The 54,658-nt window shown below is 47.2% G+C and carries 47 protein-coding genes, 1 tRNA gene and 2 other annotated features (2 of these 50 cut by a window edge); of the genes, 46 read left to right on the forward strand and 2 right to left on the reverse strand.

The window, feature by feature from the left end; all coding sequences use genetic code 11:
• On the forward strand, positions 1–2,686 hold the 3' portion of the coding sequence (locus tag gpAD87_RS01300) for a S8 family serine peptidase (RefSeq protein ID WP_064635808.1). It extends 1,304 nt beyond the left edge of the window; only the last 2,686 of its 3,990 coding nucleotides appear in the window; its start codon lies beyond the left edge, outside the window; the stop codon is at positions 2,684–2,686.
• Positions 2,687–2,926: 240 nt separating this feature from the next.
• Here gpAD87_RS01300 and gpAD87_RS01305 read toward each other — a convergent pair whose 3' ends face one another.
• Together gpAD87_RS01305 and gpAD87_RS01310 are read right to left on the reverse strand one after the other, a co-directional pair.
• On the reverse strand, positions 2,927–4,159 hold the full coding sequence (locus gpAD87_RS01305; RefSeq protein ID WP_064635809.1) for a CynX/NimT family MFS transporter: 1,233 nt from the start codon (positions 4,157–4,159) through the stop codon (positions 2,927–2,929).
• 295 nt (positions 4,160–4,454) lie between these two features.
• Positions 4,455–4,528, reverse strand: a tRNA-Arg gene (locus gpAD87_RS01310).
• A 190-nt stretch (positions 4,529–4,718) separates the two neighbouring features.
• Here gpAD87_RS01310 and gpAD87_RS01315 point away from each other — a divergent pair.
• The 45 genes from gpAD87_RS01315 to gpAD87_RS01540 form a co-directional block, all read left to right on the forward strand.
• Positions 4,719–5,696: a hypothetical protein gene (locus tag gpAD87_RS01315; protein ID WP_442950706.1), complete on the forward strand. Its 978-nt coding sequence runs from the start codon at positions 4,719–4,721 to the stop codon at positions 5,694–5,696.
• Between the two features lie 135 nt (positions 5,697–5,831).
• Positions 5,832–7,172, forward strand: a complete 1,341-nt coding sequence (gene tig / locus gpAD87_RS01320; RefSeq protein ID WP_064635810.1) for a trigger factor — start codon at positions 5,832–5,834, stop codon at positions 7,170–7,172.
• 377 nt (positions 7,173–7,549) lie between these two features.
• The gene (clpP, locus tag gpAD87_RS01325) at positions 7,550–8,140 is read left to right on the forward strand and encodes an ATP-dependent Clp endopeptidase proteolytic subunit ClpP (RefSeq protein ID WP_024633993.1); all 591 of its coding nucleotides are present in this window, start codon (positions 7,550–7,552) and stop codon (positions 8,138–8,140) included.
• Positions 8,141–8,152: 12 nt separating this feature from the next.
• Positions 8,153–9,406, forward strand: a complete 1,254-nt coding sequence (gene clpX / locus gpAD87_RS01330; RefSeq protein WP_063566713.1) for an ATP-dependent protease ATP-binding subunit ClpX — start codon at positions 8,153–8,155, stop codon at positions 9,404–9,406.
• 123 nt (positions 9,407–9,529) lie between these two features.
• Positions 9,530–10,627: a flavodoxin-dependent (E)-4-hydroxy-3-methylbut-2-enyl-diphosphate synthase gene (gene ispG / locus gpAD87_RS01335; protein WP_063566714.1), complete on the forward strand. Its 1,098-nt coding sequence runs from the start codon at positions 9,530–9,532 to the stop codon at positions 10,625–10,627.
• A 169-nt stretch (positions 10,628–10,796) separates the two neighbouring features.
• On the forward strand, positions 10,797–12,551 hold the full coding sequence (lonB, locus tag gpAD87_RS01340; RefSeq protein ID WP_064635811.1) for an ATP-dependent protease LonB: 1,755 nt from the start codon (positions 10,797–10,799) through the stop codon (positions 12,549–12,551).
• Between the two features lie 86 nt (positions 12,552–12,637).
• The gene (gene lon / locus gpAD87_RS01345; protein ID WP_064635812.1) at positions 12,638–14,977 is read left to right on the forward strand and encodes an endopeptidase La; all 2,340 of its coding nucleotides are present in this window, start codon (positions 12,638–12,640) and stop codon (positions 14,975–14,977) included.
• Positions 14,978–15,133: 156 nt separating this feature from the next.
• Positions 15,134–15,787 (forward strand): ribosome biogenesis GTP-binding protein YihA/YsxC, encoded by a 654-nt coding sequence (gene yihA / locus gpAD87_RS01350; RefSeq protein WP_064635813.1) that lies wholly within the window; start codon positions 15,134–15,136, stop codon positions 15,785–15,787.
• Positions 15,788–16,054: 267 nt separating this feature from the next.
• The gene (locus gpAD87_RS01355; protein WP_064635814.1) at positions 16,055–16,645 is read left to right on the forward strand and encodes a hypothetical protein; all 591 of its coding nucleotides are present in this window, start codon (positions 16,055–16,057) and stop codon (positions 16,643–16,645) included.
• 571 nt (positions 16,646–17,216) lie between these two features.
• Positions 17,217–18,605 (forward strand): glutamyl-tRNA reductase, encoded by a 1,389-nt coding sequence (hemA, locus tag gpAD87_RS01365; protein ID WP_064635816.1) that lies wholly within the window; start codon positions 17,217–17,219, stop codon positions 18,603–18,605.
• 14 nt (positions 18,606–18,619) lie between these two features.
• A complete protein-coding gene (gene ccsA / locus gpAD87_RS01370; RefSeq protein ID WP_371121670.1) occupies positions 18,620–19,447 on the forward strand; it encodes a cytochrome c biogenesis protein CcsA in 828 nt (275 codons plus the stop codon).
• Positions 19,410–20,102 carry a precorrin-2 dehydrogenase/sirohydrochlorin ferrochelatase family protein gene (locus gpAD87_RS01375; RefSeq protein WP_231952404.1) on the forward strand — a complete coding sequence of 231 codons (693 nt, stop codon included), beginning with the start codon at positions 19,410–19,412 and terminating at the stop codon, positions 20,100–20,102. Before ccsA ends, gpAD87_RS01375 begins: the two co-directional genes overlap by 38 nt.
• A 2-nt stretch (positions 20,103–20,104) precedes the next feature.
• Complete coding sequence (hemC, locus tag gpAD87_RS01380; RefSeq protein WP_064635818.1) at positions 20,105–21,061, forward strand: hydroxymethylbilane synthase; 957 nt, start codon at positions 20,105–20,107, stop codon at positions 21,059–21,061.
• A 4-nt stretch (positions 21,062–21,065) separates the two neighbouring features.
• Positions 21,066–22,628, forward strand: a complete 1,563-nt coding sequence (gene cobA, locus gpAD87_RS01385; RefSeq protein WP_064635819.1) for a uroporphyrinogen-III C-methyltransferase — start codon at positions 21,066–21,068, stop codon at positions 22,626–22,628.
• Positions 22,629–22,735: 107 nt separating this feature from the next.
• Positions 22,736–23,737, forward strand: coding sequence for a porphobilinogen synthase (gene hemB, locus gpAD87_RS01390; protein WP_063566723.1), 1,002 nt, complete (start codon positions 22,736–22,738; stop codon positions 23,735–23,737).
• A 22-nt stretch (positions 23,738–23,759) separates the two neighbouring features.
• On the forward strand, positions 23,760–25,064 hold the full coding sequence (gene hemL, locus gpAD87_RS01395; RefSeq protein ID WP_064635820.1) for a glutamate-1-semialdehyde 2,1-aminomutase: 1,305 nt from the start codon (positions 23,760–23,762) through the stop codon (positions 25,062–25,064).
• A complete protein-coding gene (locus gpAD87_RS01400) occupies positions 25,061–25,969 on the forward strand; it encodes an RluA family pseudouridine synthase (protein ID WP_064635821.1) in 909 nt (302 codons plus the stop codon). The genes hemL and gpAD87_RS01400 overlap by 4 nt, the downstream gene beginning before the upstream one ends.
• Before the next feature lie 136 nt (positions 25,970–26,105).
• Positions 26,106–27,578: a LysM peptidoglycan-binding domain-containing protein gene (locus gpAD87_RS01405; protein WP_063566726.1), complete on the forward strand. Its 1,473-nt coding sequence runs from the start codon at positions 26,106–26,108 to the stop codon at positions 27,576–27,578.
• A gap of 158 nt (positions 27,579–27,736) precedes the next feature.
• Positions 27,737–28,016, forward strand: a binding site (T-box leader).
• 58 nt (positions 28,017–28,074) lie between these two features.
• Entirely contained in the window at positions 28,075–30,741 is a 2,667-nt protein-coding gene (locus tag gpAD87_RS01410; protein ID WP_064635822.1) for a valine--tRNA ligase, read from the forward strand.
• Between the two features lie 77 nt (positions 30,742–30,818).
• Positions 30,819–32,195, forward strand: coding sequence for a bifunctional folylpolyglutamate synthase/dihydrofolate synthase (locus tag gpAD87_RS01415; RefSeq protein ID WP_064635823.1), 1,377 nt, complete (start codon positions 30,819–30,821; stop codon positions 32,193–32,195).
• A 56-nt stretch (positions 32,196–32,251) separates the two neighbouring features.
• Positions 32,252–33,571, forward strand: a complete 1,320-nt coding sequence (murC, locus tag gpAD87_RS01420) for a UDP-N-acetylmuramate--L-alanine ligase (protein WP_063568112.1) — start codon at positions 32,252–32,254, stop codon at positions 33,569–33,571.
• A 120-nt stretch (positions 33,572–33,691) separates the two neighbouring features.
• The gene (locus gpAD87_RS01425; protein ID WP_064635824.1) at positions 33,692–34,891 is read left to right on the forward strand and encodes an SPOR domain-containing protein; all 1,200 of its coding nucleotides are present in this window, start codon (positions 33,692–33,694) and stop codon (positions 34,889–34,891) included.
• Between the two features lie 145 nt (positions 34,892–35,036).
• Complete coding sequence (locus gpAD87_RS01430) at positions 35,037–35,279, forward strand: DUF4321 domain-containing protein (RefSeq protein ID WP_024633972.1); 243 nt, start codon at positions 35,037–35,039, stop codon at positions 35,277–35,279.
• Positions 35,280–35,372: 93 nt separating this feature from the next.
• Positions 35,373–35,984 carry a Maf family protein gene (locus tag gpAD87_RS01435; protein ID WP_063568114.1) on the forward strand — a complete coding sequence of 204 codons (612 nt, stop codon included), beginning with the start codon at positions 35,373–35,375 and terminating at the stop codon, positions 35,982–35,984.
• 35 nt (positions 35,985–36,019) lie between these two features.
• Positions 36,020–36,709 carry a RadC family protein gene (gene radC, locus gpAD87_RS01440; RefSeq protein WP_063568115.1) on the forward strand — a complete coding sequence of 230 codons (690 nt, stop codon included), beginning with the start codon at positions 36,020–36,022 and terminating at the stop codon, positions 36,707–36,709.
• Positions 36,710–36,903: 194 nt separating this feature from the next.
• Positions 36,904–37,938, forward strand: a complete 1,035-nt coding sequence (locus gpAD87_RS01445; protein WP_063568116.1) for a rod shape-determining protein — start codon at positions 36,904–36,906, stop codon at positions 37,936–37,938.
• 188 nt (positions 37,939–38,126) lie between these two features.
• The gene (gene mreC, locus gpAD87_RS01450; RefSeq protein WP_064635825.1) at positions 38,127–38,999 is read left to right on the forward strand and encodes a rod shape-determining protein MreC; all 873 of its coding nucleotides are present in this window, start codon (positions 38,127–38,129) and stop codon (positions 38,997–38,999) included.
• The gene (locus gpAD87_RS01455; RefSeq protein ID WP_064635826.1) at positions 38,999–39,532 is read left to right on the forward strand and encodes a rod shape-determining protein MreD; all 534 of its coding nucleotides are present in this window, start codon (positions 38,999–39,001) and stop codon (positions 39,530–39,532) included. The genes mreC and gpAD87_RS01455 overlap by 1 nt, the downstream gene beginning before the upstream one ends.
• A 73-nt stretch (positions 39,533–39,605) precedes the next feature.
• Positions 39,606–40,268, forward strand: coding sequence for a septum site-determining protein MinC (gene minC, locus gpAD87_RS01460; protein WP_063568119.1), 663 nt, complete (start codon positions 39,606–39,608; stop codon positions 40,266–40,268).
• 3 nt (positions 40,269–40,271) lie between these two features.
• Positions 40,272–41,066 (forward strand): septum site-determining protein MinD, encoded by a 795-nt coding sequence (gene minD, locus gpAD87_RS01465; RefSeq protein WP_017692616.1) that lies wholly within the window; start codon positions 40,272–40,274, stop codon positions 41,064–41,066.
• A gap of 226 nt (positions 41,067–41,292) precedes the next feature.
• The gene (locus tag gpAD87_RS01470; RefSeq protein WP_064635827.1) at positions 41,293–42,177 is read left to right on the forward strand and encodes a M23 family metallopeptidase; all 885 of its coding nucleotides are present in this window, start codon (positions 41,293–41,295) and stop codon (positions 42,175–42,177) included.
• A complete protein-coding gene (locus gpAD87_RS01475) occupies positions 42,170–43,030 on the forward strand; it encodes a M50 family metallopeptidase (protein ID WP_064635828.1) in 861 nt (286 codons plus the stop codon). Before gpAD87_RS01470 ends, gpAD87_RS01475 begins: the two co-directional genes overlap by 8 nt.
• Before the next feature lie 104 nt (positions 43,031–43,134).
• Positions 43,135–44,385, forward strand: a complete 1,251-nt coding sequence (locus tag gpAD87_RS01480; RefSeq protein WP_064635829.1) for an Rne/Rng family ribonuclease — start codon at positions 43,135–43,137, stop codon at positions 44,383–44,385.
• A 56-nt stretch (positions 44,386–44,441) separates the two neighbouring features.
• Positions 44,442–44,526: a sequence feature (ribosomal protein L21 leader region), on the forward strand.
• A gap of 14 nt (positions 44,527–44,540) precedes the next feature.
• Complete coding sequence (gene rplU / locus gpAD87_RS01485; RefSeq protein WP_062328098.1) at positions 44,541–44,852, forward strand: 50S ribosomal protein L21; 312 nt, start codon at positions 44,541–44,543, stop codon at positions 44,850–44,852.
• 13 nt (positions 44,853–44,865) lie between these two features.
• The gene (locus gpAD87_RS01490) at positions 44,866–45,195 is read left to right on the forward strand and encodes a ribosomal-processing cysteine protease Prp (protein WP_063568124.1); all 330 of its coding nucleotides are present in this window, start codon (positions 44,866–44,868) and stop codon (positions 45,193–45,195) included.
• 23 nt (positions 45,196–45,218) lie between these two features.
• Entirely contained in the window at positions 45,219–45,530 is a 312-nt protein-coding gene (gene rpmA, locus gpAD87_RS01495; RefSeq protein WP_024633959.1) for a 50S ribosomal protein L27, read from the forward strand.
• Positions 45,531–45,870: 340 nt separating this feature from the next.
• On the forward strand, positions 45,871–46,419 hold the full coding sequence (locus gpAD87_RS01500; protein ID WP_231952405.1) for a Spo0B domain-containing protein: 549 nt from the start codon (positions 45,871–45,873) through the stop codon (positions 46,417–46,419).
• A 17-nt stretch (positions 46,420–46,436) separates the two neighbouring features.
• Complete coding sequence (obgE, locus tag gpAD87_RS01505; RefSeq protein WP_064635830.1) at positions 46,437–47,747, forward strand: GTPase ObgE; 1,311 nt, start codon at positions 46,437–46,439, stop codon at positions 47,745–47,747.
• Positions 47,748–47,974: 227 nt separating this feature from the next.
• The gene (locus gpAD87_RS01510; protein WP_024633956.1) at positions 47,975–48,412 is read left to right on the forward strand and encodes an ACT domain-containing protein; all 438 of its coding nucleotides are present in this window, start codon (positions 47,975–47,977) and stop codon (positions 48,410–48,412) included.
• Positions 48,413–48,505: 93 nt separating this feature from the next.
• Positions 48,506–49,792, forward strand: a complete 1,287-nt coding sequence (locus gpAD87_RS01515; RefSeq protein WP_064635831.1) for a homoserine dehydrogenase — start codon at positions 48,506–48,508, stop codon at positions 49,790–49,792.
• 117 nt (positions 49,793–49,909) lie between these two features.
• Positions 49,910–50,980, forward strand: coding sequence for a threonine synthase (thrC, locus tag gpAD87_RS01520; protein WP_064635832.1), 1,071 nt, complete (start codon positions 49,910–49,912; stop codon positions 50,978–50,980).
• Entirely contained in the window at positions 50,977–51,945 is a 969-nt protein-coding gene (gene thrB / locus gpAD87_RS01525) for a homoserine kinase (RefSeq protein WP_064635833.1), read from the forward strand. Before thrC ends, thrB begins: the two co-directional genes overlap by 4 nt.
• Positions 51,942–52,823: a prephenate dehydratase gene (pheA, locus tag gpAD87_RS01530; protein WP_063568130.1), complete on the forward strand. Its 882-nt coding sequence runs from the start codon at positions 51,942–51,944 to the stop codon at positions 52,821–52,823. Before thrB ends, pheA begins: the two co-directional genes overlap by 4 nt.
• A gap of 138 nt (positions 52,824–52,961) precedes the next feature.
• On the forward strand, positions 52,962–53,846 hold the full coding sequence (gene ilvE / locus gpAD87_RS01535) for a branched-chain-amino-acid transaminase (protein ID WP_064640703.1): 885 nt from the start codon (positions 52,962–52,964) through the stop codon (positions 53,844–53,846).
• A gap of 194 nt (positions 53,847–54,040) precedes the next feature.
• Positions 54,041–54,658 carry the beginning of a LysM peptidoglycan-binding domain-containing protein gene (locus gpAD87_RS01540; protein WP_064635834.1) on the forward strand. 1,008 nt of this gene lie beyond the right edge of the window, so the window shows 618 of its 1,626 coding nt (coding positions 1–618); it begins with the start codon at positions 54,041–54,043; its stop codon lies beyond the right edge, outside the window.

A 54,658-nucleotide genomic window follows, 5' to 3' on the forward strand; every position in this document is an offset into this window, starting at 1 on the left:
ATCAACAACACCGGAAGGTGCAACAGGCGAAGAAGCTTCATCAACAAACGAAGCGGCATTGTCTGGAACAGCGTCTGCTGATGTTACAGCTCTAGATGTGGAAGCGAGCCAATCCGAAGAGGGTGTTCAGCCAGCCTCGCCTTCGGCACCAGTCGAAACCTCTCCAGAGGTTGCACCTGTGAAAGAAGAGCCTGCGATTGCTCCAACTGAAACGGAGCAAAATCCATTGGCTGTTACTGAGTCGGTGTACCGACTTGATGTAATGGGCTGGAGCCTCTCAGCAGATCCGGAAGCTGTTTTGACGAATCAATATGATCTTTTATTCGCAGGGTTGGGTAAACCGACCGACTTTGAAGGCAAGGATTTTACAGGCAAAGTGGCTTTTGTACAGCGCGGTGAGCTGGCATTTGTAGAGAAAGTAGCCAATGCCAAAGCTGCTGGTGCAGTTGCTATTATCGTATATAACAATATTCCAGGCCCGATCGGGGTGAGTTTGGGAGATAATTTTGAACTTATTCCAACCTTGAGCATGTCGAAGGAAGATGGAGAAAGTATCAAGGCTGAGCTGGATGCCGGTCAAAGCGTTGAAGTGAGCTTTAGTGACTTCGTTAAAGGTCAAACGGCTGGCGATGAAATGAATCCATCCAGCTCCCGCGGACCAGCCAAGGTGACTCTGGATATCAAACCGGATATAGTTGCACCGGGTACCAGCATTCTGTCTACTGTTCCTGCCTATGGCAAGGACGAACCTGGAGCTGATTATTCACAGGCTTACGATCGTAAATCAGGTACAAGTATGGCCACACCTCATGTTGCCGGACTGGTTGCCCTGTTGATTGAGAAGCACAGTGACTGGACACCATTTGATATTAAAGTTGCACTCATGAACAATGGTAAAGTGCTCGACACGACAAAATACGATGTGTTTGATCAAGGTGCAGGTCGTATTCAAGCGGTGAAAACGATTGATCCTGCTGCATTTGTTAAAGTATTGGATGTAACGAAATACACAGAGAATGGCGTGGCTGTCGAGAAACCAAATGTTACAGGTAGTATGAATTTTGGTAACTTCCTCAGCACGGACGAAAAAACCGTCAGCAAAACGATCAAAGTGGAGTCGCTGAATGGCAGCGGTGGAAACTACACTGTAAGCGTGAATCCAACTCGTACAATTCCTGGTGTATCCGTTGCGGTGGATAAGAGCTCTTTTACACTGAATGGTGAGGAAGAGTTACAGGTTACTATTACAGTTCCAAAAGGTGTTACTGCGGTAACAGAAGCGCAAGGCTACCTTCAGTTGTCTAATGGAACGGACACATTTAGTGTTCCATATGTCGCACATTTCAACCTTACATTGGCAGGCGTTAAATACATTGAGACTGTGAAAGGTACAGAGAAGAACCCGTTCCATTATCCATTGAAGCCTGATGGTACGCTGGATACACTCAATGTAGCTATGGAATTCTACAATCCCATGAATTTTGCCCTTATTGAGATCTTCGATGGCCTTAACCCGGATGGGGGCTATTATGGAGACGGATATATTGGATCTATTTTTGGGAACTACTATAGTTTCGCTGCCAACACAAGATATAATCTGGCTTGGGATGGACAGTATGCAGACTATACTACCGACGAGGTAACGACGATTCCAGACGGTCTTTACACGGTTGATATCACTGCAATCGGTGTTGATGGTAAAACGTATATCGAAGATACTTCTCCATTTTTGGTGAAAAAAGCAGCTCCGGTTGTTACAGCACCAGAAAAGTTGGAATTCAAGCAAGATGAATCTGCTGTCATTAACGGCAGCGTGGATGATTTATACTTCCGTGTCGCTCCTGCACTTAAAGAGAACTGGAGCATTGAGTTTGACCCGGCGGCTGCCTTGAAAGCAACATACGTCCTGAAAAAAGAGGATGGTTCGACTTACAAGGAGGGTGTATTTGAAGTAAAATCTGATGGTACCTTCACTCTTCCTTTAGAAGGCATCCAAGCAGGTGAATATGCCGTTGAACTTACGGTAAAAGACCAACAAGGGCTTTCTGGTAAAGCCACTACGGCACTGAGTCTGAAATCCAAGGAGACTGAGCCGGAAACTCCAGCTGTCAAAGCGCCTGGAACACCTGTGTTGTCTCATAATAATTGGGTTGGTAATGGTCTGAGCGAAGGCTCATATATCGTTACCATGAACCTGTGGTGGGGCGAGAACGCCACCAGCTACAAGCTTTATGAGGACGGGGTTTTGATCGATACGCAGAAGTTGACCTACAATGCGCCTCTGGCACAGTTTGCCCAAACGAAGATCACAGGCAAAGCCAACGGCACGTATACGTACGTAGCCGAGCTAACGAACGACAAAGGGACCACGCGGAGTCAGACACTGACAGTTAAGGTTACTAACGCATCGCCAGGCAAAGCAGTTCTCTCTCAAGATAACTGGGACGGCGACGGCAATTATAAAGTTACTATGAACTTATGGTGGGGAACCAATGCCACTGAGTACCGCCTCTACGAAAATGATAAGTTGATCGACACCCAAGCACTCAATGCGGTTACGCCTAATGCGCAAAGCGCTGTTACTTCCCTAACTGGACGCACTTCGGGCACGTATACGTATCGGGCTGAGTTACTCAATGCAGCTGGTGTAACCAGCACTGACAAGATCACGGTAAAAGTGAAATAAACTCTTCAGTACTTATTTATTGAAGCATTTGTTTTTCGCATAAGCGGTCTTCATCCTGATCTCGCGGGATGGAGGCCGTTTTATTTTTGTTTTTTCTCTGCTGCTTGAATGGATAACAACTCGTTGTCCTGTTAGTTGTAAATTGGATATAGTTCGCATGAAAGTCCGTTAATAATAAAATGCTCCCCTCATGGGGACTGGTTTTGTTAGCCTGTCACTCATGAGGGGAGCATAATTAATCTAACCGATCACTCGATTCTTGCTGGCATTTATACCTGCGATCAGTAATATAATGGCAAGGAGAACCTGTACCAGCAATGGAAGAGTCCATCCTTGTGTCCAATCATGAAGCACACCGAACAGCAACGGTCCGACGGCTGCCAGCATATACCCAAAGGATTGAGCCATACCCGAAAGTCCCGCAGCCTGTCTTGCATCGGATGTACGCAGTACAAAAAACATGGTTACAAGTCCGAACGAAGCCCCGGCTCCAACGCCAGCCAAAGCAACACCGACGGTAACGAGAGAGGAAATACCACTTAAAAGGAATACATATCCCAGAATAAGACATGAACCTGTAATTGCTGTCAGCCAACGTTGATCTTTCATTCGTCCAGCCAGAATGGGGACGATGAACGTTACCGGAACACTAACCATTTGCATCAAAGACAACATCCAGCCGGCTGAAGAGGAACTGAAACCCTGATCAGATAGAACCTCTGGCAGCCAGGTAATTGTAGTGTAAAAAATTAAAGATTGCAGTCCCATGAACAATGTGACATACCAGGCTAAGGGAGATGTAATAAGACGAACGGGCTTCGCTTCCGTTCTCGAAGCCACGTAAACTTCGCCGCGACGTCCAGAACGGACGTGAGGCAGCCAGAGAATCAGGGCTAGAATGGACAGTATAGCCCACATGCCCAGTGAAGCATGCCAACCCATGGAGGTTAAGCCTGCCGTGGGAACGCTGATTCCTGAGGCGATAGCGCCCCATATATTCATGGACACGGAATAGAGGCCGGTAACGAGTCCCACTCGCAATGGGAAATCCCTTTTGATCAGACTGGGCAGCAATACGTTGCTCAGGGCAATACCACATCCAAGAATTGCCGTTCCTGCAAAAAGAACGGGAACAGAGGGCATAAACCGGAGGGATACGCCTATGGTCACAAGAATTATGGCAGTTAACAGAGCGGTTTCTAGTCCGAATCTTCGCGCCAATTGTGGAGCGAACGGAGAGATTGCCGCGAAGGCAAGCAAAGGAAGAGAGGTAAGCAAGCCTGCCAATGTATGACTTATTCCTGTATCTGTACGGATCAGTTCCACAATCGGACCTGTTGCCGTAATAGGTGAACGCATTGTTGCAGCGATAACGATAATGCCTGCCAGCAAGAGTCCAAGTTTCATGGATGCTGACGATGAATTATCGACTGCAGAATGGTCAGGTGAGTTTTGATGTAAAGAGGATGGCATGGTAAATCTCCTATAGTTTATTTGTCTAATATGTATACTTTGATACATACATATACATAAACAAGCATAACATCCCGTGTCAACATCAGCCGATTAACGTATTCAATCATCCCCAGAACGCAAAAAAAAGCTTCCCGAAGGAAGCTTTTCTTTAATTACGTCCCAGGAGGGATACTCTCCTTGCAGTCGAGACTGCGAAGTAATCCTACCGAAGCTTATGCTCCGACGAACCATTGGGGTTCTCATCCCTAGAACGCAAAAAAAAGATTCCCGAAGGAAGCTTTTTCTTTAATTACGTCCCAGGAGGGATTCGAACCCCCGACCGACGCCTTAGAAGGGCGTTGCTCTATCCAGCTGAGCTACTGAGACATGAAATTTTTCAAGCAAAATTGATTTTATCATAAATAATGATGAATATCAAACATTTTATTATAATATATTTTTCGTATATGATATTTGGCGGCAGTAACGTTTTTTTCATTATAATTAAGGTTATGTTAGAATATCAGAAGAACTCAAAAAATAGATCGACTTTCGTTTAATATACATCTATTTATGGTTGATTGCGACTGGAGATTCAGGATACAGAGGAGGTGCTCCTATTAAGGAATCCACGACCCCGGAAACCGAGCACAGTAACAATATTGTGCTGTTTCCTAAGACGCTGGACTATTACCAGATTCAATTGACGGTTATGCTAGAAAATGAACGATATGGTGAAGCGATGGACCTGCTTCGCTTTTTGCTGCAATGCCAAGGGCAGGAAGAACGGCATTACGACGAATGGCGAGCCTTGCTCGAATGGCTTGAAGCTGCGTTTCCTCATTACGGGGAAGATTTACCCGAGGTTCGTGAAGAGCGTGAGGAAGAGGAAATTAGTGAAGAGGACATGGCACGCCAACATGCCCGATCCAAGCTTGAGCAGGATGATGGCTATGCGGATAAACTTCTTCGTACCGTAATGGAGGAGCCTTTATCTGAACAAACAATGCTGGCGCTGGAGCAGCTTGCTTATCTCGATCGGCCAGAAATTGATGATTCGCTTACCGGTTGGCTCAAAGACAAGACGCTGCATCCTTTACTTCAGTTCCGCGTGCTTCAGACATTACGTCGCCGAGGTGTTCAAGGCATTATTGCGTTTACTCGTGGGGAAGAGCCGGTTGAAGTGGAGATTGATACCGTTCCGCTTAGACCTGAGGATTTCCCGATTCAGATCGTTCAGATTCTTGAAAGAGTGGCAGATCAGACGGAGGTTCATGAACCTACGCTCTTTTATTTTGCACAAGAACTGTGGATTCAATATGTCATGGCCGTGTACGGAACCCGTGATTACATGTCCATGCTGGAAGAAAATGATTCCATGACAGATATATGGGGAGCTGCTCTACATATGACCGTTGCAGACAGTCTGGGCGGTTCGCATGACGAGGAAGATACTCGCTCAATGTATGCTGTGACAGGGGCGATGCGCTTTCGTCTGGAGCAAGCATATCGATCAATGAAGCAGTTTGTTTCTGCTGGTTTGGATGGTCAATAGGACCCGGAAACGTTTTCCTCAAACCGTATCAAGGGATTCCCCTTGAAAAAGAATCTAATCTTGTTTATACTAAAATGGTTATTTTGTACGTGATTGCCTACGTGAACATGCGAATTTTGGAGGGGAAAGTATACAATGAAAGCAACTTGGGAAAAGATAGAGAAGAACCTTGGGGTTCTTGAGGTTGAAGTGGGTGCAGATCGTGTAACTGCAGCACTCGACAAAGCTTTTAATAAAGTAGTTAAACAAGCAAACGTACCTGGATTCCGTAAAGGTAAAGTTCCACGTTCGATCTTTGAAGCTCGTTTCGGTGTAGAAAGCCTGTATCAAGAAGCAATTGACATTTTGCTTCCTGAAGCTTACACAGAAGCAATCGACCAAACGGATATCTTCCCGGTTGATCGTCCTGACGTAGATGTCGAGCAATTCGCTAAAGGACAAGTATTCAAGTTCAAAGCGAAAGTAACCGTTAAACCTGAAGTTACACTGGGTGACTACAAAGGCGTTGAAGTTGCTGTAGCCAAACATGAAGTAACGGATGTAGAAGTGACTGAAGAGCTCGAGCGTCTTCAACAACGTCACGCAGAACTCGTTGTTATCGACGAAGGTTCCGCACAAAACGGCGACGTTGCTGTAATCGACTTTGACGGTTCCGTTGATGGTGTACCGTTCGAAGGTGGACAAGCTGAGGGTTATTCCCTGGAACTTGGTTCCAACACATTCATCCCAGGATTTGAAGAGCAGGTTGTGGGTCTGTCCACAGGCGACTTCAAAGACGTTGAAGTAACTTTCCCAGAGAGCTACCATGCAGCTGAACTGGCTGGCAAAAAAGCGGTATTCAAAGTGAAAGTACATGAACTCAAACGTAAACAACTTCCTGAACTGGATGACGAGTTTGCAAAAGATGTTAGCGAATTCGATACGCTTGAAGAGTACAAAGCTGATTTGAAAACGCAATTGGAATCCCGCAAAGCAGATGAAGCCAAAGCAGCTCAAGAAAATGCTGTTGTAGAAAAAGTGGCTGAAAATGCTGAAGTGGATATTCCTTCTGCAATGGTTGAGAGCGAAGTACAAAACATGATGCGTGATTTCGACAACCGTCTGCGCAACCAAGGTATGAACCTGGAAATGTTCCTGAGCTTCTCTGGTCAAACACAAGCTGACCTGAGAGGACAAATGCAGGAAGATGCTTCCAAACGTGTTCGCAACAACTTGGTTCTTGAAGCCGTTGGTAAAGCGGAAAACATCGAAGTGTCTGACGAAGAAGTTAACCAAGAACTCGAAAAAATGGCTGAGTCTTACAAGCGTCCTGCTGAAGAGATTCGTGGCATTCTCGAGGGTAATGGTTCCCTGGACAGCCTTCGTGATGAAGTGAAACTGCGTAAAACGATCGATGTTCTCGTTGAGAACAGCAAAGTCGTTGAAGCTGTTGAAGCTCCAGCTGAAGAAGTTGCTGCAGAAGCTGACGAAAAATAAGACAAGCTGTTACGTAATGAACAGCTGAATAAACGATAAGGCACGTGAATCATTGCGTGCCTTATTTTTAAATTATGGCATCCATTTTATAGAGGATTCAGTAATAATATGGATGGATTTCGTTGTGGCATTGGTTATGCATATTCAAGGTCCTATGGTTCTCCTGCAAATAAAAAAAAGGTGAAACGGCATAGGATTGCTCCGATTTGCACATACATAGAAAACATGGTTAAATATGATCAGGCAAAAAAGTAAACTTACTCCGTCTTGACACCACTTGTGAAAAATGACATTGTCACAGGAACGTGTTAGAATGAATTTGGGTTTGCTTTACAGGTAGCCTATGTCTAATTACATGTAGAAAAGAGGTTGGTCTCATGAGTCTGGTGCCAATGGTTGTTGAACAAACCAATCGAGGCGAGCGGTCTTACGATATATATTCGCGTTTGCTGAAGGATCGCATTATCTTTTTAACCAGTGCGATTGATGACGATGTAGCCAATCTTGTCATAGCGCAGCTTTTGTTTTTGGCAGCCGACGATCCTGAGAAGGATATAAGTTTGTACATTAATTCACCTGGTGGTTCTGTCACCGCAGGGATGGGTATATACGATACGATGCAATATATCAAGCCGGATGTATCGACCATTTGCGTAGGTATGGCAGCAAGCATGGGCTCGTTATTGCTGACAGCCGGAGCTCCTGGCAAACGATATGCGCTGACTAACAGCGAAGTGATGATTCATCAGCCGCTTGGCGGCGTTCAAGGACAGGCTGCGGATATCAAAATTCACGCAGAATGGATTATTAAAACACGTCAGAAACTGAATCAAATATACGTCGATCGTACAGGTCAACCCCTTGAGAAAATCGAGCGGGACACAGACCGTGACTTTTTCATGAGTGCTGAAGAAGCCAAAACGTACGGCATTATTGACCAGGTGCTCAGCAGACCGATCAATTCCTAAAGGGGTGGTTTCATGTTTAAATTTAACGATGAGAAAGGGCAGTTGAAATGCTCTTTTTGCGGTAAATCTCAGGAACAGGTGCGCAAGCTGGTCGCTGGACCGGGCGTTTACATTTGTGATGAATGTATCGAACTGTGCACTGAAATCGTAGAGGAAGAGCTCGGTCATGACGAAGAACTGGACCTCAAAGATATTCCAAAACCGAAAGAAATCCGCGACATTCTTGACCAGTACGTCATTGGTCAGGATCAGGCGAAGAAATCTTTGTCTGTAGCGGTTTACAATCACTATAAACGGATCAACACACAAAGTAAGATTGAGGATGTTGAATTGCAAAAAAGTAATATTTTGCTGTTAGGACCTACGGGTTCTGGTAAAACGTTGCTTGCGCAAACGATGGCCAAAATCCTTAATGTTCCTTTTGCTATTGCTGATGCAACTTCATTGACGGAAGCAGGTTATGTCGGCGAAGATGTAGAGAACATTCTGCTCAAGCTGATTCAAGCTGCTGATTATGATGTGGAAAAAGCAGAGCGCGGCATTATTTATATCGATGAAATTGATAAAGTAGCGCGTAAATCCGAGAACCCATCCATTACACGTGATGTATCGGGTGAAGGTGTTCAACAAGCGCTCTTGAAAATCCTGGAAGGAACTGTAGCTTCTGTACCACCACAAGGTGGTCGTAAGCATCCACATCAGGAATTCATCCAGATTGATACCACCAACATCTTGTTCATTTGTGGCGGTGCCTTCGATGGTCTCGAGCAAATGATCAAACGCCGGATCGGTAAAAAAGTCATCGGCTTTAATACCGTTGCGGAACAAAAAGATCTTAAACCAGGTGAATATCTGGGTATGGTATTGCCGGAAGACTTGTTGAAATTCGGTCTGATTCCGGAGTTTGTAGGCCGTTTGCCAGTTATCTCCACTTTGGAGCCGCTGGACGAAGACACATTGGTACGGATTCTTTCCGAGCCAAAAAATGCGCTTACGAAACAGTACCAAAAACTGCTTGAGCTGGATAATGTGAATCTGGTGTTCGAACCAGGAGCATTGCTGGCGATTGCGAAGGAAGCCATTAAACGTAACACGGGTGCACGTGGACTACGTGCAATCATCGAGGGCATTATGCTTGAGATTATGTACGAAGTGCCTTCCCGTGATGATGTTACGAACTGTGTCATTACCGAAGAGGTCGTTGAGAAGAGAGTCGTGCCTGAACTGAGCCAATCCAAGGACGACAAGCAGGAAGAAAGTGCCTAACTAAAGGCGAATATTCCGTTTCAACACTGAAATATAGACTTGTCAGTTCTCCACTCCTGGCAGAAGGCGAATTCATGTCTCTGTCAGGGTGGAGCTTTGACGTTGTGGGGAGAGAAATCACTCATGTTTTTAAGACAAGATACACGACCCGTAAAAGTGGGTAACTTAACGATTGGTGGCAGCAACGAAGTCATCATCCAGAGCATGTGTACAACGAAAACGGCAGACGTTGAGGCAACCGTGGCAGAGATTTTGCGTTTGGAAGAAGCAGGCTGCCAAGTGGTGCGTGTAACGGTGAACAATGAGGAAGCTGCAGCAGCCATCAAGGAAATCAAAAAACGGATTAATATTCCGCTCGTAGCGGATATCCATTTTAATTATAAACTGGCGCTCCTTGCGATTGAGAACGGCATCGATAAAGTGCGGATTAATCCCGGCAATATCGGTAAACGCTCCAAAGTAGAGGAAGTCGTCAAAGCTTGTAAAGAGAAGGGTATTCCGATTCGGATCGGGGTAAACGCAGGTTCTCTGGAAAACCATTTGCTCGAAAAATATGGTTATCCAACAGCTGATGCTATGGTAGAAAGTGCACTTTATCACATTGGTATTCTAGAAGAATTGGATTTTCACGATATTATCGTGTCTCTCAAAGCATCGGATGTGCCGATGGCGATTGAGGCTTATTCCAAAGCGGCTGAGATCATCAAGTATCCGTTGCATTTGGGCATTACCGAGGCGGGTACATTGTTCTCTGGTACAATCAAAAGTTCTGCCGGTATGGGTGCCTTGTTATCCATGGGCATTGGTTCGACGATGCGGATATCGCTTAGTGCGGACCCGGTTGAAGAGATCAAGGTTGCTCGTGACCTGCTCAAAACCTTTGGTCTGATTTCAAATGCAGCTACGCTGATTTCCTGTCCTACCTGTGGCCGTTTGGATATCGATCTGTTCTCCATTGCGAATGAAGTGGAAGAGTATATCTCCAAACTTAAGGTGCCGATCAAAGTATCGGTGCTGGGTTGTGCTGTTAACGGTCCGGGTGAAGCCAAGGAAGCGGATATCGGTATTGCCGGTGCACGCGGAGAAGGCTTGTTATTCCGTCATGGTAAAATGATCCGTAAAGTGCCAGAAGAGATCATGGTTGAGGAATTGAAAAAAGAGATCGACAAAATCGTGGAGTCTTATGAAGCGACAGGCGTTATTCCTGGCCGCTCGCACTGATTGATTTATATATCGTTTTGTAACAGTCCGTCAGCATTGACGGGCTGTTTTTTGTTCTCAAACATACAATTTCCTGATCACCCGTTTACGTCTCGGTGAAAAGGCTATACTACCAAGTATTAGCATGATCTCGTATGAGAATAGGGATAGAACAGGAGGATGTTGAGACATGGAATTTGGTATGGTCATAATGATGATTCAGTTATTTTTTGGTGTGGTGATCGGTTTGTATTTCTGGAATTTACTTCGAGGGCAGAAAACGAATCGCGGTGCGGTGGAGCGTGAATCCCGCAAGGAACTGGAGAAGCTGCGGAAGTTGCGCTCCATTTCACTCACCAAGCCCCTGTCAGAGAAGACACGTCCGGCAACCATTAATGACATTGTAGGGCAAAAAGACGGACTTCGCGCCCTTAAAGCCGCGCTATGCAGTGCTAATCCTCAGCATGTCATTATATATGGACCTCCAGGGGTAGGTAAAACAGCTGCTGCAAGGGTGGTTTTGGAAGAAGCCAAAAAGAATCCGTCATCTCCCTTCAAGGCCGATGCCAAATTCACGGAACTTGACGCCACGACGGCGCGTTTTGATGAACGGGGTATTGCTGACCCTTTGATTGGTTCAGTGCATGATCCGATCTATCAGGGAGCAGGAGCGATGGGCGTAGCAGGCATTCCACAGCCGAAACCCGGTGCCGTTACCAAAGCGCATGGAGGGATGCTTTTTATTGATGAGATCGGTGAACTGCATTCCATTCAGATGAATAAACTGCTGAAAGTATTGGAGGACCGCAAGGTGTTTTTGGAAAGTGCGTACTATAACTCGGAAGACACGCATACTCCTGCTTATATCCACGATATTTTTCAAAATGGTCTGCCAGCCGATTTTCGTCTTGTCGGAGCGACGACTCGATCGTCCCATGAACTGCCTCCAGCCTTGCGCTCGCGGTGCATGGAGGTCTATTTCCGTCCATTGCTGCCGGAAGAAATCGGGCAAATTGCGGAAGACGCTGTACAGAAAATCGGGTTCAGTCCATGTCCAGAAGCAGTTGATGTGGTTAAGCGCTATGCAACCAATGGCCGTGAAGCGGTCAATATCATTCAACTCGCTGCTGGGCTGGCCTTGACTGAAAAACGTGAAACGCTGCAGGCGTCGGATGTGGAATGGGTCGCTGGCAGCAGCCAGATTCAGCCCCGGCCAGATCGCAAGGTGCCTTTGCGGCCACAGATCGGTTTTGTGAATGGCTTGGCCGTATATGGACCGAATATGGGCACCATTCTGGAGATCGAAGTATCCGCTGTTCCGGCTCTTCGAGATCAGGGACGAATTAACATTACGGGAGTTGTGGATGAAGAAGAGATTGGAGGCGGTTCGCGTACACTCCGGCGAAAAAGCATGGCTAAAGGCTCGGTTGAAAATGTGATAACCGTATTAAAGGCCATGGGCATTCGTCCTAACGACTATGATTTACACGTCAACTTCCCAGGTGGAACGCCAATTGATGGCCCATCTGCGGGGATTGCTATGGCGACAGCCATTACATCAGCCATCCAGGGGCGTCCGATTGACCATGAGACTGCGATGACTGGCGAGATCAGTATTCATGGCCGGGTAAAACCGATCGGCGGTGTACTCGCCAAAGTGGAGGCTGCATTCCAGGCGGGCGCCAAAACGGTCATTATTCCGGCAGAGAACTGGCAGTCCATCTTTGAAAATCTGGATGGCTTACGAGTTATCCCGGTCGATACCGTTGAAGACGTATTCCGAGAAGTATTTGACTGGGTGCCTAATGAGGAGCAAGCCAAACAAATCAACCTTGCGGAGGAGACAGCGAAACCTGCACCGGAGATTTTCCCGCCGGCATCCGCATCCTATTTACGTGCTGACTTGCCCCGTCCAGGACAGGTTACAGATTCGGGAAGCTGCTAAGCGCTTCCCTTCATTGGTTTTTTATGTGAACATTTGATAGAATAATGAATGACTACAACCTGAGAGCCATTGGAGGTGCGAAAGCGATGGGACCGAGTAAAGCGAAAGGTCGTCGTTTTCCTTTACTGCCTTTAAGAGGACTTCTCGTCTACCCGAGTATGGTACTGCATCTCGATGTGGGCCGGGAGAAATCGGTCAAGGCTTTAGAAAAAGCGATGGTAGAAGAACATTTGATTCTCCTATGTTCCCAAGCCGAAGTAAATATTGAAGAACCAACACAAGAGGACATTTTCAGAATCGGAACCGTTGCCAAGGTCAGACAGATGCTGAAGCTTCCAAACGGGACGATTCGTGTACTTGTGGAAGGCTTGGAACGGGCTGAAATCATTGAATATACGGACAACGAGGAATACTATGAGGTTCTGGCTCAAGAGCTTCCTGAAGAGGAGAACAGTCATCCAGAAACGGATGCGCTGATGCGTACAGTTCTGAACCAGTTCGAAAATTATATTAATCTGTCCAAAAAGGTTACACCTGAGACACTTGCGGCTGTGTCTGATATTGAAGAACCAGGTCGCTTGGCCGATGTCATCACCAGTCACCTGTCTTTGAAGATCAAGGACAAACAGGAGATTTTGGAGACCATTGACGTTCGTGAACGGCTGGAGAAGCTACTGGACATCCTGAACAATGAGCGGGAAGTGCTAGAGCTCGAACGCAAAATCAGCCAGCGCGTGAAGAAACAGATGGAGAAAACCCAGAAAGAGTATTATCTGCGTGAGCAGATGAAGGCGATTCAAAAAGAGCTGGGTGAGAAAGAAGGCCGTGCCGGGGAGGTTGAGGAACTCCGAAATCAGATGGAGGCTCTTGGCTTGCCGGACAAGGTGAAGGAAAAGGTTGAGAAAGAAATTGATCGGCTGGAGAAAATGCCATCAAGTTCTGCCGAAGGTGGCGTTATCCGCAACTATGTGGATTGGCTGCTGGGACTGCCTTGGACGCAGCTGACAGCTGACGATCTGGATATTCAAAAGGCTGAAGATGTGTTAAATGCAGATCACTACGGTTTGGAAAAACCGAAAGAACGCGTGCTTGAATATCTGGCTGTTCAGAAGCTGGTGAAAAAGCTTAAAGGACCGATCCTCTGTCTGGTTGGACCTCCAGGGGTCGGGAAAACGTCGCTTGCCCGCTCTATCGCCAGATCCCTTGGACGCGAATTCGTCAGAATATCGTTGGGTGGCGTGCGAGATGAAGCAGAAATTCGCGGTCATCGCCGCACTTATGTTGGTGCAATGCCAGGCCGCATCATTCAGGGCATGAAGACGGCGGGTTCACTCAATCCGGTGTTCCTGCTGGACGAGATCGACAAAATGGCTTCGGACTTCCGTGGAGACCCTTCCGCAGCGTTGCTTGAAGTACTTGATCCCGAACAGAACAACACATTCAGTGACCACTTTGTAGAGTTGCCGTTTGACTTATCTAACGTTATGTTTATTACAACTGCCAACACAGTGCATAACATTCCACGTCCGCTTCTGGACCGGATGGAGATGCTCAATATTCCGGGGTATACCGAGCTGGAGAAGCTGCAAATTGCCAAAAACTATTTGCTGCCGAAACAGAAACAGGATCATGGTCTGGAAGAAGATCAGCTGAATATCGGGGATGACAGCATGTTGCGTGTCATTCGTGAATATACACGAGAGTCCGGCGTGCGGAATCTGGAACAGCAGATGGCTTCGTTGTGTCGGAAAGCGGCCAAAAACATCGTGTCTGGTGTGGAAGGTCAGATTAACATTACACCAGATGAAGTGAAGGATTACCTTGGTCCGGGTAAATTCCGCTACGGTATGGCCGAACTGGAAGATCAGATTGGTACTGTGACGGGACTGGCGTGGACTGAAGTGGGTGGAGATACCCTCGTGATCGAGGTTACCGTTGTACCTGGTACAGGCAAGCTGACGCTGACAGGTAAACTGGGCGATGTCATGAAGGAATCGGCTCAGGCGGCATTCAGCTACACCCGATCCAAAGCTGCACAGCTTGGCATCCCGTCTGACTTCCACGAGAAGAACGATATCCATATCCACGTTCCGGAAGGAGCCATTCCAAAGGATGGACCATCCGCAGGAATTACAATGGCGACTGCGTTGATCTCTGCTCTAACGAACAAACATGTCTCCAAAGATATTGCCATGACTGGAGAAATAACGCTGCGTGGCCGTGTGTTGCCAATCGGCGGACTTAAGGAAAAATCACTGGCGGCCCACCGCGCCGGTTACAAAAAAATATTATTGCCCAAGGATAACGAACGGGACCTGCGGGATATTCCGGACAGCATCAAAGAAGATGTGGAATTTGTTCCTGTAGCCCATATGGATCAGGTGCTGCAACATGCGCTTGTGGAACAGGCAGGAATACACCTGTAGTCCGTTAAACGAGGGATCGTATGAAGAGTAAACCGTTCTGCGGAAGCTTTGGCGTCCGCTGGAACGGTTTTTTTGGTATGATAGAACAATCCATGGCATAATACCAACAGCAGCTCTAAGTAAGAGCACAGGAGTTAAAGAGAGGACAGATACATTATGAAAGTAAATCAATCCGAATTTATTATCAGTGCCGTTCGGCCTGAACAATACCCCGAGGACGGCCTGCCCGAGATTGCCTTAGCGGGGCGGTCCAATGTAGGGAAATCATCTTTGATCAACCGTTTGATTAATCGTAAAAACTTGGCACGGACGAGTTCTACCCCTGGTAAGACACAGCAACTGAACTATTATAAGATCAATCAGGATCTCTACTTCGTCGATTTCCCGGGATATGGCTACGCTAAAGTTTCCAAAGAGCAACGCTTTGCCTGGGGCAAAATGATGGAGAAGTACTTGTTGGGACGCGAGGAATTGAAGCTTGTCATGCAGATGGTGGACATGAGACATGAACCGTCCAAGGATGACATGATGATGAATGAGTGGCTCCGCCATCATGGCTTGCCTTTGGTAGTGGTTGCGACGAAGATGGACAAGATTCCAAAAACGCGTAGAGCCAAACATATTAAAGTCATCAAGGAAGCTTTGGATCTTCGCCCGGGTGATCTGTTTGTACCGTTTTCATCGGAAGAAGGTTTAGGAAAAGAAGAATTATGGGAGATCATTACCCGCTTTGCCGGAATCGGTCAAGCTTCAGCGGAAGAAGAGCCACAGGCTGAGGAAAATCACGAAAAGAACGAAATTAACGGATAACCGGGAATTACGCCATTTTGATGCAGGAAAGCAAGCAACTGGGGTGGATCTTTAATGGGATCAAGGATTAATCCATATTTTATGGATTTTCGTGAACATTCATTGTTTTATTTTGGGGCGAAATAGCTATACGGTAGTGTATAATGAGTATAGGTGCATTTGTGCCAACAGTACCAAAGTAGCGGCCTTGCCGACCTGAAGAATTTTGAGATCACTGCCACATGTGCAGGAAGACAAAACAATCGGGAAAGAATTGAGGAGATTTTTATGGCTCAGCGATTAGCCACAGAGTATGTTAAAGCCACTTTGAAATTGTCAGAACCCCAGATGCATCAGTTTTTACGCATGACAGAAGATGGCCGGATTCATCAACGAGTGAAGGTGATGGAGAATGGCTGCCAGGAAATTGTGCTCGTAGATGTGAGTGGAGAAGAAGTTCATTTCCCTTTTGACCGTAGGGAAGGGTTTTACATCTGTGAGTTATCTTGCCGCCTGGTAAACCATTATCTGACGAACGTAGTCCGGAAGCTCTTTATGACCTTTAGGGGTGATGGCGTTGTTCATCGCATTTATGAGGAGTTCACCATGACGTATGTTTATACTCAAGGCGTTGTCCGTAAAATTGTGGAGCAGACCGGCGAGAATACCCGTGTCATCTACGAATACAAAAATACGTTGCTTGAATTGCAGCGTGTGTTCCAGGCACGAGATATTGAACGCGAGATAAACCGGTTATACGCCGAGGTTGATTCGTTACTCGATACAAGAATGGATGCTTCTACTTCTGATCAACTCCAGCAGATTGATAAAAAGCTTGCTCGCCACCAGAAACGGCTGTTTGAGCTTGAAGCCTACTGACCTAAAATTGTGAATTATATAAGTAGCTAACTAACCATCCCCTAATGCTCTGATCTGGCACATTCCAGGCAGCTGCGAAAGGGGATTTTTTAATTTTGGGAGCTTGATTGGTCCGTAATCTTTTATATTTTGATCTTCCTTAAGGGGTTGCATTCCCTTTGGATAGATGTTATTTTTAATCTCGTTGAAATGAAAAGAATATAGGAACCAAGTACGCAAAGAAACGTGATTGAATAACGACAGCATGAATAATGTTCACATATCGGGATGGAACGAAGATCATCCCAAACCTGAATAGTCATGGAGCCATCCATGGCTATTTGTTTTATATGGGATTTTCATGAATCTTTATCATTAAAACAAGTATTTAACGCATAACGGTGAAGATTGGTGAGACACTACAATAAATGACAATGCATAAGATGATTTACATGGGGATTTCATAAACATTTCATAAAAATGGCCCGGTCATAGTATGGATGTGTGATATAATTAACCATGTCAATCATAAATGGATGAACATATGTAGAAAACACTTTGATTGGAAATTTATTAGGCAGGTGAACTTGCAATGCACATCGTTGTCGTTGGTTTGAATTATCGCACGGCGCCTGTAGAGGTTAGGGAACGATTCACATTTGCAGAAAAGGACTTGTCTGAAGCGCTGCAGCAGCTCAAGCTGACCAAGAGTGTATTGGAAGGTGTAATCGTAGCCACATGTAACCGTACCGAGTTGTATGTTGTGGTAGACCGTCTTCACATGTGTGGTTATTTTATTCGGACGTTCATGGAACAATGGTTTAATGTTCCGCGGGAAGAATTTACGCAACACTTATATATATATGAAGATGATCAAGCCATGCGTCATTTGTTCCGTGTCATTTGTGGCCTGGACTCGATGGTTATTGGCGAGACTCAGATTCTTGGACAGGTGAAACAGGCTTTTTTCAAAGCACAGGAAGAGAAAGCTACTGGGACCTGGTTTAACATGCTGTTCAAACAGGCTGTTACATTGGGCAAACGGGCACATTCAGAGACTTCGATCGGAGAGAGTGCGGTATCTGTAAGTTATGCTGCTGTAGAACTAGGCAAGCGTATCTTTGGTATGTTCACGGATAAGAAGGTGCTGATTCTGGGTGCCGGCAAAATGAGTGAACTTACAGTAAAACATCTGTATACCAATGGAGCCTCCGAAGTCATTGTGGCGAATCGGACACTTGCGCGAGCTGAGGAATTGGCAGCGAAGTTTCGGGGGACCCCTTGTACGATGGAACAGGCACTAGAGCGACTGAACGAGGTTGATATTGTCATCAGTTCGACGGGGGCCGAAAGATATGTACTGGATGCCACTGTGGTTCGAGAGAGCATGAAGCGTCGTCAATCGCGTCCACTGTTCTTGATTGATATTGCTGTTCCGCGGGATATCGATCCTGCGATCGGCGAGTTATCCAATGTATTCCTTTATGATATTGATGATTTGGAAGGAATCGTGGAGAGCAACCTGGAGATGCGTAAGGTGGAAGCTGCCAAGATCGAGAAAATGATTGAACTTGAGATGGAAGATTATTATCAATGGCTCAAAACCTTGGGCGTTCGTCCTGTCATTCGAGCATTGCAGGAGAAAGGTGCTTCCATTCATGAAGAAACGATGGATAGTCTGTTTAATAAATTGCCTGAACTGGATGAACATCAGCGTAAAGTTATCCGCCGTCTGACGAAAAGCATCGTGAATCAAATGACGACAGATCCGATTAACCGGATTAAGGAAATGGCTGGTACCAAGCATGGTGATGAAGCGCTGCGCATGTTTACTCAGATCTTTGCTCTGGAGGATGCAGTAGAGGTGGCCGCTGAGAAAGTAAATCAGAGCGATGCCACGGCTCTGCGCAAACCGGATGCCGTTCATCTTAACGATTCCCGGCAAGACCCCGTGCCGGCTTATGCTCCGGCAGGCGTATAAGGCGGGTGGGCAGCTTGACCCTAGCTGAACAAATCTATGAAGCTTTAATCTATATGTATGCCCTGAGCCTACTGTTCTATTTCTCGGACTGCATTCGACGCAATGCGGGGGCGAAGCGGACAGGCACAGGGTTTCTTGTTGTTGTATGGGCACTTCAGGTGTTCCATGTCATTTTACGTATGTTAACCGAAGGGCATTTTCCAATCTACACCACGTTTGATTTTTTGTTTATATTTTCATTTAGCATCGTGCTAATGTCTCTAGTGATGACTCGTATCCAACGTTCCGAATTTGTCATTTTGTTGCTGAACGTGGTTGGTTTCTCGGTTACAGTGTTGAACCGGTTGTGGTTTACAGCAGGTGAGATATCTCTGCATAACTGGCAGACAGTGCATGGATTGCTTATTATGCATATCACCTTGGCCAATCTTGGTTTTGCGGCTTTGACGGTGGGTGCTGTATTTGCCATGTTATATCTGTTTTTGCACCGCAAGCTGAAGAATAAGAAATGGAATGATACCGTACGTCGTCTGCCGAGTCTCGAAGTGATCGGCAAATATATGGATGGGGCTACACTGATTGGCACACCTCTCCTTGGTGTTTCTATCATGCTCGCGGTATTGTCCATTGTAGCCGAAACGCGCTGGAGCCTGCTCTTGGATCTCAAGGTTATTGCAACGGGGCTTGCCATAGCGATCTATGTGGGGTACTTCGTCTTTAAGAGAAGAAAACAGTTCTCCACAGTTATTATGGCGAGATGGACGCTGATCGGATACGGCTTTGTCATTATCAGTTTTTTATCCAATGCGTATTCAGCGTTTCATCGTTGGACGGGAGAGTGAAGGGATGGAACGGTACACGCCAATATTTGTAGATATATCAGGGAAATCCTGCTGCGTGGTTGGAGGCGGACGGGTTGCTGAACGTAAAATAAAAGGTTTGCTTCATGCGGAAGCACAAATTAAGGTGATTAGTCCGAAAGTTACGCCAACGTTACAACAATTGCATCATGATTCCCGAATTCAATGGCTGGACCGGTCCTACCGCAATGGAGATTTGCGGGGGGCCTTTCTCGTATATGCAGCAACGGACCATAGTGAAGTAAACACAGCTGTTGTCCAAGAAGCTGAAGATGCGGGTATACTGGTTAATGACGCCATATCTTCTGAGCGAAGTACCTTTATTACACCAAGTGTGGTCAGGCGTGGAAGACTGAGCATTGCGATATCGACCGCTGGAGCAGGGCCTGTGGCCGCAGCGGAAATTCGTGACACATTGGAACAGCAATTCGGAGATGAGTACGAGACATATATTGAATTTTTGTATCAGATGAGGATGGAAGTAAAGGCACGTGTATCTTCACCAGGTGTCAGAGCTAAATTACTCCGTCGTTTAACCGAAATGAATGTACTGGAAAAGATCCGTGCAGGTCAGTTTAAGTGGTGGACCGAAGAACAAATTGGGGACTGGATATCCCATAATCAGGAGGACATGTAGACATGCGGATAATTAAAGTGGGAAGCAGACAAAGCGCACTTGCTTTGACCCAGACAGGCCATGTAATTCAAGATTTACGTGATATTTGTGAACGGGAAGGATTAGCTTTTGATTTTGAAGTACATAAAATTGTTACAAAAGGAGATTTAATTCTCGATGTAACCCTGTCCAAAGTCGGAGGCAAAGGACTGTTTGTCAAAGAGATTGAACAGGCGATGATGGATCGTACGATTGATATGGCTGTTCATAGCATGAAGGATATGCCTTCCGAGTTGCCCGAAGGGTTGACGAACGGTGCTGTTCCGCGCCGTGCGGATCCTCGTGATGCACTAATTTCGAATGGTGGACTCACATTGGATCAATTGCCAGAAGGTGCAAGAGTGGGGACGAGCAGTCTGCGTCGATCCAGTCAATTGAAAGCATACCGTCCAGACTTGCAACTCGAATCGCTTCGTGGCAATATCGATTCCCGTCTGCGCAAGCTGGAGACAGAAGGTTTGGACGCCATTATTTTGGCTGCCGCTGGTCTGTATCGAATGGGCTGGCAGGATCGGATTACGGAATATCTATCAGAAGAAGCTTGTCTTCCCGCAGTAGGTCAGGGTGCGCTTGGCATTGAATGCCGTGAAGACGATGCGGAACTGCTCCATCTGTTGCAGTTGTATAACGATCCGGAAACCGCATTTCCTGTGTTGGCTGAACGTCGCTTCCTTAGTGTATTAAATGGGGGCTGTCAGGTTCCGATTGGAGCTCATGCCGTATGGGTGAAACAGCAAGATGCAGATTCCCCGAATGGACAAAACACGTTACAATTAACAGGTATGGTCGGTACGCCGGACGGTGGACTGATTCTTAAAGAAGCGATGACGGGCAAAGATCCGGTTCGTCTTGGGGAAGAAGTGGCTTGGAGATTGATTGAACGGGGAGCAGAGCAGATACTGGCAGAAGTTAGGGGATGAAGACATGGTGGGGAAGGTCTTTTTGGTTGGTGCAGGTCCAGGGGACGCGAAGCTGATTACGGTAAAAGGCTGGGAATCGATCGGTCGAGCGGATGCTGTTGTTTACGATAGGTTGGCTAGTCCAAGATTACTCAAACAAATGAAGCCCGGCGCGGTTAAGATATATGTGGGTAAACGGCCGGATCGACATACGATGAAGCAGGAAGAAATCAACCAGCTGTTGGTTGATCTCGCACTGGAAGGCAAGGTTGTGGTCCGGCTTAAAGGGGGAGACCCCACGATATTCGGACGCGTAGGTGAAGAGGCTGATCTGCTGCGCAAAAACGACGTTCCTTTTGAAATCGTACCTGGTGTAACCTCAGCAATAAGTGTACCTGCTTACGCTGGAATACCTGTGACCCACCGCGACTATGCTTCCTCTATTTCCATCATTACGGGGCATGAGAGTCCGGACAAGCTTGACCGCAGTATTCATTGGGATAAAGTGACGAATGCAACAGGCACACTGGTATTTATGATGGGCGTCTCCAAAATTGGATATATCAGCGAACAGTTGATTCGACACGGACGCCCGGCGCAAACACCAGTGGCATTGATTCGCTGGGGAACAAGAGCAGAGCAGGATACGATTACAGGTACGCTTGAAGATATTGAAGCAAAAGTCATCGCTGCTAATTTTCAACCACCCGCTGTCATTGTTGTTGGTGAGGTGGTGAACCAGCGTGAACAGTTGAAATGGGCGGAAGCACTGCCGCTGTTTGGCAAACGCATTTTGGTGACGCGAGCACGCAGTCAGGCTAGTGAATTGGTCAACCGGATCGAGGAACTTGGCGGTGAACCTTATGAATTTCCGGTAATTGAGACCGTGATGCCATCAGGGGAGTCGGCACAGGAAAGTGTCAAACAGGCCTTTGGTGCGTTAAATACGTTTGACTGGGTATTTTTCACGAGTGTAAACGGGGTGGAATTCTTCTTCCGTCATTTGCAGCAACAGGGGAAAGATATTCGCTCCATTCATCAAGCGAGAATTGCGGCGGTAGGGCCTTCCACTGGAGAAGCTTTGCGTAAGTATGGCATCGTGGCGGAAGTCATCCAAGGACCATTTCAGGCCGAAGGTATGCTTGAAGCTTTTGAAAGTGAACTGAAGGAAGGGCAGAGGGTTCTTTTACCGCATGGAGATCTCGCACGCTCCTGGTTGCCTGAACAGTTGAGGGAGCGGGGACTTCTGGTCACCGAGGCGATTATCTATGACACCATTCTGGCTGGAGAGGATGACGATGAACTGCTGAAGCTGCTTGAAGAGGGCGGCATTCATGCGATGACCTTCACAAGTTCATCCACCGTCACCAATTTCATGAATATTCTGAAACGGATGGGATTGCAGGACCCCGTGCCTTTATTAAAAAATGTTGAGGTTGCGTGTATTGGGCCTGTTACAGCGAAGACGGCAGAAGCAGCAGGCTTGAAGGTCACAATGATGGCCGAAGAAGCAACCATTGAGAGTCTGATTTCTGTGTTGTCTGAGTGGAAACGAAAGCCTGCTACAGAAGCTGTATTTCCCCGTTAAACCTATAAATTGAACCGCAATCGATAGATGAAGCGTGCTGAATTCGTTACGATACCGGCGCGCTTCGCTTTTTGCTCCACATTACTATTCAGGGAGGTTTCACACGTATGAGTTTTCCAATTGTGCGGCATCGCCGTTTACGTCAATCCACAGGTATTCGCAATATGGTGAGAGAGACCCATTTGACTGTGGATGACTTTATCCAACCCATCTATGTTACTTATGGTGAAAATGTAAAATCCGAAATCAAATCCATGCCGGGCGTATTCCGCTTCTCGCTGGATCGTCTGCAGGAAGAAGTGAAGGAGATTGCCGATCTGGGTATTCCGGCTGTGCTCTTATTCGGTATTCCTGAAACCAAAGACAGTGTTGGTTCGTCTGGATTCGCTGAAGATGGTATTGTACAGGAAGCAACGAAGCTGATTAAGTCCTGGTATCCTGAGCTGCTGGTTGTTGCTGATACCTGTCTGTGCGAATTCACCGATCACGGTCATTGTGGTATGGTGCACACCGTGGAAGTGGACGGTCACATTTGCGGAGATGTTCTCAATGACGAATCATTGGAGCTGCTCGTGAAAACAGCGGTATCCCAGGCTAAAGCTGGAGCGGACATCATTGCACCATCCAACATGATGGATGGATTTGTCCAAGCGATTCGTGCCGGACTGGATGAGAATGGCTTCAGTCACATTCCAATCATGTCCTACTCCGTAAAATATGCTTCGGCATTCTATGGTCCATTCCGCGAAGCTGCGGATTCCACGCCACAATTCGGAGATCGAAAGTCGTATCAGATGGACCCGGCAAACGCGCGTGAAGCATTGCGTGAAGCCGAAACCGATGTGCTCGAAGGCGCGGACATGTTGATGGTGAAACCTTCATTGTCCTATCTGGATGTCATGCGTACGATCAAGGACAATTTTGATCTTCCATTGGTTGCTTACAACGTAAGTGGAGAGTATGCCATGGTGAAGGCAGCGGCGATTCAAGGGTGGATTGATGAGAAGAAAGTGGCCATGGAAATTCTGCTGAGTATGAAACGTGCGGGGGCAGATATGATTATTACGTACTACGGAAAAGACGCTTCACGCTGGTTGGCCGAGAAATAAATTTATTTTAAGGAGGATGTTCATGACTGCACAACAAGGAACTCGTCGCAATGATGAGCGCTCACGCAGCGCATTTGAAGAAGCCAAGCAGTACATACCTGGGGGTGTGAACAGTCCCGTTCGGGCGTTCAAATCGGTGGGGCTTACCCCGATCTATGCAGAGCGCGGAGAAGGCTCCAAAATCTATGATATTGATGGCAATGTTTTTATTGATTATGTGGGATCCTGGGGTCCGCTTATTATGGGACATGCGCATCCTGACGTTGTGGAAGCTTTGCGTGAGACAGCCCTTAAAGGAACAAGCTTTGGTGCGCCAACACTGCTGGAGACCGAGATGGCTAAACTCGTCTGTGAGCGTGTGCCTTCGATCGATATCGTACGAATGGTGAATTCCGGTACGGAAGCAACCATGAGTGCAATTCGGCTGGCACGTGGTGTAACCGGACGCAGTAAAATTTTGAAGTTTGAAGGATCATATCACGGGCATGCCGATAGCTTGCTGATCAAAGCAGGATCTGGTGTAGCAACACTGGGTCTGCCTGACAGCCCTGGTGTTCCTGAAGGTGTGGCTATGAATACGATTACGGTTCCATACAATGACCTGGAGTCAGTGAAGCTTGCTTTTGAACGTTATGGTGAAGAACTGGCTGCCATCATTGTGGAACCTGTTGCAGGTAATATGGGAGTTGTGCCACCCGTTTCAGGTTTCCTTGAAGGCCTGCGCAATTTGACGTCTCAATACGGCAGTCTGCTCATTTTTGACGAAGTCATGACCGGGTTCCGTGTAGGGTTGAACTGTGCACAGGGACGATATGGCGTTACACCTGACCTGACTTGTCTGGGTAAAGTAATCGGTGGCGGGCTTCCGGTGGGCGCTTATGGCGGCAGACGTGATCTGATGGAACAGATTGCTCCGACCGGACCGATCTATCAGGCAGGTACACTGAGCGGTAATCCACTGGCTATGGCAGCAGGTTATACGACACTCAAATTGTTGACACCGGAGGTCTATGATCGTTTGGAGACACTGTCTGCACGCTTGCAGGCTGGGTTTGAGAAGAATGCAGCAGAGACAGGTGTAGCCATAACGATTAACCGTGTTGGTTCGATGGTATGTCCATTCTTCAGTGCTGTTCCAGTTACGAATTATGATATTGCCAAAGAAAGCAATCTGGATCAATTCCGTCGTTACTTTGCGGCGATGATTGATCAGGGTGTGAGTGTTGCACCTTCCCAATACGAAGGCATGTTTGTCTCTGGCGTGCATACGGAGCAGGATATTGACGATACAATCGAGGCAAACCGTAAGGCTCTTCAATCATTATGACCATTAAAAGTTGGAAACGTCGTGGGGAATGGCTTGAGCTAATGCCAGGCAAAGCGGTGACAGGCAGTTCAGACAGGCAAACGGCTGCAGAGCAATGGCTCTTGTCTGAGCTTCAGTTACCAGAGAAAATGTTGCGTCAGCTAAAGACGAACCAAGGCATACAACTCGCAGGGGACCGGCTTCGGCTGGCCCTTTTTGCGTCTCAGCCGATCGATGTTGAACCGCGTTGGGCGAATATCGATGTTCTGTATGAGGATGACTTCTGTCTGGTCGTGCATAAACCGGCCGGAATGAAGCTTCATCCCGATGGGAGCCGGGCGGATCAAGCGATTACGCTGGATCATGCGGTTGCGTCTTATTACGAAATGAATGGGATTCAGGCGAATGTACGCCATGTTCACCGTCTGGACGAGGACACAACTGGACCTGTTTTATATGCCAAAAATGCTTTTGCCCTCGCCAAACTAGATGAAGCGATGCGCCGTAAAGACATTGGACGCCATTACGTCGCCATTGCAGGCGGTCAGATATCCACGGAGCTGAATAGGATTGATGCTCCGATTGGGAAGGACAGGCATCACAAGCAACGCAGGCGTGTCTCTGAAGGTGGGCAGGACGCTGTAACTCACGTGGAGATCGTGGAGGTATGGGATAGGGCGACCCTTGTCCGGCTGACACTGGATACAGGGCGCACACACCAGATTCGCGTGCATTTAAGTTATGCGGGGCATCCCCTCATCGGAGATGAGTTATATGAAGGCAGAAGGGATTCTATTGGTCGACAAGCGCTTCATGGTGAGACACTGAGTTTTGCTCATCCACTGACAGGTGCACGAATTGAAGTGGCAGACCCTTGGCCGCAGGATTTCGAACAACTGGTACAACGGGAAGGCAAGGACCAATAAACTGGGAAGGTTTGCACAAAAGGTGGCATGCTCATCTCATTCAAGGCATATAGATGGGGTAACGAAGGATTTGGACCATGGATCAGTCCCATGAGAAGGATCATGGTGAACATATGCCGAAAGGAGGACGCCACCTTTGTTGAATCAACCTTATGGTTTACGGTTCGATATTTATGAGCGCGTTCATTTGTCAGAGGGAGTTCCTGCAATTGAGGAACTGGAGGAAATTGAGTTATATCCCCGCATTCAGGTGATAGGTCAGGATGATCATGCAACATTGCGGGGCCATCTTTTGCTAACAGGTGCGTATCGGGGAGAGAACGAGATCTCGGAAGAACTCAAACATTTTATTCCGGTGGAGATCACGGTACCCCTGAACCGGGTAAGATCGCTTGAGGATATTTCCATTGAGATCGAAAATTTTGATGTCGATTTGTTATCCAACCGAAGTCTGAACATTACTGGCGTATTGTCGCTTCGCGGTATCGAGGGCTTTCCGGTGGAGGAACCGCAGGTCTGGTCAGCAGATGAGTTTACCGTTGTACATTCGCCCGACCCTCAGCAGGGCGACCGTTCTGCTGAAACAGAGCAGACAGGCAGCTATCCCAATGTGTTTGCTCAGGAGTATCTGCTTCAACGGAGCGAAGAGGAGTTACAGCAGGAACATCTATTTCAAGCTGCTTCCGAACCGTTTCAATCCTGGCAGCAAGGGGATGGGAACGCGGAGCAAAGCAAAATAGCTGAAAACGAAGAGTCCTCGTCCTTGAGGGACAAGGAGGATGAAGCGCAAGCGGATGTGTTGTCCGATACGCCTTCTCCCGTTTCGTCTTTTTTAGCGGAGACAGCCGACAGGTTGGCTTCTTACCCTGAATCTGAGCCTTTGCTTCCTCTGGCTGAAGAGTCGTCTGTCTGGTCCGAGCCTTCCGTCGAGACCTTACATACGAACCTAAGGAATTCGGAGCAGACCGATTCCAAACTGGATCTGCAGCCTTCGGATGAACAGGCAGCGCCGGACGTATGGCATTTTGAATCTGCCCGATCTGAACCAAAGCAGGAGGATCAGACAGTTGCAGATGTTCCGGCAGGTTCGCAGTCAGAGAACTGGCAGGATGTCTTCGCAGCATCTGAACCGGAAATTTCGGAGGAAAACACACCTCCTCTTGAAGCGGTGGAGACGAATGAGCCCGCTGAAAAAGAATCTTTTATCCCTGAACCTGTGGCTGAGACGGAAGACAAGCCGGAGCTTAAGGTTGCTTTTGGCAGCAAGAGAGAATCTGCACCCAAGCAGGAAGAGGGCGTAGGCATCTCCTCCTTGTTATCCTCTGGCAGGGTGACACGGGAGGCGGAGGCTGAACGGGAGCAAGAGGCACTTGCTGGAGTCCAGCAGCAAGAAGCATACCCGCCTGATGATGTAGAGTGGAAGAACCTGTTTCTCGGCACCATTGTCGATCAGACCCCGTTCCGTAAGGTGAAGTTATGCATTGTACAGCGTGAAGAGACGCTCGATACCATTGCAGACCGATATCAGTTAAGTACCCGAGAGCTCCAGTTGTATAATCGTTTGTCCGAACAGGTTGTGGAAGAAGGACAGATTCTATATATCCCTTAACCTGTAGGCTGGTTTAATGACCATTTCGACCCGTGATCCCTTGAGGATGGCGGGTTTTTGCTTTGTCAGCCCTCAACCTGCATTGCAGCGCGCTTTTTCCGCTGTTGTCAGGTTGACTATCGGGCACGGGCAGGGTATGATGTGTTTAGGTTTTTTGAAGAACAACGTGGATCGGGAGTAGTAGACAGTATGACCTTTCAGAGAGCGGGATTGTAGCGCTGGGAAATTCCGTAGGAACCAACTGATCGAAGTCGCCCGGGAGTTGCCTGTTTGAATACAAGGGATGAGTAACTTTAGTATCATTCATTCCTAAGGTAGGATGGGCCGGTCGCAGCCGTTATCTGCTTGAAGTGTCACGTAAGTTCAGAAGGGGTAGTCTACCTTTCTATCTGCGTGAAACAAAGGTGGTACCGCGAAAGCTAACCTTTCGTCCTTTGATGGATGAAAGGTTTTTTTGTTTTTTGGCGATGATGAATAAGTAACGGAGGAATGACACATGTCTGAACAAAAAAATTCAGCTGCAACAGAAATGCCAACCACATATGATCCGAAAGCTGCGGAACAAAAATGGTATTCCACTTGGATGGAAAATGGATATTTCAAGGCAGGCCAGCGTAAAGATGCTGAACCTTATACGATTGTAATTCCACCCCCGAACGTAACCGGAATGCTCCATATCGGGCATGCGCTCGATTTCACACTGCAGGACATTCTGATTCGTACCAAGCGGATGCAGGGCTATGATGCATTGTGGCTGCCGGGTTCTGACCATGCAGGTATTGCTACCCAAACCAAAGTAGAACAGAAATTGCGTGAAGAAGGCCAGACTCGTTATGATCTGGGACGCGAAAAGTTCTTGGAGAAGGTATGGGACTGGAAAGAGCAATACGCAACAACCATTCGCCAGCAATGGGGCAAAATGGGCTTGTCGCTCGATTACTCACGTGAACGTTTTACACTGGACGAAGGTCTATCCCAGGCTGTACGTAAAGTGTTTGTTCAACTGTATGAAAAAGGCCTCATTTATCGAGGCAAACGAATTATTAACTGGGACCCGGTGAACCGAACTGCACTGTCCGACATCGAGGTTGAATATAAAGAAGTTCAGGGTCACTTGTACCATCTGCGTTATCCGCTCAAAGACGGAAGTGGTTATGTCACAGTAGCGACAACTCGCCCGGAAACGATGCTGGGAGACACGGCAGTTGCTGTTCATCCGAAGGATGAACGTTACGCAGACATGATTGGCAAGGTGCTTGTTCTGCCTATTATCGGACGCGAAATTCCGGTTATTGCAGATGAGTACGTAGATAAAGATTTCGGAAGCGGCGCCGTGAAAATAACGCCTGCTCATGATCCGAATGACTTCGAAGTGGGCCTTCGTCATGATCTGCCACAGATTACGGTGATGGATGAGACGGGTACGATGAATGCCGAAGCAGGCAAATATCAGGGACTGGATCGCAGCGACTGCCGTAAGCAGATTGTTGCAGACCTGCAAGAACAGGGTGTATTGATCAACATTGAGGATCATACGCATCAGGTTGGACACAGCGAACGGACAGGAGCTGTTGTTGAGCCGTATTTGTCGACACAGTGGTTTGTTGAGATGAAGCCACTCGCGGAGAAAGCGATTGAGAAGCAACAAAGCGGTGAAGGGGTTCATTTTGTTCCGGATCGTTTTGAGAAAACGTATCTGAACTGGATCGAAAATGTTCGTGACTGGTGTATCTCTCGTCAATTGTGGTGGGGTCATCGTATTCCTGCCTGGTATGACGAGGAGACTGGAGAAATTATTGTATCTGCTGAAGATCCGACAACATTGCCAGAATACGCTGGACGCAAGCTGAGACAGGATGAAGACGTTCTGGATACATGGTTCAGTTCCGCATTATGGCCGTTCTCTACATTAGGCTGGCCGGAAGACACGGAAGATCTGAAACGTTATTACCCGACAAGTGTACTCGTAACAGGGTATGACATTATTTATTTCTGGGTGGCGCGCATGATCTTTACCGCTCTGGAGTTCACGGAAGAGGTTCCGTTCAAGGATGTGTTGATGCACGGTCTTGTTCGTGATGCTGACGGACGCAAGATGTCCAAATCGCTAGGCAACGGTGTTGATCCGTTAGATGTGATTGAGAAATATGGTGCGGATGCAATGCGTTACATGATCTCTACAAGTAGTACTCCGGGTCAGGATCTCCGTTTCCGCTGGGAGCGGGTTGAACAGGCTCGTAACTTTGCCAATAAAATCTGGAATGCATCGCGCTTCGCTCTGATGAATCTGGAAGGGTTCACCTATGAAGATCGTGATATTAGTGGAGACCTTGGAACAGCGGATTACTGGATTTTGCACCGCCTGAACGAAACTTCTCGTGATATTACGCGTCTAATCGAAGCATATGAATTTGGAGAAACAGGCCGTTTGCTGTATAACTTTATTTGGGATGACCTGTGTGACTGGTATATTGAATTTGCGAAGTTGTCCTTCTATGGAGAAGATCCGGTTGCCAAGAAGAAAACACAATCGGTGCTTGCTTATGTGCTGGATCAGACTATGCGCCTGATTCATCCGTTCATGCCGTACATTTCGGAAGAGATCTGGCAGCATCTGCCGCATGAAGGCGAAACGATTACATTAGCTTCCTGGCCTGTGTATGACCCTGCACTGGAGAACCCTGAGGCGGTTGCCGAGATGAACCTGCTTATGGATACCATTCGTGCAGTACGAAACATCCGTGCAGAAGTAAACGTACCAATGAGCAAGAAAATTGAATTGATGGTGAAAGCGAACAACGCAGAGACATCCAGCATCATTGAACGCAACAGCCATTACATCAAACGTTTCTGTAATACGTCCGAGTTCGACAGCGGCTTGGATCTGAGCTCACCGGATAAAGCAATGACTGCAGTCATTACTGGGGCTGAGCTGTATTTGCCGCTGGCGGGTCTTATTGATATTGATCAGGAAGTGGCTCGTCTGGAGAAAGAGTTGCAGAACCTTGAGGGCGAAGTACTCCGTGTGGAGAAAAAGCTGGCGAACGAAGGCTTTGTTGCCAAGGCTCCTGCCAAGGTTATTGAGGAAGAGCGCGCCAAGCAAGCGGATTATTCCGATAAACGGGATAAGGTGATTGCACGAATCAAGGAACTGAAAGGTTAATATATTCGGGTCGGATGGAGAGCTTCTGCGCCATCCGGCCGCTTTTTTCAACCAAACTCAAACCAAAGGTGAATCATATGACGGAACTTAACGGGACAGAAATAGCATCTCCTTTACTTACCTATGACGAGGCCGTGAGCTGGATCAATGGCCTTATTCCTTTTGGCATCCGACCTGGATTGGAACGAATCGAGGGATTGATGTCATTGCTGGGTAATCCTCACCAGCGTCTCAAATTTATTCATGTCGCGGGAACGAACGGCAAAGGTTCGACTTGCGCTTTTTTGACGTCAGTACTTCTTCAGGCGGGATATGATGTTGGAACGTTTACGTCCCCTTATATCACCAAATTCACAAACCGTTTTCAGTACAACGGTGAGGATATCCCGGAAGAAACATTGCTCAAACTCTCAAACCGCCTGTATCCATTGGTTCAAGAGATGGCTTCAACTCCCCTTGGATCACCTACGATGTTTGAGGTATCTACAGCAATCGCCCTTCTGTATTATGCGGAAGAGTGCTACCCTGACATTGTGGTATGGGAGACAGGGCTCGGGGGAAGGATGGACGTAACGAATATTGTTACACCCGTGGTATCGGTCATTACCAATATCGGTATGGACCATACGGATGTACTGGGAGATACGATTGAGGCGATTGCTGGAGAGAAGGCAGGTATTATTAAGGCGGGGGTACCCGTTGTTACCTGTGCCACGCAGCCAGAGGCTGTGAAGGTGATCCAGGAGACGGCAGAGCGGCTGCGTTCAACCGTGTATCTGGCGGGAGATCGTTTCTCCTATCATAGACTGGACAGTGATGAGAACGGACAATCTTTTCATTTTACAGGACCGTTCCGTGATCTGGACGCTCGTATTCGTATGCAGGGCGTACATCAATGCGACAATGCAGCGGGTGCACTTATGGTACTGGAGTTGCTTCGCCAATACATGGCATTTATGCTGGATGATGAAGATATTGCACTTGGACTGGAACATGCCTTCTGGGCAGGACGGTTCGAGAAAGTGGTTGATCAGCCCCGCATTGTACTGGATGGAGCGCATAATCCAGAGGGGGCCGAATCGCTGGCCAAGAGCATTATCGACGTATATCCTCACAACAAGTTAATTTTGATGATGGGCATGCTGGCGAATAAGCATCACGAAGCGTATTTGCAGCATATACTGCCACTAGTGGATACGCTGATCCTGACCGAGCCAGATTTCCGACGCAAAATGGATGCAGCCGAATTGCTGCAGATCGTCGAACGGGTACGTCCCGCCATTGCGAAACCGGAGCTGGAAATCATCGTCGAGCCCGAATGGGCAAAGGCACTTGATCTATTGAAGTCACGGACGGAAGCGGAAGATCTGGGGGTGGTGTCCGGCACATTGTACCTGATTGCAGATGTGCGGGCAGCCCTTTTGCATCAAACCGATTCTGAAAAAGGTTGGTGAAAGTTTTGTTAAATACATCGGAACACGTTCATTTTATAGGGATTGGCGGATATGGCATGAGTGCCATCGCGAGAGTTATGCTTGAGATGGGATACACCGTTACCGGATCGGATGTCGCTTCACAGGAGTTGACCGAGAAGCTGGCAGCCAAGGGAGCGAAAATATATATCGGACATACGGCAGAGCATGTAAACGGGGCAGACCTGGTTGTCTACTCCACGGCAGCTCCAGCTGATAATGTGGAACGGGTGGCAGCTGAAAAGCTGAACATCCCGATTCTGCATCGCGCCCAGATGCTCGCACGTTTGCTGAACGAGCGCAAAGGTGTGGCTGTAGCCGGGGCTCATGGCAAAACAACTACGTCATCCATGATTGCACTCGTTATGGATAAATGTGATACAGACCCGACATACATCATTGGCGGGGAAATCATGAACGTGGGGACCAACGCCAAGGCAGGCCAAGGCGACTGGGTTGTTGCAGAGGCGGACGAGAGCGACGGTTCATTTTTGCAGTATCATCCTTGGCTCGGTATTGTGACTAATATTGAAGCGGATCACCTTGAGAACTACAACAGTGATTTTGAAGAACTCAAAAAGGCTTATGTGCAGTTCCTGAGTCAGATTCGTCCAGAAGGCACGGCCATTGTATGTGCTGACGACGAGAATGTTCAAGCCATTTTACCGGAGCTGAAATCACGGGTGACCACATACGGCATTGATTATGCTGCTGATTATACAGCAACAGATATCGTGCTTGGCGACCGCCGAATTTCCTTTACGATGAGCCATCAGGGCAATGTGTTGGGTAAGGTGGAGTTGTCAGTTCCAGGTAAACATAACGTTTATAATGCGATGGCTACGGTTATTACCTGTCTGGAAGCAGGTATTCCATTTGAGAAAATTACAGCCGCCATTATCCAGTTCCATGGAGCGAAACGCAGATTCCAGGTGCTGGGTGAGGCGCGTGATATGCTGATTATTGATGATTATGCTCATCACCCGACCGAGATTGAGGCTACAATCAGTGCGGCCAAAGCAACAGGGAAACGTATCATTGCGGTATTCCAGCCACAGCGTTACACACGTACGTTCTTCCTGCTTGATGCGTTCAGTCGTGCCTTTGCAGAAGCAGATGAGGTTCTCATTACCGATATCTATTCCCCTGCGGGCGAAAAACAGATTGAAGGTGTTCACTCGGCTAGGCTGGTTGAACTCATTGTTCAAAACAGTAATGCTTCTGCGCGTTATCTTCCGACAAAGGAAGAAGTTGTTGCAGATCTGCAGAACCGTCTTCAGCCAGGCGATCTTGTGCTCACGATGGGTGCAGGTGATATCTGGAAAGTTGGCGATACACTTGCCAAAGGGTTGAAATAATTACAATCGTAAAACCGTCTGACTTCATTTCGAAGCAGGCGGTTTTTTTGCATGAAATGGAATGTTTCTAATTCTCTCCGCATATAGCTGTTATAAATGGGACAAAGGAGAGGGTACGGGGTGAGCAATGCTAGAATGACGTTTCGCTTTGGGGATAACGAGTCGGACAAGCCTGAAAACAAGGGGATACCCACATCCAGCACATTTGCAGCTTTGAGTGAAGAAATTCCGCACAGTCCAACGCCAACACCAACGCGGTTGAATTCAACGCCTTCATGGACACCAGAGGATATTCCCGGTGACTGGGGAGAGACGATACTGACAGGCTCCACTGTACCTGAACCTTACCAAAGAACGGACAAGGATTCGAAACTTGGTGAGCCTGGATACAATTATAATCATCTTACTGCGTATCCGGGAGATGAGGACGATAACAGATCGGACGAGAATTATGGAGGTCATGATTGGCTTGCAGATAGTGAAAACTACTCTTATAAGCGAAATCGTCCCCCAAGGGGCTGGAAAATGATTGGTTCAGTAACGGGTGCGCTTGTGACCGGGGCCCTCTTCGGCATGGTTATTCTTTCTTTTTTTAACCGTGAAGGGGCCGTAGATCCTGGCAGCAAGATCCCCGCCAATCAGGCGGTATCTGCCGTAACAGGTCAGCAGGGAGTGGCAGGTTCGGAACAGCAGCTCCAGGCAACAACTACAGGCGGCAGCTATTATGCCCTGCAATATGGTGTATTCAGTTCTCCTGAACGCGCTGAACAGGCGAAGGTGGAACTGTCCCAGGCAGGCATTGCCGCAGGCTCCGACCCGGAGGATGGTAATCGGGTGTATGCTGGCATTTCGGCTGACCGTGAGGAGGCCAAGCTGCTCAGCTCAAGGCTTAAGGACGAAGGAGTGGAGCTGTACGTCAAGGAAATCGTCAACCCAGAAGTGAACCCGGCAGTATTTGGCGGAAAAGCAGAGGATGTGCAGCAATTCTTCGCAAGTGGATCTGCTTTGGTTGAACAACTGTCTACCCTCTCGATCCAGCAACTTGGTCAGTCTGTTCCAGAAGCCGTCTCAACCGAAACGATGACCTCATTACAGAACCAGCATCAGCTCTGGCTGACCGGTTTGAATAGTATTGCACCAGGCCTGAGTGCAGACGTGCAACCCTATGTATCGGCGATGGAAAAATCGATGGCCAGTGCGGTAACAGCAATTGCCGAATACAACAAAAATCCGGCTAATGTGCATATGTGGTCTGTACAGTCCGATCTGATGGAATATGTATTACAACAAAAAAAATGGCTTGAAGCGATAAAACAGTAATCACCGCTTTCCCATAACACAGCCTTGAAATACCTATCCGGCAAGGAACTGGAAATAGTTCCCCTTGCCGGATTTGTGTTTGTATTGACGTACAAAACCCCGTATAATAATGTGGGTGTCAAAAAATGGCGAGGGAAGATCACCGATGAAAAAAAACTTCGGCATGTTATTGCTGTTTCTGCTGCTCGGCTGGCTAGCCGGTGCGTGGATCGCCAAGGCACTGCAGCCTGTAAAGGCCGTTGCCTTTCTAACGAAAGCCACGACCATTCGTTGGTCGCCGCAGGCTGATCTGGATATTATCAGTTATGATATTTCACTTCAATTTCAAATGAGCCTCCTGAGTCTGATCGGTATTATTGCTGCTGTATGGCTGTATCGCAGGTTATAGGAGAATGACGAATTTTGACGAAGAAACTAAAAAAAATGATATCTACTAGCGTGATCCGACAGGATGTCGCCGTAGCTTAAGGGGCCGGTTATTTTGGATAAAACACAACAGCGTCGTATTATTCTGGCTTCCACTTCGCCGCGGCGTAAAGAACTGATCGCATCACTCCATCTAGCTTTTGAAGTAATACCAAGTCACGCCGATGAAGATACACCGCCGGAATGGACTCCTGAACAGACGGTACAGGAGCTTGCGATGCGTAAGGCGCTTGCCGTTTATCGCGGGCTGGAAGGTCGCGAACAGGATGCTGTTATTGTTGGTAGTGACACTGTTGTCGTTCTGGATGGTGATATTCTTGGTAAACCCGTAGACGAAGCGGACGCTGAACGAATGTTATCTCGTCTACAGGGGCGTGTACACCGTGTTTTCACGGGAGTAGCTTGTATCGATGCAAGTAATGGACAATCCATGGTTCAATATCGACAGACTAATGTTACGATGAAGGAACTGTCTGAAGCTACGATTCGTGCGTATGTTCAGACTGGAGAGCCTTCGGACAAGGCGGGATCATATGCCATTCAGGGCATTGGTGCTTCATTGATAGAACGTGTTGAAGGATGTTATTTCAATGTGGTGGGCCTACCGTTGTCCTTGCTAAGCGACATGCTGGATGGATTCGGCGTACATGTATTGCCACGTACATGAAATTCCGCAATTGACGATCTGAAAAGAGGGAACATATGGAGTCGCCTCAATATATGATGCGCGACATCCCCCAGGAAGAACGCCCGAGAGAACGCATGATGGAATATGGGGCGGGCGCCTTAAGCCATGCTGAATTGCTGGCGATCTTACTTCGAACAGGTACAAGACAGGAATCCGCAGTGCATATGGCACAGCGGATTCTGACTGAAGCGGGTGGAATTCGCTCGTTGATGGATTTGAGCCTGGAAGAACTGACTGCGATGAAGGGTATCGGCATGGCCAAGGCTGTACAGCTGAAAGCTAGCATTGAGCTTGGTCATCGAATTGCGAAGAGCAGACTTACACAGTCAACTTCAATTCGTACCCCACGTGATGCGGCCGATATCCTTACCGAACAATTGCGTTACTTGCAGAAAGAACACTTTGTGTGTCTTTTCCTGAATAGCAAAAACCACATTATTGCCCAGGAAACACTCTCCATGGGTAGCCTTAACGCTTCGATTGTTCATCCGCGTGAAGTGTTCCGGGCTGCCATCAAATGCAGCAGCGCCTCTATTGTGTGCGCACACAACCATCCCAGTGGTGATCCTACGCCTAGTCCAGAGGACATCCAAATAACCAAAAGACTGATCGAAGCCGGCGAAATTGTAGGCATAGACGTGCTGGATCACATTATTATCGGAGATGGAACGTACGTAAGTTTGAAGGAGAAGGGCTTAGTATAATATAATGGTTGGCGTTGATGTTTTCCTATGAATGTTGACGGCGTTGTCCGTAGAAGATAGGTTCACTTTACAAATGCAAAACAATGCAACACAAAACAAATGCGAATATTAGCTCCACCATTATGGTGGTAATGAAAATGAAATGCTCTTGATTCACTGGGGCGGCTATATGAGGCAGAAAAGGAGATTACGTCATGTTTGGTGGTTTTACGAAAGATTTGGGTATTGATTTGGGGACAGCGAATACGCTGGTTTATGTACGTGGAAAAGGAATTGTGGTGCGGGAACCTTCGGTTGTCGCTATACGGACAGATACAAAAACCATCGAGGCAGTAGGTGAAGCCGCCAAAAAAATGATTGGACGTACACCAGGTAACATTCGTGCCATTCGTCCAATGAAAGATGGCGTTATTGCCGATTTCGATACAACGGCAACGATGATCAAATATTTCATCCGTGAGGCGCAGAAACAACGCTCCATGTTCCAACGTCATCCGAACGTGATGGTATGTGTACCATCCGGGATTACTGCAGTAGAACAACGCGCGGTTGAAGATGCAACCAAACAGGCTGGAGCACGTGAAGCCTATACGATTGAAGAGCCTTTTGCAGCTGCCATTGGTGCAGATCTGCCTGTATGGGAACCAACGGGTAGTATGGTTGTCGATATTGGTGGCGGTACAACGGAAGTGGCTGTCATCTCTCTTGGCGGTATTGTAACAAGTCGTTCGGTTCGTGTAGCGGGTGACGAGATGGATGAATCCGTGATTCAATACATTAAACGCCAGTATAATCTGATGATCGGTGAACGTACATCGGAGCAGTTGAAAATGGATATCGGATCAGCTATGCCGCTTGAGCAAGTGGAAACAATGGAAATTCGTGGACGCGACCTCGTTACAGGCCTGCCGAAGACGATTACGATTACTTCGGATGAAATCAGCGAAGCTCTGGCGGATACGGTGAATGCCATTGTTGAAGCTGTAAAAGTAACATTGGAGAAATGTCCTCCTGAGTTGGCAGCAGATATTATGGACCGTGGTATTGTTCTCACAGGTGGCGGCGCATTGCTTCGCAATCTGGACAAGCTGCTTGCTGGTGAGACAGGAATGCCTGTTATCGTAGCAGAGAACCCGCTTGATTGCGTTGCAATCGGAACAGGTAAAGCGCTTGAGAATATTCATTTGTTCAAGAGCAGAAGCAGTTCGGCAGTTCGTTCCAAACGTTAATTGATATATGCTATGCTTGGCTCGTTTATCGACCAAAGGGCATGATATCAACGAAGAGGACCCGGTTAACCCCGGGAGAGCTATTACCCGCATACCCGGGGAGAATCGACTGATATTCTCGATGGGACTATAAGTCTGACAGTCTCCCCGCCGGGCATGGCTCGGAAGAGAATAATGGATGTTAGAGGGTGGTCGAACTGTTTAAACTGCTGGGTAACAAAAGACTTTTTGTTTTGCTGGTGGGCCTTGTTACATTTATCGCGTTAATGGGCTTTACGCTCGGTCCGCGAACCGCTCTATCCTGGCCGGAGAAATTCCTGAAGGATTCAGTCGGATTTGTACAATACGTATTTTACAAGCCCGCTTCTTCTGTAGCGGGCTTTTTCAAAGATTTGGCGAACATGCGTACGGTATATCAAGAAAATGAAGAGCTTCGCATTGCAATGGGTCACTATACCCGAGATCGGCTGAAATACAATGATATGGAGCAGGTGAATGAACAGCTCCAGAAAGCTCTCAATTTTACCGAGGAACAAAAGAATCGATATAACTACGGTTCACGAATTGCTCAAGTCATCAGTGCCAACTCTGACCCAAACAGCAGAACGATTAATATCGATATTGGTGAAAATGCAGGAATCAAGGCTGGAATGGCTGTTACTTCGCAAGAGGGTCTGGTTGGGGTTGTCAGTCATGTCAGTTCATACACGTCAACAGTTAATCTGTTAACGTCCATGGACGCGAATGATCCAACATCCAATGCCATTGCAGCTACAGCGGTTGGCAAAGAAAAAGTGTTTGGTATGATCGAGAGTTATGATCCAAAGACCGGTATGCTCAAAATGACCAAGATCTCGGAAGATTCAGATATCAAAAAAGGTGATGAAATCATCTCCTCCGGGATTATCAACAATTTTCCGAAGTACATGCGTATCGGAGAAGTGGAGAAGGTTGAGAAAAGCGAATATGGTTTAACACAAACAGCTACAATTAAGCCATATGCAAGCTTTCTAGACTGGAAGGAACTGATTGTGATTATCCCATCTGAGGTAAAAGAATAATGGTAACGCGCAAGCAAGTCTTATTCCTGTTACTGTTCGTTTTGTTCATTGTTGAAGGAACGATTCTTCCGCTGCTCATTCCTTCGGCCTGGCAAATGCGTATTTCTGCCAACCTGGTCTACATCGTGATTTTGTTTATCGCTGTATATCATCATCGGCACACGGCGTTGGTGCTGGGCATATTATTTGGACTCTTGCACGACGTCGTATTCTACGGCGAAATGATTGGACCATACGGATTCTCTATGGGATTATCGGCATATATGATGGGACTTATTTTTCAAGCGCCGCGTGCACCACTGCCGGTTATGGTTTCCGTCGTCCTGTTGGGAAGTTTGCTGAATGACACCATGTTATTCTTTCTGTACAAGCTCTTCCAACTCAATCATGTGACATTTGACTGGGCATTGCTTGAATACATGATTCCCAATTTGTTCATTCATTTTGTGTTCGCGCTGATCATTTATGTTCCTCTTCGGAAACAACTGGAGCGGATTGGTAAGAGAAAGAGCAAAGTACAAGAAGCTTCTTGATACATTTATGGAGTGAGAAGCAGGAACTTGGGGACCCGGGCACGAAATGTAATGAGATGGGAGGGACAGGCTTATGACGGTAAAATCGAATCACGTAACGATTAAAGGCATCCGAGACGGCCTGGTTTTCCTGTTGGACGATCAATGTGAATTCGAGGAATTGCTCTACGAGCTCCGCTATAAGCTGGAACACAGCCATCAAAATATTTTAACCGGACCGATTGTTCATGTGGATATCAAACTGGGCAGCCGCGAAGTGACGGAGGACCAGAAAGAAGCAGTTCTTGATATATTGAAACAAAAAGGGAATTTGCTCATTCGTTCCATTGACTCACCGGCCCTTAAACCAGAGGTTAAAGGGCCGCCGCCGATTGTAACCATGTGTGGTATGGTACGTTCGGGTCAGGTGCTTCATCATGAAGGGAATCTACTGTTTCTTGGTGATATCAATCCGGGGGGCACAGTAACGTGTACCGGAGATATATATGTTTTGGGTTCACTCAGAGGCATGGCTCACGCTGGAATTGGTGGGGACGAAGACTCGATCATTGCTGCTTCGGTGTTTGCACCAACGCAGCTGCGGATCGCTGACATCATCAGCCGTCCTCCGGATGAGTGGGAGAGCCGAGAGACCGGAATGGAATTTGCTTATTTACAGGACAATCAGATGCAGATCGACAAGATGAGCAATATCGTTCGGTTGCGCCGAGATTTTAATGTGTTTAAAGGAGTGTAGCTCATGGGAGAGGCGATCGTGATCACTTCGGGTAAAGGCGGCGTGGGTAAAACAACCACCTCGGCAAACATCGGGACAGCGCTGGCGCTGCTCGGCAAAAAGGTTTGTCTGGTAGATACCGATATCGGCCTGCGCAATCTGGATGTTGTGATGGGACTCGAAAACCGGATCATTTATGATCTGTGTGACGTTGCAGACGGCCGCTGCCGACTGAATCAGGCTTTGGTCAAAGATAAACGTTTTGAAGAATTATATATGCTGCCTGCAGCACAAACGAGAGATAAGAACTCTGTGTCACCAGAACAGGTGAAGGACATTATTCTCGAATTGAAAAAAGATTTTGAATACGTCATTATCGATTGTCCAGCCGGAATTGAGCAGGGGTTCAAAAATGCGGTTGCAGGAGCTGACCAGGCGATTGTAGTGACTACACCAGAAAATGCGGCTGTGCGTGATGCGGACCGAGTCATTGGTTTGCTGGAGAGTTCACACATTCAATCACCAAAACTGGTCGTGAACCGTATCCGTAACAATATGGTCAAATCAGGCGACATGCTCGACATTGACGGCATTTTACAAGTACTTAACATTGATCTGATTGGGATTGTTCCTGATGATGAACTTGTCATCAAGGCAGCCAACTCGGGAGAGCCTACAGTAATGAATCCGGATTCACTTGCGGCCATTGCCTATCGTAATATTGCCCGTCGTATTCTGGGAGATACCGTTCCTCTGATGCAATTGGAGCAAAAAAAGGGTGCTTTCACACGTTTTAAGAAGTTTCTTGGAATGGGTTAACTCGCTCTTTCTCATCACATTTATGTATGACAGCCGTGGCCCTCAAGCCCGGCTTTTTGATTATTATGGAGCCTTTGATTAAAGTCGACTTGTATAGAACAGGATATGTACTTCACAGGAGGACTCTACGTTGTGGGGTTATTTTTGCTTCCAGCCGAAGCTTGTTCATATTATGAACGAGCCCTTCATAAGATGTAGTAAACAAGCCTCGGCGGGAGGACATTCCATGAATACGAAACTCAGAATCAAGCAGAGAAGAGAAGAGCGCATTCGGCGGTTAATGGATGGTGCTACGGAAGAAATTATGCAGCAGCGAGAATCGGGCTCGCTATCCGATAAGCGTTCATCCGCGCAACGTAATCCTTTCTCGTCTATGGATATACAAGAAAATCTGCGAACAGCAAGATCTTCGTTGGCGGAACAGGAAAGAGATCCGGAGTGGCTGTGGAAAAAAGAGAACGGGCATTATGGTCCTGGCGGCCATCCACGCTTCAATCTGATGAAGTCATTTGTGGGACGAACGGTGGTTAGCATTTTATTATTCGGTGGCGTCTGGGGATTGTTCCAGTTGAACACTTCATGGACGACACCTGCCAAAACTGTGATCGCCGATGTGCTGCATCGGGATATGGATTTTGCCTATGCTGCTGCCTGGTACGAACGGCATTTTGGTGGAACGCCGTCATTCCTGCCTGTTCTTGGACATACCACCGATCCTGTGAACGGCTCGGGAATTCGACATCTGCTCGGCAAACCGATCTCGGGAATTGTCGTTCAGCCTTTTGCTCTGAGCATGAAAGGCATTGAGATTGTTCCTGAAGCTGGCGGTACGGGACTTATTCAAGTAGTTAGTTCAGATGCCGGACGAGTACTTCAAGTATTGGATGATCCGGAAAATGGGACAACGGTTGTAATCCAGCACTCGGGTCAAGTCACAGCGATATACGGACGCTTGAACGAGAGTGAAGTCCAGGTGAATGATTGGGTAGAAGCGGGTGACGCGGTCGGTAGCATAAAGGAGACTGGAAATGATCAACCTGCCACATTGTATTTCGCTGTAAAAGAGGGCGAGCAGTACGTAGACCCTGCGGAAGTGGTTGCCCTTGATTAGGTTGTGGGGTGTACGTATCTCGTTTCATCCTTTTTTTGTGATTATCATGATGGCTTCCCTGTTGACTGGAAACTTTATTGAACTCATCACGCTGTTTGCCATCGTTTTTATTCATGAATGTGGACATGCTGCAGCGGCAGCCCTTCTGGGCTGCCGTGTCCTTTCGATACAGATGCTTCCTTTTGGCGGCGTCGCCGTTATTGAGGATGCCGGAAATATTACAGCCCGGCGGGAGATCATTATCGCTTTGGCAGGCCCGTTTCAAAATATGCTCATGGTTGGAATCGTTTTGTTGCTGAAGTATGGGAATCTGGGAGACCCGCTTTTTTTGGATTATATTATACAGGGGAATCTGCTGATTGCCCTATTTAACCTGCTACCTGTGTTGCCACTGGATGGAGGTAAAATTGTACAGGCACTCGTTAGTCTTGCTGCTCCCTACTATACGACATTGATGTGGACTTACAGAATCAGCATTCTGTGTAGCGTAGGGGTTATCTTGGTTGCCATCGGTCGCTGGTTTACCGGTGATTACGGGCTGCCGTTAAATATCCTGTTGATCGGAATTTTTCTGTTCTATTCCAATGTGACCGATTACCGAAATATTCCCTACCGGTTTATCCGATTTCTGATGAATCGTGAAAGTGCATTCACCCGTCATGCGGCTACAGGCAGTTTGGCGCAGCCGATAATCTCATTTCCGGCGAAACCTTTGGAGACTATTTTGCGTCTATTAAAGAGAGAAAGATACCATATGATATATGTGATGAATAGACAGGGAAGAATCATGGCCGTTTTGCCTGAGCAGCGAATCATCGGTTCTTATTTCAAACAAGACACGGATAAGTTGTAGCATCTTGGTGGATCTGTCCTGAATTGGGTTAATACATGTACAATGAGTATGCAAAGATACAGAATGGATGTGGATGAATTGAATTGTCTTCTAGAGGTGAAGCCATGAAACAAATGATTGTACATAATGAACATAACCTCATGCAAATGGCGCTTCTGGAAGAAGGCAAAGCTGTAGAATTCATGGCAGAGCGTACACGCGAGCGTGGACTGCTGGGTTCGTATTTCAAAGGACGGGTAGTGAACGTGTTACCAGGTATGCAAGCTGCTTTTGTGGATATCGGTCAGAAAAAGAATGCTTTTCTGTATGTGGACGATGTATTGCATCCCAATCTGGAGAAACAACCCAAAGTGAAGCCTTCAATTTCGGAGCTGCTTCGTCCAGGTCAGGATGTAATCGTCCAGGTCCTGAAGGAGCCAGTAGGAAGCAAGGGAGCCCGGGTGACGACTCATTATTCGCTGCCGGGCCGCTGGCTTGTCTATATGCCTTTAGCAGACTATGTAGCCGTCTCCAAGAAAATTGCCCGTGAGGGCGATCGATCCCGCCTCAAAACGCTGGGTGAACAACTGAGACGGGACGAAGAGGGGCTTATCATACGAACCGTATCCGCAGAGGAACAGAGGGAAGCCATTCAGGCCGACTTGGAAACATTACGTGAGCAGTGGCGTCTGATTCGTGAAAAAGCGGATAGTTTGCCTTCACCAAGCCTGCTGCATCGAGATCAGAGTATGGTTCAGCGGATCATTCGTGATGTGTATACGCCTGGTAGCGATGAAGTCATTACGGATAATGAAGCACAAGCCCGTGAATTGAGTGCTTTGCTGGAGGAGATCTGTCCAGGCCATCAACCTAAAGTACAGGTGTACAGGGGAGAAGAATCAATTTTTGCTGCTTATCGTGTGCAGGAGCAGTTGAACAGGGATTTCGCCCGCAAGATATGGCTGCCTGGAGGCGGATATATTGTCCTTGATCATACCGAGGCGCTCACTGTAGTCGATGTCAATACAGGCAAGTACACGGGAGCAGGCGGCGACAGTCTGGAAGAGACCGTAACGGAAACGAACATGCAGGCAGCGGTTGAGATCGCCCGTTTAATGCGTCTTCGGGATATCGGTGGCATGATTATTGTGGACTTCATTGATATGGAGGAAGCGATGAATCGGCATGAAGTTGCGGCAACGCTGGAAAATGAACTCAAGAAGGATCGAACCAAGGCTTTTGTAATGGGTTGGACCAAGCTGGGATTGCTTGAACTTACCCGTAAGAAGGTACGGGAAGAGAGCACGCTCCCTTACGTGGAGCCGTGTTCTTCCTGTCATGGGACAGGCAAAAGATATATTTCGCCGTTGCATTGATTTTTAGTGTAGTTGGTGGTATAATCATCAGGTATGTGTTTAGCCTATTGGTCTTGCACATGCTGTAACCGCACTGGCCGGGTACAAGAACAGTTCCGCAAGGACACTGTCACCTGAGACCGGGCGAGTCTGAGACATGAGGAGGTGCAAGGCAAATGTACGCAATTATTGAAACAGGTGGCAAACAGTACAAAGTCCAAGAGGGCGATGTTCTGTTCATCGAGAAATTGACTGCGAACGATGGCGAAAGCGTAACGTTCGACCGTGTCCTGGCTGTATCTAACGATCAAGGTTTGACAGCAGGTACACCATTGGTTTCCGGAGCAACTGTAACGGCTAAAGTGGAGAAACATGGCAAAGGACAAAAGGTTGTTGTATACAAATACAAACCTAAAAAGAACTACCATGTGAAGCAAGGTCACCGTCAACCGTATACAAAAGTAACTATCGAAGCAATCAAAGCGTAAGAAGGTGCGATAAGTGATTATCGTTCAAATCTTTCGTAATGATGACGGGAGCATCGATCGTTTCTCCATCAAAGGGCATGCTAATTTTGCCAAGCGAGGAGAAGACATCGTATGTGCCGGGGTATCCGCTGTTACAGTGGGTACGGTGAACTCGATTGAAACACTGACTGGTGTCGAAATGGACGCCAAGATGAAGAATGGCTTTTTAAGCGCTTCTTTACCGGTGTTGGAGAAAGACGGAACCTGGTCCCAGGTACAATTGCTACTCGAATCCATGGTGCTTATGCTCACTGATATTGCAGAGTCATACGGAAAGTATATTCAGATAGAGCAAGTCAAATAATCAAAGAAGGAGGACAACCAATCATGTTGAAATTAAATCTTCAGTTATTCGCATCGAAAAAAGGTGTAGGTTCCACGAAGAATGGTCGTGACAGTAACGCACAACGCCTTGGCGTTAAACGTGCTGACGGACAAACAGTAACTGGTGGTAGCATTCTCGTTCGCCAACGCGGAACGAAAATTCACCCAGGTACTAACGTGGGTATCGGTAAAGATGACACTTTGTTTGCGAAAGTTGACGGCGTTGTGAAATTCGAACGTTGGGGACGCGATCGTAAAAAAGTAAGCATCTACCCTGTGAATGTTGCTCCAGTAGCAGCTGCAGTAGAAGCATAATATCGGCATTCCGCCTAAGGAGCCTTCGGCATTTTTGCCGGAGGCTTTTTGTATTTATAGGTTATTCGATAATGAACTGGCAGAAAAGACATGTTATACTTGGTTACGGTGGGGTTTAAACCAACCGAGTTTTGTAGAACGGGGAGAAGCCATGAAATCTTGGAAAAGAGTGCCCTGGATTGCGGCATGTTCACTTCTGATTCCTTTGGTTTTCGTTATGCTGTATCCAGTGATTATTTCAATAGCTGTATACGCATTGTGGTCCGTCGCGGTGCTTTTTGTTTCTGTGAATGTGATGAAGAGACAAGCAGAGGCGGAACGCAGAACCATCATACAATCTATGGAAAAGACAGCAATTGCATCATTAAATCATCATAGGCATGATTGGATGAACGATCTTCAGGTATTGTATGGATATCTTAGACTGGGCAAACTTGATAAATCAGTGCAATGTGTGGAAAGAATAGTAGAGCGGGTTAACGAAGAAAGCCGAATCTCCAGATTGGGTATTCCTTCACTCGTATTTTATCTTCAATCTTTCCGGACCAGTGGAGTCGCTCTGGAATTGCATGTGGTCGTAGAGGAAGAGTTGCAGCTTAGTGCTCTGGTCTCTCCCGAGGATGGCGAGTCGCTTACGGGGGCGATTGCCGATGCGATTCGAGCCTATCAATATGGCGGCGGCCGGTCGTCTTGGGGAGAGGTTCGCAAACTGACCTTGAACTTCGGACAGGATCACGGAGATGTGGTTGTCCGGCTGGATGGGGATCAAACACCCGATCCGGAAACATTGCGGCAGCTCAATGCCGTACTCAAAGGAAAAAAAGTCAGAACGGAGCAGCTTCCGTCTGAGGATACGTTTATACAATTCAGAATGCCTTGCGGAATATAGGAAGAAGGGGTTAACCAATGTTTGTAGATAAAGCGAAGATTTATGTGAAAGCCGGAGACGGAGGGGACGGAATTATTTCGTTTCGTCGTGAGAAGTATGTACCGAACGGCGGACCTGCCGGGGGTGATGGAGGCAGAGGAGCTGACATCATTTTCCGTGTGGATGAAGGTCTGCGTACGTTGATGGATTTCCGTTACCAGCGTCACTTCAAGGCCCCTCGTGGTGAGAAGGGACGTAATAAAAGTCAGCATGGCGCGAACGCTGAGAACATGATTGTACGTATTCCACCTGGAACCGTGATTTTGGATGAAGACAGTGGAGAAGTACTGGCTGATTTGACACGTCATGGTCAACAGGTTGTTGTTGCTCGTGGCGGACGAGGCGGACGGGGAAACATTCGTTTTGCCACGCCTAACAATCCAGCGCCAGAACTGGCCGAAAATGGCGAAGAAGGTCAAGAACGTTACATCGTACTTGAGCTTAAGGTCATGGCAGATGTCGGTTTGGTTGGTTTCCCAAGTGTCGGGAAATCTACACTGTTGTCTGTTGTTTCGGCAGCCAAGCCAAAGATTGGAGCATATCATTTTACAACCATTACACCTAACCTGGGTGTTGTTGGTGTGGGTGAAGGCCGTAGCTTTGTTATGGCCGACTTGCCTGGTCTGATTGAAGGTGCTCATGAAGGTATTGGGCTTGGACATGAGTTCTTGCGTCACGTAGAACGTACACGTATTATCGTTCATGTTGTTGACATGTCTGGTTCAGAAGGACGTGATCCGTTCGAAGACTGGCAGAAAATCAACGAGGAACTCAAATTGTACAATCCTGTCCTCGCTGAGAGACCACAGGTTGTAGCAGCCAATAAAATGGACATGCCGGATTCCGAAGCTAATCTGGAAGAGTTTTTGCAGAAGGCTCGTGAAGTTCAACCGGATATTGAAGTTATGCCTATTTCGTCCCTGACACGGAAAGGGATTCAAGAGCTCCTGTATCGTGCGGCTGATCTGCTGGATCAAATTCCGGACGAGCCAGTGGTTGAAGAAGTTGCTGACTTATCCGAACGCAAAGTGTACAGCTTGGACAAAAAAGAGGACGATGGTTTCCGTATTGTACGGGAGAATGAAATCTTCGTGGTCGAAAGTGCCAAGATTGAACGTATGATGAAACGGATGCAGCTGAATTCGCATGAAGCAATTCTCAAGCTGGCGCGTACATTGCGCTATATGGGTGTGGATGCGGAATTGCGTAAACGCGGAGCTGAAGAAGGCACCATTGTGCGCATTGGCGAGTTTGAGTTCGAATTTGTGGAAGGCAGCAGCTATTATTAAGATAGCAGGCCGCAGTACGGATAGTGGTTAAAACATAAACGCAGAGAAGTGGGAGATTACCCGCTGCTCTGCGTTTTTTTATTTTTCCTTACCTGCACATGGGATAAACTTGTATACTGTTAGGAATAGTTTTTCAAAAATAGACATGTGAGGTATTGCCCTTTTGAGATAGATCCTATATAATGTCCACTATATGAATACATGAGTCTTTGAGGAGAGGACGTTCTGTGAATGAACGCTATTACTTAGTACGGGAAGACATTTTGCCAGAGGCTGTGGTAAAGACCATGCAGGTAAAAGAACTGCTAGCTTCCGGGGATGTCAAAACAGTTCATGAGGCGGTTGAACAGGTTGGATTAAGCCGAAGTGCTTTTTATAAGTACAAGGATGGCATCCATTTGATCAATCAGCTTGAACGGGAGCGAATTGTAACGATCTCCATTGATTTGGAGCATCAGTCAGGAATATTGTCTCGTGTGCTCGGACATGTAGCTGGTTATGGAGCCAACGTGCTAACTATTAATCAAAGTATTCCGCTCCAGGGGAGAGCCAATGTTGTCATTTCAGTGGAGACATCACACCTCCATGGGGAAATCGGAGAAATGCTCGATCGGATGCAGGATATGCCCGGGGTTCGACGCACGCGCATTGTAGGCCAAGGTTAATTAGACGTTATCGTAAAACGTTTAGGAATAAGTTGTTTGTATGGTTAAATCGTACAGGGGTGAAGGAGAAAAGACATTGGGGGTAGATCGTTAGTGAAACCGGTAAAAGTGGGGTTGTTGGGTCTGGGTACGGTGGGGACTGGGGTCGTTCGCATCGTGGAAGGAAATCAGGAGGATTTGAGCAGTCAGGTTGGATCACCGATCGTTATAGAGAAGATTGCAGTTAAGAATACGGAAAAAGATCGTGTCATTGCTGTAGACCGTGCGAAGCTCACTGAAGATCCTTGGGAAGTCATTCGTCATCCAGATATTGATGTTATCGTGGAAGTTATGGGTGGCATTGATCAGACCAAAGAGTACATTCTTGAAGCACTGGAGCGAGGCAAGCATATCGTAACCGCGAACAAGGATTTAATGGCACTGCACGGTTCCGAGATTTTGGCCAAGGCACAGGAAAAGCAATGTGATGTATTCTACGAAGCGAGTGTGGCTGGGGGCATTCCGATCATCAGAACGCTGATTGAAGGTTTCTCATCCGACCGGATTACCCGCATTATGGGGATTGTGAACGGAACAACGAACTTTATTTTGACCAAAATGAGCCAGGAAGGCGCCTCATATGAAGAGGTTCTGGCCGAGGCTCAAGCACTCGGATACGCAGAAACCGATCCAACTTCGGATGTCGAAGGACTCGATGCAGCTCGCAAAATGGCGATTCTGGGCACTTTGGGCTTCCGTACCAATGTGGAACTGAAAGACGTAACCGTTAAGGGGATTACATCCGTAACCCGTGAAGATATTACGTATGCCAAAAGACTTGGCTATGAGATGAAGCTACTGGGTATCGCAGATCGTCGGGATGATGAGATCACCATTAGTGTTCAGCCAACGATGGTAAGACAGAATCATCCGATTGCATCCGTCAATGGGGTGTTCAACGCTGTGTATGTACATGGCGAAGCTGTAGGTGAGACGATGTTCTACGGTGCGGGTGCAGGTGAGCTTCCGACGGCAACTTCTGTAGTAGCGGATATCGTGGCTGTGATCAAAAACCTGAAGCTGGGTGTGAATGGTCTTAAAGCCATTGTGCCTTATAAACAGAAGCGCCTGCAAAGTGACGAGCACATTATGTCGAAAAACTTTATTTTGCTGCACGTAGATGACAAGGCAGGGGTACTGGCGCAGATTACACAAATCTTCGCTGAATACGAAGTCAGCCTGGCTTCAGTCGTGCAACAGCCGAACGAGCATAACCCGGATGCTGAGATCATCATTGTTACGCATAACGCTAGCAAGGCAAGCATGGATAAAGTATTGAAACACTTTGAATCCCTTGCCGTCATTCGTCGCATTAAGAGTGTGTACCGGGTAGAAGGATAATTCGTCCCCAATCCGGTTTGAATTTTTAGATCTAAATCCAAGTTTAAGGTACACGTTTAACCATATAGATGTATGCAATCATATTCGGATTATTAACGACAAAGGAGTTTACCCACAATGAGATATCAAGGATTACTGCAAACGTATAGAGAGCACCTTCCGGTTAATGAAAACACGCCACTGCTTACGCTTCATGAAGGAAACACACCCCTGGTTCATGCTGAGAATCTGTCCGAGGAACTCGGATTGAATTTATATTTCAAATATGAAGGTCTGAATCCGACTGGTTCATTTAAAGACCGCGGAATGGTTATGGCTGTTGCTAAAGCGATGGAAGAAGGCAGCCGCACGATCATGTGTGCATCGACAGGTAACACTTCAGCGGCAGCAGCAGCGTATGCGGCTCGTGCTGGTCTGAATTGTATTGTATTGATCCCAAATAACAACATTGCGCTGGGTAAACTGGCTCAAGCTATGATCTATGGAGCCAAGGTAATTGCGATTAATGGCAACTTTGACCGTGCATTGGAAATTGTGCGTGAGATTACAGCCAAACATCCAATTACGCTCGTGAACTCCGTGAATCCGTTCCGAATTGAAGGACAGAAAACGGCTGCATTTGAAGTGATTGAACAGCTTGGTCAAGCACCTGATGTACTCGCAATCCCGGTGGGTAACGCAGGGAACATCTCGGCTTACTGGAAAGGGTTCAAGGAGTATAAAGAAGCAGGCAAATCGAATTCGCTGCCACGTATGGTCGGTTTTGAAGCGGAAGGCGCCATGGCGATCGTCAAAGGTGAACCGATCCTTGAGCCTGAAACCGTAGCAACGGCTATTCGAATCGGTAATCCTGCTAGTTGGAAAACTGCTGTAGCTGCAGCTGAAGAGTCTGGTGGACAAATTAATTATGTAACTGACGAAGAAATTCTGACAGCATATCGTACGATCGCCGCTCGTGAAGGGATTTTTGCTGAACCTGCATCCGCTGCTTCCGTTGCTGGTGTATACAAACTGAAGAGTGAAGGGTACTTTAAAGGCGGAGAAACTGTGGTTTGTGTACTGACAGGACATGGTCTAAAAGATCCTAATATTGCAATCAAAACGGTAGCGACTGAGCCGCTTGTTGTGGAAGATTCCGAAGAAGCGGTTATGGCGGCAATTGCACAATTGGAGCAACAATCCGTATGAGTTTGCAGCAAAGGGTAATCGTTAAGGTACCTGCAAGTACAGCCAATCTGGGTCCAGGGTTTGATACCCTGGGCATGGCATTGTCTCTGTATGCATGGCTTGAGATGAAACCGGCTGAGCAGACAACATTCCATTTACATGGAGATCATCTGACGGGTCTGCCAACAGATAAATCCAATTTGATATATGAAGTTGCACAGATGGTGTTCAACGAAGCTGGAATCTCCGTTCCAGAGTTGGAAATTTCCATGTATTCCGATATTCCGCTTACTCGGGGACTGGGAAGCAGTGCATCAGCTATCGTGGGTGCATTGGCTGCTGCTAATGCTTTAATTGGCACTCCGTTATCTGATGCCAAGCTTCTGGACATGGCTACGTCGCTGGAGAAACATCCGGATAATGTAGGAGCTTCACTATATGGAGGTATCATTACAGCAGCATGGGATGGCAGTCGGGTAGACCATATTCGCATTGAGCCGCATCAGGATTTGCAGACGTTGGTCATCGTACCGGACTTCGAGTTGTCCACTTCGAAAGCAAGAAATGTAATTCCACAGCAGTTTGACAAGTCTGATGTCATTCACAACATAAGCAGATCATCCTTACTCGTTGCAGCTTTGGCAAGTGGAAGATTGGACATGATTCAAAAGGCGATGTCTGACCGGATTCATCAACCCTACAGGGCATCGTTGGTACCTGGTATGGCTGAAATCCTGGAACATGCGGTCAGTCATGGAGCCCTGGGGGCTGCATTGAGTGGAGCCGGACCTACCGTTTTGACGTTGGTAGATCGTCATGATACTCGTAAGCTTGAATTGGAGCAATATTTGATAGACACAATGAGCCGTGAAGGTATCACTGCATCTGCATTGTGGTTGGATCCGGATCTGGACGGTGTTACCGTACTGCCTGATCAAGATGAAAGTCCTTTTATGGACAGAGTTAAAGGGGAAGTTAACGCATGAAACGAATTGCAGTATTACCTGAAGGTTCAGTTTCTCATGAAGCAGTAGATTTTCTGTTTAATGGGGAGCCTTTGGAATTGCTTCATTCCAAACTGATTTCTGATGTTTTCCGGGCTACGGATAGTGGAAAGTCCCAGTATAGTGTCATACCTATTGAGAATACGATTGAAGGCTCCGTTAGTTTGCATATGGACTGGCTGGTTAACGAAGTGGATATTCCGATGCAAGCAGAATGGGTTTATCCATCCATCCAGAATGTCATTGGGCATGGCTCTGAGTTCAGGACAGAGAGTGGTGAATATGATTTCGGGAAAATTACGAAGATCATGTCCCATCCTGTAGCGATTCCACAGTGCCAGAATTTTATTCGCCTGCATTCACCTGGAGCAGACCTTGAAGGTGTAAACAGTACAGCGGAAGCTGTGGAGATTGTTAAAAAAAATCCTGGTAAAGGCTGGGTCGCGATTGGTACAAGGCTGGCTGCACAGAAGCATGGTTTGGACATTATGGCTGAACGGGTTACCGATCATGACAACAACTATACTCGTTTTGTGTTGATAGGCCATGAGCCTGTTCAGATACCACGAGAGCCTGATCATGTGAAAACCAGTTTGCTGGTTACATTGCCTGAAGATGCACCGGGTGCATTGCATCAGGTGCTTTCGGCTTTTGCCTGGCGGAAGCTGAACTTGACCCGATTGGAATCTCGTCCAACGAAGAAGAGGTTGGGGAGTTATTATTTTTACATTGATGTTGAAGAAAGTGCAGATTCGGTATTGCTTACCGCAGCCATGGCTGAGATTGAGGCTTTGAATTGTCAGGTACGTGTTCTTGGCAGCTATCCGTGTTATACATATCCTTCGTTAAAAACGACCTGAATCAGGACGTACATTGGTGAAGGTTGTCATAAGACTGGGTAATGTGTGCAAGAACAGCTTGTCATTTGTTGTCCAATGAACGAGATAAATGTAGTTTCGGAATCAAGGGATGGAAATTTTATGGAGGTGCAGTCATCGGTGTCAGAACAATGGATTTACTTGGATGGTCGATATGTGACCAAGGAGAACGCAACCGTTTCGGTATATGATCACGGATTTTTGTATGGAGACGGTATTTTCGAAGGTATTCGTATTTATAACGGTAACATTTTCAGATGCAAAGCGCATTTGGATCGTTTGTACGATTCAGCTAAATCCATCAGTCTGAACATTCCGCTGTCTTATGATGAGATGCTTGAAGTGATGGCTGAAACGGTACGGCGCAATGATATGCGTAACGGTTATATTCGTCTGATCGTTTCACGTGGACCTGGTAACTTGGGTCTTGATCCGCTGCGCTGCCCTAAAGCGTCCGTTATCATCATTGTTGAGCAACTCGCGATCTATCCGGAGGAAGCGTATCTTACTGGGCTGAAAGCCGTGTCTGTATCGCAACGCCGCAACATTCCTGATGCACTTAATCCAAAAATTAAATCATTGAACTATCTGAACAACATTCTTGTTAAAATTCAGTCTAACTATTCAGGTGCGGGTGAAGCGATTATGCTGAATTCCCAAGGTTACGTTACTGAGGGTTCGAGTGATAATATCTTCATCATCAAAAATGGTGTAGTTTATACGCCACCTTGTTATCTTGGTGCATTAGAGGGAATTACACGTCAGGCCATTATCGATCTGTGCGGTGAGCTGGATCTTGAATTAAAAGAAGTGCCATTTACGCTACATGATGTGTACATTGCCGACGAAGTCTTCTTCACTGGAACAGCCGCAGAAGTTATTGCTGCATATGAGGTGGACGGCAGAACGATTGGAACGGGTTTTGCAGGTCCTGTAACCTTGAGATTGCTGGAAGCGTTCCGTCAAATTGTCGACAAAGACGGTTACAAAGTTTGGGAAGAATAAAAGGAACGAACTGAATAGGGAAGGAGGAAATCCTTCTTGTCTCAGAAAATCAGCATACCTGGAGTATGCGGTTTTTGGGGCGGGAAGGATTTTTTTTGCTTAGTTGATGTCATTGGCCCAATTTCTGCATAGGATGTAGTAACGGTATGGGCGAATGCACTGCCCAAGTATCACGTCTAGGAGGTTAGTTCCAAGTGAAAATACACATGGTGAAAAAAGGCGACACATTATATCTGCTGTCCCAAAAATATAATGTAGCGTTGGACAAAATTATCGCAGCTAATCCGCAAATTTCAAATCCTGACAAGTTGGAGATCGGCATGAAGGTCAAAATCCCTGCGGAGCCTGTAACACCAAAGCCAGAAGACGTGTTGCACAGTCATAAAGTCCAGCAAGGAGATTCGTTGTGGAAGTTGTCACAGGCTTGGGGAGTTCCGTTGAAAGATATGATCAATGCGAACCCACAATTGAAAAATCCTAATGCTCTTCTTGTAGGGGAGACCGTGTACATTCCATCAGCGAATGCACCGGGGAATGCGGCTTCAGAGAATGGCGCCTCATCCAATGTTGCTCATGAGAAGCTGTCTCCTGAAGGGAAGGAATACACGGGAGTTAAAGAAGAAACGGCTCCAGTCGTACCAGTAGTCCCAGTACCTGAACCAGCTCCTTTACCGGAAGTCTCCAATGCGGTTCCGGCTCCTGTACCTGCAAATCCGGTCGTACCTAATATCAAGCCAGAAGTGGAAGTGTTACCTCAATTACCTGAAATTCCTGAAGAGAAACCGCAGAAGGAAGCTCAGAAGAAAGAAAAT

Origin of the sequence: Paenibacillus sp. AD87 (assembly GCF_001659845.1) — a bacterium.
GTDB lineage: Bacteria > Bacillota > Bacilli > Paenibacillales > Paenibacillaceae > Paenibacillus > Paenibacillus marchantiae.

Bases quoted from the DNA above. Each gene is read 5' to 3' on its own strand.
- gpAD87_RS01305 (WP_064635809.1), bottom strand. From the start codon at position 4,159: ATGCCATCCTCTTTACATCAAAACTCACCTGACCATTCTGCAGTCGAT.
- tig (WP_064635810.1), top strand. From the start codon at position 5,832: ATGAAAGCAACTTGGGAAAAGATAGAGAAGAACCTTGGGGTTCTTGAG.
- clpP (WP_024633993.1), top strand. From the start codon at position 7,550: ATGAGTCTGGTGCCAATGGTTGTTGAACAAACCAATCGAGGCGAGCGG.
- clpX (WP_063566713.1), top strand. From the start codon at position 8,153: ATGTTTAAATTTAACGATGAGAAAGGGCAGTTGAAATGCTCTTTTTGC.
- ispG (WP_063566714.1), top strand. From the start codon at position 9,530: ATGTTTTTAAGACAAGATACACGACCCGTAAAAGTGGGTAACTTAACG.
- lonB (WP_064635811.1), top strand. From the start codon at position 10,797: ATGGAATTTGGTATGGTCATAATGATGATTCAGTTATTTTTTGGTGTG.
- lon (WP_064635812.1), top strand. From the start codon at position 12,638: ATGGGACCGAGTAAAGCGAAAGGTCGTCGTTTTCCTTTACTGCCTTTA.
- yihA (WP_064635813.1), top strand. From the start codon at position 15,134: ATGAAAGTAAATCAATCCGAATTTATTATCAGTGCCGTTCGGCCTGAA.
- gpAD87_RS01355 (WP_064635814.1), top strand. From the start codon at position 16,055: ATGGCTCAGCGATTAGCCACAGAGTATGTTAAAGCCACTTTGAAATTG.
- hemA (WP_064635816.1), top strand. From the start codon at position 17,217: ATGCACATCGTTGTCGTTGGTTTGAATTATCGCACGGCGCCTGTAGAG.
- gpAD87_RS01375 (WP_231952404.1), top strand. From the start codon at position 19,410: ATGCGTATTCAGCGTTTCATCGTTGGACGGGAGAGTGAAGGGATGGAA.
- hemC (WP_064635818.1), top strand. From the start codon at position 20,105: ATGCGGATAATTAAAGTGGGAAGCAGACAAAGCGCACTTGCTTTGACC.
- cobA (WP_064635819.1), top strand. From the start codon at position 21,066: ATGGTGGGGAAGGTCTTTTTGGTTGGTGCAGGTCCAGGGGACGCGAAG.
- hemB (WP_063566723.1), top strand. From the start codon at position 22,736: ATGAGTTTTCCAATTGTGCGGCATCGCCGTTTACGTCAATCCACAGGT.
- hemL (WP_064635820.1), top strand. From the start codon at position 23,760: ATGACTGCACAACAAGGAACTCGTCGCAATGATGAGCGCTCACGCAGC.
- gpAD87_RS01400 (WP_064635821.1), top strand. From the start codon at position 25,061: ATGACCATTAAAAGTTGGAAACGTCGTGGGGAATGGCTTGAGCTAATG.
- gpAD87_RS01410 (WP_064635822.1), top strand. From the start codon at position 28,075: ATGTCTGAACAAAAAAATTCAGCTGCAACAGAAATGCCAACCACATAT.
- gpAD87_RS01415 (WP_064635823.1), top strand. From the start codon at position 30,819: ATGACGGAACTTAACGGGACAGAAATAGCATCTCCTTTACTTACCTAT.
- murC (WP_063568112.1), top strand. From the start codon at position 32,252: ATGAGTGCCATCGCGAGAGTTATGCTTGAGATGGGATACACCGTTACC.
- gpAD87_RS01430 (WP_024633972.1), top strand. From the start codon at position 35,037: ATGAAAAAAAACTTCGGCATGTTATTGCTGTTTCTGCTGCTCGGCTGG.
- radC (WP_063568115.1), top strand. From the start codon at position 36,020: ATGGAGTCGCCTCAATATATGATGCGCGACATCCCCCAGGAAGAACGC.
- gpAD87_RS01445 (WP_063568116.1), top strand. From the start codon at position 36,904: ATGTTTGGTGGTTTTACGAAAGATTTGGGTATTGATTTGGGGACAGCG.
- gpAD87_RS01455 (WP_064635826.1), top strand. From the start codon at position 38,999: ATGGTAACGCGCAAGCAAGTCTTATTCCTGTTACTGTTCGTTTTGTTC.
- minC (WP_063568119.1), top strand. From the start codon at position 39,606: ATGACGGTAAAATCGAATCACGTAACGATTAAAGGCATCCGAGACGGC.
- minD (WP_017692616.1), top strand. From the start codon at position 40,272: ATGGGAGAGGCGATCGTGATCACTTCGGGTAAAGGCGGCGTGGGTAAA.
- gpAD87_RS01470 (WP_064635827.1), top strand. From the start codon at position 41,293: ATGAATACGAAACTCAGAATCAAGCAGAGAAGAGAAGAGCGCATTCGG.
- gpAD87_RS01480 (WP_064635829.1), top strand. From the start codon at position 43,135: ATGAAACAAATGATTGTACATAATGAACATAACCTCATGCAAATGGCG.
- rplU (WP_062328098.1), top strand. From the start codon at position 44,541: ATGTACGCAATTATTGAAACAGGTGGCAAACAGTACAAAGTCCAAGAG.
- rpmA (WP_024633959.1), top strand. From the start codon at position 45,219: ATGTTGAAATTAAATCTTCAGTTATTCGCATCGAAAAAAGGTGTAGGT.
- gpAD87_RS01500 (WP_231952405.1), top strand. From the start codon at position 45,871: ATGGAAAAGACAGCAATTGCATCATTAAATCATCATAGGCATGATTGG.
- obgE (WP_064635830.1), top strand. From the start codon at position 46,437: ATGTTTGTAGATAAAGCGAAGATTTATGTGAAAGCCGGAGACGGAGGG.
- thrC (WP_064635832.1), top strand. From the start codon at position 49,910: ATGAGATATCAAGGATTACTGCAAACGTATAGAGAGCACCTTCCGGTT.
- thrB (WP_064635833.1), top strand. From the start codon at position 50,977: ATGAGTTTGCAGCAAAGGGTAATCGTTAAGGTACCTGCAAGTACAGCC.
- pheA (WP_063568130.1), top strand. From the start codon at position 51,942: ATGAAACGAATTGCAGTATTACCTGAAGGTTCAGTTTCTCATGAAGCA.